This is a genomic window from Mesorhizobium sp. M0028, assembly GCF_040323855.1.
Lineage (GTDB): Bacteria > Pseudomonadota > Alphaproteobacteria > Rhizobiales > Rhizobiaceae > Mesorhizobium.
Map to the genome: position 1 here is coordinate 390,190 of NZ_JAMYVG010000003.1, position 57,671 is coordinate 447,860.

At 62.8% G+C, this 57,671-nt stretch carries 45 protein-coding genes, 1 tRNA gene and 2 pseudogenes (2 of these 48 only partly in view); 22 read left to right on the top strand and 26 right to left on the bottom strand.

The features are described 5' to 3' along the window. Positions 1–158 carry the 5' portion of a superoxide dismutase gene (locus NKJ93_RS09755; protein ID WP_023718413.1) on the bottom strand. It extends 439 nt beyond the left edge of the window, so 158 of the gene's 597 nt are visible here — the first part of the coding sequence; its start codon is at positions 156–158; its stop codon lies off the left edge, out of view. Positions 159–266: 108 nt separating this feature from the next. Next, positions 267–1,145 carry a branched-chain amino acid aminotransferase gene (locus NKJ93_RS09760; protein ID WP_023718414.1) on the bottom strand — a complete coding sequence of 293 codons (879 nt, stop codon included), beginning with the start codon at positions 1,143–1,145 and terminating at the stop codon, positions 267–269. Positions 1,146–1,296: 151 nt separating this feature from the next. Between NKJ93_RS09760 and NKJ93_RS09765 the strand changes: the two genes are divergently transcribed. From NKJ93_RS09765 to NKJ93_RS09780, 4 genes are all read left to right on the top strand, one after another. Beyond that, positions 1,297–1,959 carry a haloacid dehalogenase type II gene (locus NKJ93_RS09765; RefSeq protein WP_352588766.1) on the top strand — a complete coding sequence of 221 codons (663 nt, stop codon included), beginning with the start codon at positions 1,297–1,299 and terminating at the stop codon, positions 1,957–1,959. 174 nt (positions 1,960–2,133) lie between these two features. Next, positions 2,134–2,958: a L,D-transpeptidase gene (locus NKJ93_RS09770; RefSeq protein ID WP_352588769.1), complete on the top strand. Its 825-nt coding sequence runs from the start codon at positions 2,134–2,136 to the stop codon at positions 2,956–2,958. 462 nt (positions 2,959–3,420) lie between these two features. Then, on the top strand, positions 3,421–4,302 hold the full coding sequence (locus NKJ93_RS09775) for a metal-dependent phosphohydrolase (protein ID WP_352588772.1): 882 nt from the start codon (positions 3,421–3,423) through the stop codon (positions 4,300–4,302). A gap of 569 nt (positions 4,303–4,871) precedes the next feature. Next, complete coding sequence (locus NKJ93_RS09780) at positions 4,872–5,939, top strand: cyclic nucleotide-gated potassium channel (RefSeq protein ID WP_352588775.1); 1,068 nt, start codon at positions 4,872–4,874, stop codon at positions 5,937–5,939. A gap of 466 nt (positions 5,940–6,405) precedes the next feature. On the opposite strand, the pseudogene NKJ93_RS09785 reads toward NKJ93_RS09780, so the two are convergent. The 4 genes and pseudogenes from NKJ93_RS09785 to NKJ93_RS09800 form a co-directional block, all read right to left on the bottom strand. Beyond that, positions 6,406–6,815: pseudogene (locus NKJ93_RS09785) on the bottom strand (helicase HerA-like domain-containing protein); the annotation flags it as partial. A gap of 30 nt (positions 6,816–6,845) precedes the next feature. Then, positions 6,846–7,727, bottom strand: coding sequence for a pirin family protein (locus NKJ93_RS09790; RefSeq protein WP_352588778.1), 882 nt, complete (start codon positions 7,725–7,727; stop codon positions 6,846–6,848). Then, on the bottom strand, positions 7,724–8,122 hold the full coding sequence (locus NKJ93_RS09795; RefSeq protein ID WP_352588780.1) for a DoxX family protein: 399 nt from the start codon (positions 8,120–8,122) through the stop codon (positions 7,724–7,726). The genes NKJ93_RS09790 and NKJ93_RS09795 overlap by 4 nt, the downstream gene beginning before the upstream one ends. Before the next feature lie 87 nt (positions 8,123–8,209). Continuing rightward, complete coding sequence (locus NKJ93_RS09800) at positions 8,210–8,938, bottom strand: isochorismatase family protein (protein ID WP_352588782.1); 729 nt, start codon at positions 8,936–8,938, stop codon at positions 8,210–8,212. Here NKJ93_RS09800 and NKJ93_RS09805 point away from each other — a divergent pair. Continuing rightward, positions 8,937–9,819 (top strand): annotated as a pseudogene (locus NKJ93_RS09805) (LysR family transcriptional regulator). The gene NKJ93_RS09800 and the pseudogene NKJ93_RS09805 sit on opposite strands and share 2 nt — an antisense overlap. A 189-nt stretch (positions 9,820–10,008) precedes the next feature. Here NKJ93_RS09805 and NKJ93_RS09810 read toward each other — a convergent pair. Next, entirely contained in the window at positions 10,009–11,541 is a 1,533-nt protein-coding gene (locus tag NKJ93_RS09810) for a helicase HerA-like C-terminal domain-containing protein (protein WP_352494818.1), read from the bottom strand. 276 nt (positions 11,542–11,817) lie between these two features. Between NKJ93_RS09810 and NKJ93_RS09815 the strand changes: the two genes are divergently transcribed. The 4 genes from NKJ93_RS09815 (at position 11,818) to NKJ93_RS09830 (ending at position 16,061) form a co-directional block, all read left to right on the top strand. Then, complete coding sequence (locus NKJ93_RS09815; protein ID WP_352483647.1) at positions 11,818–13,260, top strand: methylmalonyl-CoA mutase subunit beta; 1,443 nt, start codon at positions 11,818–11,820, stop codon at positions 13,258–13,260. Further along, complete coding sequence (gene scpA / locus NKJ93_RS09820) at positions 13,257–15,380, top strand: methylmalonyl-CoA mutase (protein ID WP_352494817.1); 2,124 nt, start codon at positions 13,257–13,259, stop codon at positions 15,378–15,380. Before NKJ93_RS09815 ends, scpA begins: the two co-directional genes overlap by 4 nt. Before the next feature lie 73 nt (positions 15,381–15,453). Then, positions 15,454–15,675 (top strand): AbrB/MazE/SpoVT family DNA-binding domain-containing protein, encoded by a 222-nt coding sequence (locus NKJ93_RS09825; RefSeq protein WP_023718425.1) that lies wholly within the window; start codon positions 15,454–15,456, stop codon positions 15,673–15,675. After that, a complete protein-coding gene (locus NKJ93_RS09830; protein WP_023718426.1) occupies positions 15,672–16,061 on the top strand; it encodes a type II toxin-antitoxin system death-on-curing family toxin in 390 nt (129 codons plus the stop codon). Before NKJ93_RS09825 ends, NKJ93_RS09830 begins: the two co-directional genes overlap by 4 nt. Here the strand turns inward: NKJ93_RS09830 and NKJ93_RS09835 are convergent. Beyond that, a complete protein-coding gene (locus tag NKJ93_RS09835; RefSeq protein WP_023718427.1) occupies positions 16,058–16,531 on the bottom strand; it encodes a GreA/GreB family elongation factor in 474 nt (157 codons plus the stop codon). The two genes, NKJ93_RS09830 and NKJ93_RS09835, sit on opposite strands and share 4 nt — an antisense overlap. Positions 16,532–16,653: 122 nt before the next feature. On the opposite strand from NKJ93_RS09835, the gene NKJ93_RS09840 reads away from it, so the two are divergent. Further along, on the top strand, positions 16,654–18,030 hold the full coding sequence (locus NKJ93_RS09840; protein ID WP_352494815.1) for a TIGR03808 family TAT-translocated repetitive protein: 1,377 nt from the start codon (positions 16,654–16,656) through the stop codon (positions 18,028–18,030). Here the strand turns inward: NKJ93_RS09840 and NKJ93_RS09845 are convergent. After that, complete coding sequence (locus tag NKJ93_RS09845) at positions 18,023–19,027, bottom strand: asparaginase (RefSeq protein ID WP_352494814.1); 1,005 nt, start codon at positions 19,025–19,027, stop codon at positions 18,023–18,025. The two genes, NKJ93_RS09840 and NKJ93_RS09845, sit on opposite strands and share 8 nt — an antisense overlap. A 130-nt stretch (positions 19,028–19,157) precedes the next feature. Continuing rightward, positions 19,158–20,324: an acetyl-CoA acetyltransferase gene (locus NKJ93_RS09850; protein ID WP_352483649.1), complete on the bottom strand. Its 1,167-nt coding sequence runs from the start codon at positions 20,322–20,324 to the stop codon at positions 19,158–19,160. On the opposite strand from NKJ93_RS09850, the gene NKJ93_RS09855 reads away from it, so the two are divergent. The 6 genes from NKJ93_RS09855 to betB are packed head-to-tail and all read left to right on the top strand — an operon-like array spanning position 20,323 to position 26,846. Further along, on the top strand, positions 20,323–20,502 hold the full coding sequence (locus tag NKJ93_RS09855) for a hypothetical protein (RefSeq protein ID WP_352483650.1): 180 nt from the start codon (positions 20,323–20,325) through the stop codon (positions 20,500–20,502). The genes NKJ93_RS09850 and NKJ93_RS09855 overlap by 2 nt on opposite strands. A 43-nt stretch (positions 20,503–20,545) precedes the next feature. Beyond that, entirely contained in the window at positions 20,546–21,136 is a 591-nt protein-coding gene (gene betI / locus NKJ93_RS09860; protein ID WP_023718431.1) for a choline-binding transcriptional repressor BetI, read from the top strand. Then, positions 21,133–22,662 (top strand): choline-sulfatase, encoded by a 1,530-nt coding sequence (betC, locus tag NKJ93_RS09865; RefSeq protein WP_352494813.1) that lies wholly within the window; start codon positions 21,133–21,135, stop codon positions 22,660–22,662. The genes betI and betC overlap by 4 nt, the downstream gene beginning before the upstream one ends. Beyond that, a complete protein-coding gene (locus NKJ93_RS09870; protein ID WP_023718433.1) occupies positions 22,662–23,669 on the top strand; it encodes a threonine/serine dehydratase family protein in 1,008 nt (335 codons plus the stop codon). The genes betC and NKJ93_RS09870 overlap by 1 nt, the downstream gene beginning before the upstream one ends. A gap of 3 nt (positions 23,670–23,672) precedes the next feature. Beyond that, positions 23,673–25,325, top strand: a complete 1,653-nt coding sequence (betA, locus tag NKJ93_RS09875; protein ID WP_023718434.1) for a choline dehydrogenase — start codon at positions 23,673–23,675, stop codon at positions 25,323–25,325. A gap of 57 nt (positions 25,326–25,382) precedes the next feature. Further along, positions 25,383–26,846, top strand: a complete 1,464-nt coding sequence (gene betB / locus NKJ93_RS09880; protein ID WP_023718435.1) for a betaine-aldehyde dehydrogenase — start codon at positions 25,383–25,385, stop codon at positions 26,844–26,846. On the opposite strand, the gene NKJ93_RS09885 is transcribed toward betB, so the two are convergent. Both NKJ93_RS09885 and NKJ93_RS09890 read right to left on the bottom strand, forming a co-directional pair. Next, the gene (locus NKJ93_RS09885) at positions 26,810–29,080 is read right to left on the bottom strand and encodes an AGE family epimerase/isomerase (RefSeq protein WP_023718436.1); all 2,271 of its coding nucleotides are present in this window, start codon (positions 29,078–29,080) and stop codon (positions 26,810–26,812) included. The genes betB and NKJ93_RS09885 overlap by 37 nt on opposite strands. A 15-nt stretch (positions 29,081–29,095) precedes the next feature. Then, entirely contained in the window at positions 29,096–30,610 is a 1,515-nt protein-coding gene (locus tag NKJ93_RS09890) for a phosphomannomutase/phosphoglucomutase (RefSeq protein WP_502899438.1), read from the bottom strand. Positions 30,611–30,815: 205 nt separating this feature from the next. Here NKJ93_RS09890 and NKJ93_RS09895 point away from each other — a divergent pair. Beyond that, positions 30,816–30,892, top strand: a tRNA-Pro gene (locus NKJ93_RS09895). A 70-nt stretch (positions 30,893–30,962) separates the two neighbouring features. Here NKJ93_RS09895 and NKJ93_RS09900 read toward each other — a convergent pair. The 4 genes from NKJ93_RS09900 to NKJ93_RS09915 form a co-directional block, all read right to left on the bottom strand. After that, a complete protein-coding gene (locus NKJ93_RS09900) occupies positions 30,963–32,582 on the bottom strand; it encodes an ABC transporter ATP-binding protein (protein ID WP_352588789.1) in 1,620 nt (539 codons plus the stop codon). Position 32,583: 1 nt separating this feature from the next. Further along, positions 32,584–33,702, bottom strand: coding sequence for an ABC transporter permease (locus NKJ93_RS09905; RefSeq protein WP_023718439.1), 1,119 nt, complete (start codon positions 33,700–33,702; stop codon positions 32,584–32,586). Continuing rightward, positions 33,695–34,618: an ABC transporter permease subunit gene (locus NKJ93_RS09910; RefSeq protein ID WP_023718440.1), complete on the bottom strand. Its 924-nt coding sequence runs from the start codon at positions 34,616–34,618 to the stop codon at positions 33,695–33,697. The genes NKJ93_RS09905 and NKJ93_RS09910 overlap by 8 nt, the downstream gene beginning before the upstream one ends. 166 nt (positions 34,619–34,784) lie before the next feature. Continuing rightward, positions 34,785–36,377, bottom strand: a complete 1,593-nt coding sequence (locus NKJ93_RS09915) for a peptide ABC transporter substrate-binding protein (RefSeq protein ID WP_023718441.1) — start codon at positions 36,375–36,377, stop codon at positions 34,785–34,787. A gap of 373 nt (positions 36,378–36,750) precedes the next feature. On the opposite strand from NKJ93_RS09915, the gene NKJ93_RS09920 reads away from it, so the two are divergent. Beyond that, entirely contained in the window at positions 36,751–37,230 is a 480-nt protein-coding gene (locus NKJ93_RS09920; protein ID WP_084642568.1) for a TadE family protein, read from the top strand. A 1-nt stretch (position 37,231) separates the two neighbouring features. Then, positions 37,232–39,016 (top strand): pilus assembly protein TadG-related protein, encoded by a 1,785-nt coding sequence (locus NKJ93_RS09925; protein WP_023718443.1) that lies wholly within the window; start codon positions 37,232–37,234, stop codon positions 39,014–39,016. Between the two features lie 13 nt (positions 39,017–39,029). Here the strand turns inward: NKJ93_RS09925 and bglA are convergent, their stop codons facing one another. From bglA to NKJ93_RS09975, 10 genes are all read right to left on the bottom strand, one after another. Continuing rightward, positions 39,030–40,658, bottom strand: coding sequence for a beta-galactosidase BglA (bglA, locus tag NKJ93_RS09930; protein ID WP_023718444.1), 1,629 nt, complete (start codon positions 40,656–40,658; stop codon positions 39,030–39,032). Continuing rightward, a complete protein-coding gene (gene glgX / locus NKJ93_RS09935) occupies positions 40,648–42,651 on the bottom strand; it encodes a glycogen debranching protein GlgX (RefSeq protein ID WP_352515685.1) in 2,004 nt (667 codons plus the stop codon). Before glgX ends, bglA begins: the two co-directional genes overlap by 11 nt. Before the next feature lie 253 nt (positions 42,652–42,904). Continuing rightward, positions 42,905–44,533, bottom strand: a complete 1,629-nt coding sequence (locus tag NKJ93_RS09940) for an alpha-D-glucose phosphate-specific phosphoglucomutase (protein WP_023718446.1) — start codon at positions 44,531–44,533, stop codon at positions 42,905–42,907. Between the two features lie 3 nt (positions 44,534–44,536). After that, positions 44,537–45,982 carry a glycogen synthase GlgA gene (gene glgA, locus NKJ93_RS09945; protein WP_352588792.1) on the bottom strand — a complete coding sequence of 482 codons (1,446 nt, stop codon included), beginning with the start codon at positions 45,980–45,982 and terminating at the stop codon, positions 44,537–44,539. Between the two features lie 3 nt (positions 45,983–45,985). Further along, entirely contained in the window at positions 45,986–47,251 is a 1,266-nt protein-coding gene (gene glgC / locus NKJ93_RS09950) for a glucose-1-phosphate adenylyltransferase (RefSeq protein WP_023718448.1), read from the bottom strand. A 35-nt stretch (positions 47,252–47,286) separates the two neighbouring features. Continuing rightward, positions 47,287–49,500 (bottom strand): 1,4-alpha-glucan branching protein GlgB, encoded by a 2,214-nt coding sequence (glgB, locus tag NKJ93_RS09955; protein ID WP_352483653.1) that lies wholly within the window; start codon positions 49,498–49,500, stop codon positions 47,287–47,289. A gap of 145 nt (positions 49,501–49,645) precedes the next feature. Continuing rightward, complete coding sequence (locus tag NKJ93_RS09960) at positions 49,646–52,114, bottom strand: glycogen/starch/alpha-glucan phosphorylase (RefSeq protein ID WP_023718450.1); 2,469 nt, start codon at positions 52,112–52,114, stop codon at positions 49,646–49,648. A gap of 166 nt (positions 52,115–52,280) precedes the next feature. Beyond that, positions 52,281–53,069, bottom strand: a complete 789-nt coding sequence (locus NKJ93_RS09965; RefSeq protein ID WP_023718451.1) for an ATP-binding cassette domain-containing protein — start codon at positions 53,067–53,069, stop codon at positions 52,281–52,283. After that, the gene (locus NKJ93_RS09970; RefSeq protein ID WP_023718452.1) at positions 53,066–54,148 is read right to left on the bottom strand and encodes an ABC transporter permease; all 1,083 of its coding nucleotides are present in this window, start codon (positions 54,146–54,148) and stop codon (positions 53,066–53,068) included. The genes NKJ93_RS09965 and NKJ93_RS09970 overlap by 4 nt, the downstream gene beginning before the upstream one ends. An 89-nt stretch (positions 54,149–54,237) precedes the next feature. Further along, complete coding sequence (locus tag NKJ93_RS09975) at positions 54,238–55,254, bottom strand: sugar ABC transporter substrate-binding protein (protein WP_023718453.1); 1,017 nt, start codon at positions 55,252–55,254, stop codon at positions 54,238–54,240. 229 nt (positions 55,255–55,483) lie between these two features. On the opposite strand from NKJ93_RS09975, the gene NKJ93_RS09980 reads away from it, so the two are divergent. The 3 genes in view from NKJ93_RS09980 to NKJ93_RS09990 are tightly spaced (at most 2 nt apart) and all read left to right on the top strand, a layout consistent with a single transcriptional unit that may run on beyond the window. Further along, complete coding sequence (locus NKJ93_RS09980; RefSeq protein ID WP_352494808.1) at positions 55,484–56,713, top strand: ROK family transcriptional regulator; 1,230 nt, start codon at positions 55,484–55,486, stop codon at positions 56,711–56,713. 2 nt (positions 56,714–56,715) lie between these two features. Next, complete coding sequence (locus NKJ93_RS09985) at positions 56,716–57,162, top strand: RbsD/FucU family protein (protein ID WP_023718455.1); 447 nt, start codon at positions 56,716–56,718, stop codon at positions 57,160–57,162. Next, positions 57,159–57,671: the 5' portion of a carbohydrate kinase family protein gene (locus NKJ93_RS09990; RefSeq protein ID WP_352483656.1), read on the top strand. 411 nt of this gene lie beyond the right edge of the window; 513 of the gene's 924 nt are visible here — the first part of the coding sequence; it begins with the start codon at positions 57,159–57,161; its stop codon lies beyond the right edge, outside the window. Before NKJ93_RS09985 ends, NKJ93_RS09990 begins: the two co-directional genes overlap by 4 nt.

The following is a 57,671-nucleotide window of genomic DNA, read 5'->3' on the forward strand; positions in this document are numbered from 1 at the left end:
ACCGACAAATCGCCCAGGCCCGCCTCGGCGGCCAGCTTGTTGCCGTTGTCGACGTAGGCCTTGTGGTGCTTGTCGTGATGATATTCCAGCGTTTCCTTGGACATATAAGGCTGCAAAGCCTCGTAATCATAGGGCAAGGCGGGCAATTCAAAAGCCATCGGTCGTACTCCCTCGTGGAAAAATCCGGTGTCGATACCGGACTAACATAGGACTGGATTGGTCTGGAACAACTCCGGAAACGAAGCGCCGGGCCGCTTTTTAGCGGGTCAGCCGGGCGAAGTCGAATGCGCCCATTCCCAATAGAGTTCGCGCGCCTTCTTGGCCACCGGCCCGGGCTGCAGATTGCGATCCTCGATACGGGTGACCGGCACGACTTTCGAGTGGTTTCCGGTCGAGAAGATTTCGTCCGCCTCCAGGAAATCGCGGATCGACAGCGTCTTTTCCGTCGTCGTGAAACCGTACTCGCCAAGCAGGGCCATGGTGCGCGCGCGAGTGATGCCGGACAGGAAGGTGCCGTTCGGCGCCGGCGTCAGGACATGGCCGTCCTTGACCAGGAAAATATTCGAGGTCCCGGTCTCGGCGACATTGCCCAGCATGTCGAGCACGAGCGCATTGTCGAAGCCGCGCATCTTGGCTTCGAGGATGGCCCTGCCGTTGTTGGGATAAAGGCAGCCGGCCTTGGCGTTAGTCGGCATGGTTTCGATTGTCGGGCGGCGGAACGGCGACACCGTCACCGAAAAACCCGCTGGCGAGATCATCGGCGATTCATAGAGGCAAAGGCAGAAACGCGTCGAGGCCGGGTCGGCCGGCACGCCCATATAGCCGCCATGCTCGGCCCAATACATCGGCCTGATGTAGACCGCTGTGTTGCCGTCGAACTTCTTCAGCCCGTCCCAGGTCAGGCCGACGATCTTGTCGGTGCTCATCGTCGGTTTCAGGCCGAGCGCGATCGCCGAGGCGTTCACCCTTGCTGCATGGCGATCGAGGTCGGGAGCGACGCCCTCGAACCAACGGGCGCCGTCGAACACGCTGGTGCCGAGCCACATGGCATGGCTGCGCGGCCCGAGGATGGCGACGTTGCCCTCATACCAGTCGCCGTCGACGAAGGTCCATGTCGCGGATTGCGCCGCAGTCGCCAGTGTCATTGCCAGGTTCCGTTCGATGCTTGTTGCGGCGCATTGGAAGATGCTTTGGCGGCCGCCGTCAACCGGTTTGGCTGAGATTTGTTGAGGCCAGCGGGCTGGCGGACTGCAATCAGCGCTTGCGCCTTGCCTTGCGCAGCCTCAAAACTGTCGCATGCACCATGCAGCTTACGTTTTCGACGCCTATGGCACGCTGTTCGACGTGCACGCGGCCGTGCGCCGTCACGCCGACCAGATCGGGCCGGACGGCCAGTTGCTGTCCGAGATCTGGCGCGCAAAGCAGCTGGAATATTCCTGGGTGCGGACGCTGATGGGGGCCTATGCCGATTTCTGGCAGCTCACCGAGCAGGCACTCGATTTCGCCCTGCGCAAGGTTCCGTCCGCCGATGCCGGGCTGAAGGCGAAGTTGCTCGAGGCCTATTGGCGGCTGGACTGCTATCCGGAGGTGCCGGCCGTGCTCAAGGCGCTCAAGGCATCGGGGGCAAGGCTGGCGATCCTGTCCAACGGTTCGCCTGAAATGCTGGAGGCGGCCGTCAAGTCCGCCGCGCTCGACCAGGTCCTGGACGACGTCTTTTCCGTCGACAGCGTCAGGCGCTTCAAGACCGACCCGTCGGTCTACGACATAGTCACCACGGGCTGGCGCCTCTATCCAGGCGCTGTCTCTTTCCAGTCCTCCAACCGCTGGGACGTCGCCGGCGCCACCAAATTCGGCTTCCGGACGGTGTGGATCAACCGCGCCAATCACCCAGAGGAATACCGGGATTTCCCACCGGCCCTGATCCTGCCATCCCTCGATGGTCTGATCTCCGGGGTTTGACGCCGGACATGTTGCCTGGGCGCAACAGTGACGATCCAGTCACAGCTTTGCCTTTGTTTGTCCACCCTGCGGCCAGAATTGGAACCGCCTATCGCGCCGGGCATTGCTCGGGCAACCGCGCGCAACCGGGCGCATTCATGCTTTGTTGCGATTTGAGACTTAAAAAAGGCAATCATGTTCACACCCCCATCGTCCTCTCTGCGCCTTAGCCGTCGCGGTTTCCTCAACGCCGCAGCCCTTGGCGCCGCCTCGGTCGCGGTCTCCAGTTGCACCACGCTGTCGCAACAACCGGTCGAGCCACCGCCGCCGACCTATGTCGAGCCGGCGCTCGGCGACTATGTGACGATGTATGGGCCGATGTCGGATGGCGGCTTCGAGCTGCCGGCCATACCGGTCGACAAGATCGACCCGCAGTTCCTGCGCCAGATCGTTGACGATCCGACCGGGCAGCAGCCAGGCACCATCGTCGTCGACACCACCAATCACTTCCTCTATCTGGTGCGCCCGGGCGGCCAGGCTATCCGCTACGGTGTCGGCCTCGGCCGCGCCGGTTTCGAATGGTCGGGCGATGCCGTGGTCCAATGGAAGCAGAAATGGCCGAAATGGACGCCGCCGGACGAAATGATCTCCCGGCAGCCGGAGTTGAAACCCTACAGCGCCGAGAATGGCGGCATGCCCGGCGGGCTCAAGAACCCGCTTGGCGCGCGGGCGCTCTATCTCTTCCAAGGCAACCAGGACACGCTCTACCGCTTGCACGGTTCGCCGGAATGGCGGTCGATCGGCAAGTCGGTGTCGTCAGGCTGCGTGCGCCTGATGAACCAGGATATCATCGATCTCTACGACCGTGTGCCGAACAAGACGCCGGTCGTGGTGACGGCCGATATCGGCCAGCCGATGGTGGCGACCGCAAACCGCAAAGCCATTCCGATCGACGCCGGCGTGCCGGAAGGATCGATCCTGCTCAGCCCGATAAAATCGATCACAAATTCGATCTTCTGAATTGGTCGAAAGCGCGCGGGCGGCGGGCTTTCGCCGCTCCGGCGGGCTTCCGGTCAGATAGCACCCCTGGCCCAAGACTTTTTGCGTTATGTGGCAATTTATGACCCAAACGCGACGTCCACCGTCAGCGTTCCAACGGCAGATCTGCGCCGCATGTCGGCCGTTGAGACCAGCTATGCCCTTTCCTGAAAGCCGACATCGCTGGAAACGACGCTAGAGTCGGATGCCCGGTCGAGATGAGCCTCGAAGCATGGATAAAGATGGTCCACGGCAGTCGCGACGACGGTGCAGATAGCACCGACAGGCCACGGCCTCGTGAGTGGCGATAGCGACCGCAGCATTCGGTAGTCGCCGCTGCCTTGGAGGCCTTGGTCCTAAGATAAGATCTACGCCGGAACCGTGCTAGGATGGCCGCCGCGCGGCGCGACTTGTCGTGCTTCAAAGCGCTCAGGAACGACTGTCATGCTCAATCCAATCTCCATAATGGCCGACCGGCTCGGCGATTATCTGTCAGAACTCTATCTCCAGTATTTCTCGCATCGCAGTCCGGAATATGCGAGTTACATAGGCGGGGCGGCCCGCCTTGTCCTGGAGCGCATCGGCAATTCGAACGCGCTCTATCACAACATCGAGCATACATTGATGGTTACGCTCGCTGGCCAGCAGATCATCCGCGGCCGGCTGCTTTCGGAATCACTGACTCCCGATGACTGGCTGCATTATACCTGCGCGCTGCTTGTCCACGACATTGGCATGGTGCACGGCGTATGCCAGGGCGACAACGAGGACAGCTTCGTCATTAACGACGCCGGCGACCGCTATACGCCACCGCGGGGCGCCTCCGACGCGGTTCTTGCGCCCTATCATATCGAGCGCGCCAAGATCTATGCGCGCCAGCGTTTTGCTTCCTCGAAGTTCATCAACGAGGAGCGCATTGTCGAGGCGATCGAGATGACGCGCTTTCCGGTGCCGAACGATCCGGCCTACCAGGTCACCAACACCGAGCCGGCGCTGGTCAGGGCCGCGGACCTGATCGGCCAGCTCGCTGATCCCTTCTACCACCGCAAGCTGCCGGCGCTGTTTGCCGAGTTCTCTGAGATCGGGATGGTGGAAAAGCTCGGCTGCAAGACCGCCGCCGATCTCGGCACCATCTTCACCGATTTCTTCACGCTGCAGGTCGAGCCCTATATCGGCGACGCGATCCGCTATCTGGAGCTGACGACCGAAGGCAAGCAGTGGATCGCCAACCTCCACAGCAACCTCTTCCAGTCCGGGCATCGCCCGGCCAGGATCGGGCCGTTCCCCGGCGTGTTGCAGCCTCCCTCGGCGAGCCTTTCGGTCTAACTTAAGAGCCTGGGATTGTGTCCTTTTTTCCGCCTGTGCCAAGCCGGCGGCTGTTGACGAAGACGAACGCCGGGGTCGAGCTGCTTTGCGACGACTGCGAGAAGGCGAAATGCTCGACATGCCGCATTTGGGTTCTCGACGGCATTGAGGCTTGCCCGGACCGGAATCCGGACGAAACCCTGATGGCGAACCCGTTGAGATTGGCCGATGAGGTTCGGCTGGCCTGTTAGTCAAGCCGGAAGGTGAGCTTCGCGCCCGATGCCTGGTGCTAGACGAACCGACATGATGATCACCAGCCAGCTTGGCGCTTCCGCCGCGTCGCGTTGCGGCGTCCGATATGTCAGTTTTTCCGTCGCGATCCCATGTCGCCTTTTCTCCGAAGCTGACCTTCGCGGAACCTATTGCAATTGTCCGAATCGGGTCATTCTCGTCGATTGTGGCGTGTCAGTTCACTTTCCCGGACATCTGAGTTCACCGTTGGTGATGCACATCGCAGCGACAGTAAGCACCTTTGCGCTTGCCTTGAAGGCATCCTATTCTGGAGGGTAGTAGCCGCTCGTGGGCATAGAATGTCGGTACTGCCTTTCTTAAGAATTTACGCGCCGCTCAACGCGCTGCTGGCTGCGACTGGGCTTGTAGCGGTGGCTACGCTCACGACACCGGATATGTCCGGACGAAGCAGACTGGCTCTGGCTGTCGTGCTCGCGGTCATTTGGGGCGTCTATCTCCTGCAACTGGCCGAGACGGTGCTCAAGCGCCGGGCGGGAGACGTTCGGGTCAGGACGCCGGCAATTGCCATTGATATGCTCGCGGTTTTGGTTCCACTCGCCGCATTTCTGCTCGTCGGCACGCCCGACCGGAGCCTCTACTGTGCTGTCTGGCTGCTGAAACCACTGCGCGACTCGACTTTCTTCCCGCTGCTGGGCAGGATCCTGACCAACGAAGCGCGCAACCTGATCGGCGTCACCACGGTCTTCGGCATCGTTCTGTTCGGTGTTGCGCTCGCGGCCTATGTCATCGAGCGCGATGTCCAACCGGAAAAGTTCGGCAGCATCCCCCAGGCAATGTGGTGGGCGGTGGTCACGCTGTCCACCACGGGCTATGGTAACGCTATTCCGGAAAGCTTCGCCGGCCGCGTCCTTGCCGGGGCGGTCATGATGAGTGGCATCGGCATCTTCGCGCTCTGGGCTGGCATTCTTGCCACCGGCTTTTATCAAGAAGTCCGTCGCGAGGATTTCGTCCGTAATTGGCAATTGGTCGCCGCCGTGCCGTTGTTTCAGAAGCTCGGCCCGGCCACACTAGTCGAGATCGTGCGCGCATTACGACCTCGAATCGTGCCGGCGGGCGCTGTGATCTGCCGCAATGGCGAGACCGGTGATCAGATGTTCTTCGTCGTGGAGGGGCGCGTCAGCGTCGCGACGCCGACCCCGGTGGAGCTGGGCCCTGGCGCCTTCTTCGGCGAGATGGCGCTGATCAGCGGCGAACCGCGCTCGGCGACCGTCAGCGCCACAACGGTGGTCTCACTCCTGTCGCTGCACTCGGCGGATTTCCAGCTGCTGTGCAGCAGCAGCCCGGAGATCGCGGAAATCATCCGCAAGACCGCGCTCGAGCGGCGCGGCGCGGCACCTAAGGGTTGACCGTACTCGGTGTTCGTCAGGAGGAGGATGCGATGGCAAGGCTGCCAACTGCCTGCCGATGGTGGCTGGCTGGAGCTACATGGTGCGGCTCTATCGGCCACGCGCGGAGGTTCTGGACGGCACGTGGAAGTTCCCAAAGGCGCGGCCGGCGAACTAACCGTCATTGCTAGGTCCGCTTGGGGGTCACGGGCGTCGTTCAGACGACGGCGCGCGAACAGCCGCTTGGGTCAGGTCGCGTCATGCGACGCTCACAACTGAACGACCGCAATGGGTCGATATGCGACGGTCCTGATGGCGATCCGTAGGTCCCAACTGGCACGAAGCAGATGGGACTAATGGTCGTTGCAAAGGTCGGCTTGTGGCCCAACCGTACGGAAAGCTGCCATTCCGCTTGCGGCCGCGATCTCGGTCTAATAACCATCGCGACGGCAGTTCATCGCGCGAAGCTGACCTTCGCACGGTGCCCTCACCTGCCCCTGGCCAAACTCCCCAGAATGCCCCGGACGATCGCCCGTCTGACCGACGAGCCAACCGAACGCACCACGGATTGGTCGCAGCCTCCGCCACCGTCTGGCGGTTGGAGGGGCGCGGCGCGCGGCGGCCGCCGGTCGGCTGGGGATCGTCATTGCCGAAGCCGGGAATAGTCCAGCGCGAGCGGCCTGCGTCCTGTTGCTGCGCCTGTGCCTCCTGGGCATCCCTGGCCTTTTTCTGCAGGATCTCGAAAGCCGATTCGCGATCGACGGTCTGGCCGTACTGTCCCGCAACCGGGCTCTCAGTGATCAGCTTGCGGCGCTCTTCGGGCGTGATCGGGCCAAGGCGCGAGGACGGCCGGTCGATCAGCGTCCGCTGCACCATGGACGGCGCACCCTTGGCTTCGCCGGGACCAGCGCCTGCGATCGGCGGTTCCTAGCGGAGCACCGGCACCGGTCCACTACTGTGTGGCGGCGGTTGCCGTTCGCGCTCAATCAGCTCCTTATGCAAATCCATGATATGCCGTTCCCCGGCCTTCAGCGCCTCTGCCGAGGTGTGAACCGAGTAGTTCCCTAGATGGAGCGAATGCGGGTGCGGTGCGGCGCTACCAATCACCAGCTTTGCATCGACCTCACCAGTCGAGCGCATCTCGATGGCGCGGTCGCTGTCGTCGAATATTATCATCTCGCCCACCGACGCTGGCGCATCGAGCATAACCTCGCCGCTTGAAACCGCGAGCCATCCCGCGGTTTGGCCGGCGGGCGTTTCATACCGCCAGCTCTCGCCCGGCTTCAACGTCACGATGAGATAGTTGACGCCAGCTTGCGCGCGGACGGGGCTCTGCTGCCCGTCATAGCGCCCAATGATGAGACGGGCGGGGCCGACTTCCGGAATGGAAGCGGCTTCGAGATACTGGCTCTCGGCATCCGCAAGTTCGAGGTCGGCAGGAAGCGCCAGCCAGAGCTGAAAGCCCTGGAGTGCCTTGGAGTGGCCCGCTCCCAATTCCTTGCCGTGCCAGACGCCGCGGCCGGCACACATCCACTCGACACCGCCATAGCCGATATTGCCAGAGTTACCTTGGCCGTCATCGAAGCTCGCATCGCCTTCAGTGAAGACGGTCACAGTCGCAATGCCCGAATGTGGATGGAGGTCGAAGGGGCTCTTGCTGGAGTCCGCAAGCGAGAAGATGTCGAGAAAGACGAACGGCTTCAACAACTCGCCGAGGTCGCTCGGGCTCATGAGCCGGGTGACCGGCCCATGAACATGGCCGCGGGTACGATAAACGACCCGCCGCGAGGTGGTCACCGCCGCGCTCATGCCGACACCGGTTGCGTCAGCCCGAGCAACGCAAGAGTGCTGCCGCGATACGACCAGGCGATTACCAAGGACAGGGCCAGCAGCAACGCGGCAGGCGCGGGCGATCCCGGGACCACGGTGAGGTGGGAGATGATCGCGCCTATCATGGTCGCGGCGAGCACCAGGGCGGCAGGCCCGACAAACCGCGGGCTGAGCAGCAGGATTGCGCCGCCCACCTCGATCATACTGGTCGCGTAGCGGAACCACTGGCCCAGGCCGACATGGTCGAATACATCCACCATCATCTGCATGCCGATCAGCTTGAGGGTTCCGAAAAGGACGAAGGCAAAGGCGACGAGGCCGCGCAGGGCCCTCAAGATGATCCGCTGCCTGGCGGACATGCTATCGCTATTCATGGCTAAATCCTCTCGATAGGGAGAAAAGCGCCGCACGCCGGGGGCGTGCGGCAAGGGATGAAAGCAGGACGGCTCGCCGCCCGTTGGTCACGCGCTCACGAGCGCCTGGGCCTCGATGCTGTATTCCTTGAGCAACGTGCGCGCGGCGTTCGCGTGGGGTGTAGCCCAATCGCGGAACAGCTCGGTCACTAGCGCGAAGGCGGTATTGGGAACAGCGCCCGCGTGCGTCAGCCGATCAACCGCGGTCCGATGTGCGAGCTGCGACAGTCCGCCGACGGCATCGACGACGAACATGACGTCGTGACCGACCGCCAGTGCGTCGACCACCGGAAACGCAAGGCAGATCTCGGTGTACAGCGCGCCGAAGATGAGCCGCTTGCGGCCGGTCTTCGCGACAGCCTCGCGAAAGGCAACGTCCTCCCAGGCGTTCATCGACGTGCGGTCGATGATCTGGATGCCGGGCAGTTCGTCGAGGATGGATTGACGCGTCGGATGATTGACGCCCATCTCGACGCCGACTGTTGACAGGATGATCGGGACCTTGAAGGCCTTGGCCGCCTTGATCATCAGCCGCACGTTGAGGTCGATGAGATTGGCCGGGGTCTCGGAACGGACGGTGTCGAACATCTCTTTCTGGTAGTCGATGAGTATCAGGACAGTGTCCTCGTGTTTCCAGACGCCTTGCTGCTTAGTCATGGCATTTCCTTTCATCAGCGCTGGGCTACCTGCCCGGCTCGTCAGTATCAATGCCGTAGCTGGTCGAGGGACGATAGCCGTGCTAGGCCAGCCACGCCGTCTCAAAAAGTGGAACGCCATGTTCGATCTGGAAGTGCTGAGTACCTTCGTTGAGGTGGCTGATGCTGGTGGGGTATCCGCGGCTGCGCGCCGGCTTGGATTGCCGAAGTCGATCGTCAGCCGGCGGCTCCAACGGCTGGAGCAGGATCTTGGCGCGCAGCTACGCGCAGCTACTTGTCCGCACGACGCGCGGCGCGGCGCTGACCGAGGCAGGCGCCACCCTGCGCGAGCACGCCGTCCGCGCCATCTCCGAACTGGAGGCGGCCCGAGATTCGGTTTCGCCCGAAGGAGATGTGCGGGGCCGGTTGCGGATTGCGGCCCCGCTGAGCTTCGGCGTCACGCACCTTTGCTCCGTGCTGACCGAACTGGCCAGCCGTCACCCAAGGCTGCATGTCCATACAGCCTATAGCGACCGCTTCGTCGACCTTGTCGGTGAAGGCTTCGACGTCGGCATCCGCGTAGGTATTCTGGCGGACTCAAACCTGATCGCACGGCGGATCGCACCCTTGCGCGGGACGTGCGTCGCCAGTCCCGCCTATCTTGCTAAACATGGAACTCCCATGACACCGGACGACCTCGCCAAGCACGAATGCCTCTTGCAGGGCAACGAGACGTGGCGCTTCGTCGTGAGCGGCAAGACGATCTCGATCAGTCCGCGCGGACGCTTCAAGGCGGACAACGGCACCGCACTGTTGACGGCTGCCTTGGGTGGGCTGGGCATTGCCGCGCTGCCCGACTTCCTTACCGACGTGCCGATCGCGGAGGGTAAGTTGAGACAAGTGATGGCGGATTATCCCTCGCCGGAGGCTGGGATCTACGTGGTGCGGCCACCTGGCGGGACCGCACCCAGAAAGGTGCGTGCGCTGATTGACATCCTCATCGAGTGGTTCGGCGCCCGTTGAGCGTAATCGCTGCGATGGGTGGTAAAACCTGACGTTCGCGCTATGCGTGATGCCGGCCCGTTCTGGTCGTTGAGAAATGCATGTCCGAACGGCTACTTCTGGCATAGCCGCCGTCGGTTGCCCTCCAAATTTTTCTGCTGTGCTTGATGCCAAGACAGCATTTGTCAAACTCGGTGGCCCGATGCTCCCTCACCGCCCCCTGGCCAAACTCCCCAGAATACCCCGCACGATCGCCCGTCCGACCGACGAGCCGACCGAGCGCACCACGGATTTGATCGCCGCCTCCGCCACCGTCTGGCGGTTGGAAGGCCGCGGCGCGCGGCGGCCGCCAGCTGGCTGGGGATCGTCATTGCCGAAGCCGGGAATGGTCCAGCGCGAACGGCCGCTCTCCTGCTGCTGCGCTTGTGCCTCCTGGGCGTCCTTGGCCTTTTTTTGCAGCATCTCGAAAGCCGATTCGCGATCGACGGTCTGGTCGTACTGTCCCGAAACCGGGCTCTCAGTGATCAGCTTGCGGCGCTCTTCGGGCGTGATGGGGCCAAGCCGCGAGGATGGCGGGCGGATCAGCGTGCGCTGTACCATGGACGGCACGCCCTTGGCTTCCAGCGTGGAGACGAGTGCCTCGCCGGTGCCGAGTTGCGTGATCACGGTTGCACAGTCGAAATCGGGACTGGGCCTGAACGTCTCGGCCGCCGTCTTGACGGCCTTCTGTTCGCGCGGCGTATAGGCACGCAGTGCGTGCTGCACGCGGTTGCCCAACTGCGCCAGCACCGTTTCAGGGATATCCAGCGGATTTTGCGTGACGAAATAAACGCCGACGCCCTTCGAACGGATCAGCCGGACCACCTGTTCGACGCGGTCGATCAGCACCTTCGGCGCGTCGTCGAACAGAAGATGCGCCTCGTCGAAGAAGAAGACCAGCTTCGGCTTGTCCGGGTCGCCGACCTCGGGCAGTTCCTCGAACAGTTCCGACATCAGCCACAGAAGGAACGTCGCATAGAGCCGCGGATTCATCATCAGTTTGTCGGCGGCGAGCACGCTGATGGCGCCGCGTCCATCGCGCGTGGTGCGCATGATGTCGGCGATCCGCAATGCCGGCTCGCCGAAGAAATTGGCAGCGCCCTGCTGCTCCAGGACCAGCAGCGTGCGCTGGATCGCGCCGACCGAAGGTTTCGTCACATTGCCGTAGCGGGCGCCGATCTCTTCGGCGCGGTCGGCGATGTTGGCAAGCAGTGACTGCAGGTCCTTCAAGTCGAGCAGCAAAAGGCCTTCCTCGTCGGCGATGCGGAAGGCGATGTTCATAATGCCTTCCTGCGCCTCGGAGAGGTTCATCAGCCGCGACAGAAGCAGCGGCCCCATCTCCGAGATGGTGGCGCGGATCGGGTGACCCTGCTCGCCGAACAGATCCCAGAAGATGACCGGAAATTCCTGGAACTCATAGGGATCGAGCTTGACCTGCTCGGCCCGCTTGACCAGAAAATCCTGCGCTGTGCCCATCATGGCGATACCCGACAGATCGCCCTTGATGTCGGCGCAGAATACCGGCACGCCGGCATTGGAGAAACCCTCGGCCAATATCTGCAGGGTCACCGTCTTGCCGGTGCCGGTCGCGCCGGTGACCAGGCCGTGACGATTGCCATATTGCAGCAAAAGCCGTTCCGGCCGCTGATAGCTGTCGTCCGGCTTGCGGCTGGCTCCCATGAAGATACTGGTGTCGTCGGCCATGTGTCCGGTCTCCGCAAACCTATAGGGTTGAATGCCCTGATCCCCTTGAAGAAAAGGGAGGCCCGCCGCAGGTATAGTGAGGCCATTGCGCAGCGACAATGGGCATCGTCGAAAATGGCTTTTGGAGCTTGCGGAACCTGCCCATGTTTGGCAATCGGTTGACGGTCACCGTCACGGAAGGCGAGTTGCACGGCATGTGTGCTGCATTGTGATATGGGACCGGGGACCGTAGACTGACATAGTAGGCTGACACGGCCACTAGAACGAGGAGAACGGATGGGCGCCGGTGCCTTGACCCATGATGCCGACCTTCCGAGCGCCGACCGGCAACGATGGCTGGCGCTGGCGGAGAAGGCGCTGGCCGGCGGTTCCTTCGAGGAAAAGCTCGTCTCGCATACGGACGACGCCATCCGCATCGAGCCGCTCTACGAGCGTTCGGTGACCGTCGAGCCTGTCGTGCGCGCCAACCCGGGATCACCGTGGATCGTCAGCCAGCGTATCGACGATCCGGACATAGGCCGCGCCAGGGCGCAGGCGCTGGAAGACGTCGCGCAGGGTGCTACCGGACTGTCGCTTGTCTTCGAAGGCGCGCCGAACGCCTTCGGCTATGGCTTGCCGAGGACGGCCGAGGCGCTGGAGAGCGTGCTCGACGGCGTGCCGCTCAACCGCATCCAGATCCGCATCGATGCCCATCCCTGGAGCCGCGCCGTGGCCGACTGGCTGGTGGCGTTCTTGACCAAGCGCCGCTCCGACCCGGCAAAGCTCAACCTCTCCTTCGGCATCGATCCGGCGGCGATATTTGCCGGGACCGGCAGGCTGCGCATGTCGATCGAAGCTTTGCAGGCATCGATGCCGCAGTCGCTCGCACATTTCTTTTCGATGGGGGTGCCCGGCGTGCTGCTGGAAGCCGACGGGCGGGTGTTCCACAATGCCGGCGCAACCGAGGCGCAGGAGCTTGGCACGATGCTCGCCTCGGCAGTCTCCTATTTGAGGCTGTTCGAGAAGGCGCGCCAGCCGCTTGTCTATGCGGCGCCGCATATCGGTTTTGCGCTCAGCGTCGACCAGGACCAGTTCGTGTCGACGGCCAAGGTCAGGGCGTTGCGGAGACTGTGGGCGCGTGTCCAGGAGGCCTGCTCGATACCGCCCTCCACCGCCAGCATCCATGCCGAAACCTCCTTCAGGATGATGACGGCGGCCGACCCGGAAACCAACATCCTGCGCACCACCATCGCCGCTTTTGCCGCTGCCGCCGGCGGGGCGGATTCGATCGCCATCCTGCCGCATACCATCGCGCACGGCCTGCCCGCGGGTTTTGCACGCCGCGTTGCCCGCAACGCGCAACTGATCATGGCCAATGAAAGCCACATCGACCACGTCGCCGATCCGGCTTGCGGTTCGGGCGCCGTCGAAACCCTGACTGCGGAGCTCTGCGCGGCGGCCTGGCAGGAGTTCCAGCAGATCGAGGCGGAAGGCGGCGTGCTGACCAGCCTCGAACAAGGCCACGTCCAGAGACGCGTGCAGGCAGCTTCCGCCCGCCGCAACGCTGCCTACCAGGCGGGCGAACGGGCGATCGTCGGCACGACGCTGCACCCGTCGAAAACCGAGCGTCCGGTCGAGACGCTGGCGGCGGAGCGGCGGCCAGCCTTCACCGAAGGCGTTGCGGTGTGCGAGCCGCTGTTTCCGATCCGCATCGATCAGTCGATCGGAGCCGTACCATGATCCCCGATTTCAGCCAGATCGGCTGGTCGCCGCCACGGCGGGCGCCGGTCGACGTCAAAGGCCAGCGGATGACGCCGGAAGGCATCGCCGTCAAGCATCTCTACAACCAGGGCGATCTCAAGGGCTTGCCGCATCTCGATACCTATCCGGGCCTGCCGCCCTTCATGCGCGGCCCCTATCCGACGATGTATGTCCAGCAACCCTGGACGATCCGGCAATATGCCGGCTTCTCGACGGCCGAAGAGTCCAACGCCTTCTACCGGCGCAACCTTGCCGCCGGCCAGAAAGGCCTGTCGGTCGCCTTCGATCTCGCCACGCATCGCGGCTACGACAGCGACCATCCGCGCGTCGCCGGCGATGTCGGAATGGCCGGCGTCGCCATCGATTCCATTCTCGACATGCGCCAGCTGTTCGAGGGCATCCCGCTTAACGAGATGACGGTATCGATGACGATGAACGGCGCGGTGCTGCCGATCATGGCGCTCTATATCGTGGCGGCGGAGGAACAGGGCGTCGCGCAGAAGGACCTCACTGGAACCATTCAGAACGACATCCTGAAAGAGTTCATGGTGCGCAACACCTACATCTATCCGCCCAAACCTTCGATGCGGATCGTGTCGGACATTTTTTCCTACACGTCGACGCATATGCCGAAGTTCAATTCGATCTCGATCTCCGGCTACCACATGCAGGAGGCGGGAGCGACGGCGGACCTCGAGCTCGCCTACACGATTGCCGACGGTATCGAATATGCCCGCGCCGGCGTCGCGGCCGGCCTCGACATCGACCGTTTCGCGCCGCGCCTCTCGTTTTTCTGGGCGATCGGCATGAATTTCTTCATGGAAGTCGCGAAGCTGAGAGCAGCGCGCCTTTTGTGGGCCAGCCTGATGCTGAAGAACTTTTCGCCGAAGGACGAGCGCTCGCTGTCGCTGCGCACCCATTGCCAGACTTCGGGCTGGTCGCTGACGGCGCAGGACCCCTACAACAACATCATCCGCACCATGATAGAGGCGATGGCGGCGACTCAAGGCCACACGCAGTCGCTGCACACCAATTCCTTCGACGAGGCAATGGCGCTGCCGACCGATCATTCGGCCCGCATCGCCCGCAACACACAGCTCATCCTGCAGAAGGAATCCGGCACGACCCGGAGCATCGACCCGTGGGGCGGCTCTGCCTATGTCGAGCGGCTGACGCATGATCTGGCGGCGCGCGCGCTTGCCCATATCGAGGAGGTCGAGAGCCTCGGGGGCATGGCCGCGGCGATCGAAAAGGGCCTACCGAAGCTGCGCATCGAAGAGGCTGCCGCGCGCACCCAGGCGCGCATCGATTCCGGCGAACAGATCGTGGTCGGCGTCAATGCCCACCGTCCCGGCACGGACATCGAAGTCGACGTGCTGAGGATCGACAACGCGGAAGTCAGGGCGCGGCAATTGTCGAAGCTGCAGCGGCTGAAAGGCACGCGTGACGTCGCCGCCGTCGAGAGCGCGCTCGATGCGCTGACCCGTGCTGCCGGGAGTAACGAAAACCTGCTGGAATTCGCCATCCGGGCGGCGCGCGCCAATGCCACGGTCGGCGAGATTTCGCTGGCGCTGGAAAAGGTCTTCGGCCGCCATGTCGCCTCGGTGCAGACGATCTCCGGCGTCTATCGCAACGCGCTTGGCGACAATCCGGTGGTCGACCGGTTGCAGGACAAGGTCGTAGCGTTCGAGGAGAAGTCCGGCGGCAAGCCGCGTATTCTGGTCGCCAAGATGGGGCAAGACGGCCATGATCGCGGCCAGAAAGTGATCGCCACCGCCTTTGCCGATCTCGGCTTCGACGTCACCGTTGGGCCGATGTTCCAGACGCCGGACGAGATCGCCAAGCTGGCGGTCGAGCATGACGTGCACATCGTCGGCGTCTCGTCGTTGGCGGCAGGCCATTTGACGCTCATTCCCGAACTCAAACAGGCGCTGAAGAAGCTCGGCCGCGACGACATGCTGATCGTCGCCGGCGGCGTCATTCCACCGAAGGATTACGATGCAGTCCGGCAGGCAGGCGCAGCGGAGATCTTCCCGCCCGGCACGGTCATCCCGGAAGCGGCAGAGCGGCTGATGGACCGGCTGCTGCAGGCGGGCTGACGCTTTGTTATAATGCCCGTTGCAACGACCGACACGCTGAGTTATAATCAGCGTTGCAACAGGATGTCTCACCATGAACACGACCATTCGCAAGATCGGCAATTCCGAAGGCGTGATCCTGCCGAGGGAGATTCTCGATCGTCTGAACCTGAAGGCCGGCGACCAGCTTCAAATCGTTGAAACAGGTGACGGTCTTGCGCTGAAGCCGGTGGACGACAGCTTCGAGCGGCAAATGAAAGCTGCCCGCGAGGTCATGGACAAATACAAGGTCGCGCTTCAGAAGCTCGCCGAATGAGCTGGGAGTTTCTGACGCGGCGTGCAGTCGAAGCGATGCACGCCGAGCAGTTGCGCCGACACGGCGGAGCACAAGGCTTGAGGGATGAAAATGCCATTGAATCGGCGCTCGCCCGTGCGGAGAACAAAGCCAACTACGGAGACCCGTCGGTTGAAGAACTCGCCGCCGTCTATGTCTTCGGCATCGCCCGAAATCATGCCTTTGTCGACGGCAACAAACGCACCGCCATTGTCGCTGCCGGCGCATTTCTGATTGTGAATGGTTATGCCCTGTCGGCCAATGACGGCATGCTTTACGAATTCGTCATGGGCGTCGCCGCCGGCGAAATCGACGAGGCCGGTGCCGCGGCGTTCTTCCGCGACCATGTCGTCAAGCTCGAAGACTAACTATCGGAGAGCTTGACGATCTCCCATTCCTTGCCGTTAACCACGGCAATTTCGCCGACCTTCTTGCCGAACAGCGCCATCGCCATCGGCGACATATGGGAAATTGACCCTTTGGCCGGGTTGGCCTCATCCTCGCCGACGATCTTCCAGTGCACCTTCTTGCCGTCGTCGCTCTCCAGTGTGACGCCCATACCGAAGCGAACCATGTCGCTGCCCGGTTCCGGCACCGAAAGCTCGGCGCTTTCACGCCGCGCCGTCCAATAGCGGAGATCACGCGACACCAGCGCGATGCGCTCGCGGTCGGCCCTCTTTTCGGCTCTGCCCAGTTCGTCGCGCAGAGCGGCCACCTCCGCATCGATCAGCGCCAGGCCGTGTTCCGTCACCAGATTGCGGTGATGGCTGATCGGCCGCTCGCCGATGCCGGCAATGGCGTTTTCGCTGTCTTCCTCGCGGGTGAAGGCCCTGCTCATCCGATGAACTTAGGCCCGGCGCGACGACTCCACAAGCCATAGCCGGCAAACCCGACCTCGGGGCCGATCCCGTCTGGCACGAATCCTGCCGCGTGAGCGTTGGACGCAAGGGATCTGTGCCGATGTTGAACAGAAGAACGCTGCTTACGCAGACCGCCGGCTTTGCCGTCATGGGGCTTTCGCTCGGCAAGGCAGCGGCGGAAAACCTGCACGGCATCGACAAAGCCGCGATGCGCGGGGCGATCAATGCGACCGATCTCGGCGTCCGGCCCGGCGCGCTTGAGGACCAGAGCAAGGCTTTCACCAAGCTGCTGCGCGAAGCGCACGTTCGCGACATGCCGGTGTTCCTGCCGCCGGGGACCTATATCGTTTCCAACCTGTCGCTGCCCGGCCGCGTGCGCCTGTCCGGCGTGGCGGGCGCATCGCGGATCGTCTATGGCGGCAACGGCCATCTCATCATGGCGGAACAGGCCGAGCATATCGTACTCAGTGGACTGGTGTTCGACGGCAGCAACCACTGGATGGGCGATTATACGCAAGGCCTGCTCGATCTGCGCCGCATCGCCCATCTCGTCGTCGACAATTGCCAGCTTACCGGCAGCGGCAAGAACGGTCTGGCGCTCGAACACGCCTCGGGCCGTATCGAACGCTCGGAGATATCCGATGCGGCCGATGCCGGCATCTATTCGGTCGAGGCCGATGGCCTGGAAATATCAGGCAATAGCGTCTCCGACTGCGCCAATGGCGGCATTCTGGTGCACCGCTGGCAGGCGGCGGAAGATGGTACCATCGTCAGCGGCAACCGCGTCGAACGCATCCAGGCGCGCAGCGGCGGAACCGGCCAGAACGGCAACGGCATCAATGCCTTCCGCGCCGGCAATGTCATCATCTCCGGCAATATTGTTTCGGATTGCGCGTTTTCGGCTATCCGCGCCAACAGTGCCAGCAATTTGCAGATCACCGGCAACACCTGCTCGCGCTCGGGCGAAACAGCCGTGTATTCCGAATTCTCATTCGAAGGCGCCATCATCAGCAACAACATCGTCGATAGTGCTGCGAACGGTATTTCGATCGTCAATTTCAACGAAGGCGGCCGCATGGGGGTCTGCTCCGGCAACATCGTCCGCAACCTGTCGACCAGCGGCCCCTACCCTGCCGATGCGCCCGGCTTCGGCGTCGGCATCAGCGTCGAGGCAGACACCACCGTTTCCGGCAATGTCGTTGAGAATGCGCCGCTCTACGGCATGCAGATCGGCTGGGGACCGTTCATGCGCAATGTGGTCGCCACGGGAAACGTCATCCGCAAGGCCGGAACCGGCATCGTCGTCACCGTGGTCGAAGGTGCCGGAACGGCAATCATTTCCGACAATGTCATCGACGGGGTCCAGAAGGGCGCGATCGTCGGCCAGCGCTGGGCCGAGCCGGTGACCGGCGACCTCGCCGCGTCAGGCAATGCCGGCTATGCGCATTTGACCGTCGAGCGCAATCACGTCAGTTGAGGGCGGCGGTGGGCCGGAGCGCGCCGACTTTGGCGCCGATCCGGCTTTCGATAGGCGGATTTGCCTGTTCGATCAGCTTTCCCGCCAGCGGCTGGTCTGCGTGCAAAAGCTTTGACAGCACGACCGCGAGCATGACTTCAGTTGCGCGGCCGGCGCCGTCGTCGCATTTCAGCGCGATGCCAAGGCCAAGCTCTGGAAGGGCGGCACAATGGACGCCCTCGGCGCCCCCCTTGGCAAAGATCCGGCCGGGCGCGGCCTCCATCATCGCGACGTCGGACCTGCCAGTGCCGGCGACGAAAAACGGCTCAGCCATGCAGGCGGAAAGCAGCCGCTTCGCCGCCCGGGCGCGCACCGGCTCGAAGCTGGCGCCTGTCGCCATGCGGGCAAAGCCAAGCGCAAAGCTGCGCAGCGGCACGGCATAGGTCGGAATCGAGCAGCCGTCAGTGCCACGGTGATCGGCGTCATGGGCAGCACCGGTCACCGCCTGCATCGCTTCGCGCACCATCTCCTGCGAAGCATGGCCAGCCTTGACGTAACCGCGATGGGCGATGCCGCTGTGAACGCAGGTGCATAGGAAGCCTGAGTGCTTGCCGGAACAATTGTTGTACAGCGCGTTCGGCACGCTGCCGGCGCGGGCAAGCGCCAGCGTCGCCCCATGGCTCGACGGCCAATGCGCGCCGCATTCGAGTGCCGTCTCGTCCAGGCCGGCCTTCGCCAGCATAGCCCTCGCGAACTCGACATGTGGCGGCTCGCCGGAATGCGAGGCGCAGGCCAGTGCCAGCTCCCGGTCACCGAAGCCGTAGGCATCGGCAGCGCCGCTCTCGACCAGCGGCAACGCCTGGATCGCCTTGACCGCCGAACGCGGGAACACCGGTTGTGCCGTGTCGCCGATCTCCCAAACAGGCTTGCCGTCGGCGTCGAAGACGGCAACAGCGCCGCGATGCGCGCTCTCGACGATAGCGCCGCGCAAAACTTCGACCAGAACCGGATTTGTCATGAATTCCCCGCTAGCGCATGATCTCGAAACTCGGAATCAATTTTCGAAAAGGATCATGCGCAAAATCAAAGCGATATAGCGCCCTTTTGCGCGCGCGAAGCGGCGCGCGCGCTGTAATGCGGGGCCGCTTTTATCTGATCCGGTCGAGAATGGAAACGTAGTTGGCGACCGCCGCGCCGCCCATGTTGAAGATGCCGCCGAGCTTTGCTCCCGGCACCTGGATGCCGCCCGCCTCGCCGACGAGTTGCATGGCGGTAAGCACATGCATCGATACGCCGGTGGCACCGATCGGGTGGCCCTTGGCCTTCAGCCCGCCGGACGGATTGACCGGCAGCCTTCCGTCTTTCGCCGTATCGCCATCCAAGGCCAGCTTGGCGCCCTCGCCCGGCTTGGCCAGGCCCATCGCCTCATACTCGATCAGCTCGGCGATGGTGAAACAGTCATGCGTCTCGACGAAGGACAGGTCGCCGAGCGTCACGCCGGCCTGCTTCAGCGCCTGATTCCAGGCCTGCTCGCAACCTTCGAACGCGAGGATGTCGCGCTTCGACATCGGCAGGAAATCCTGCACATGCTCATTGGCGCGGAAGGCGACGGCGCGGCGCATCTTCAGCGCCGTCGCCGTGTCGGCGAGGACAAGGGCGGCGGCGCCGTCCGAAACCAGCGAGCAGTCTGTGCGCTTCAGCGGACCGGCGACGAAGGGGTTTTTTTCGCTTTCCTGCCGGCAGAACTCGTAGCCGAAATCCTTGCGCATCTGCGCGTAGGGATTGTCGACGCCGTTCTTATGGTTCTTGGCGGCGATCATCGCCAGCGCATCCGACTGGTCGCCGTAGCGCTGGAAATAGGCTTGAGCGATCTTGCCGAAGACGCCAGCGAAGCCTGCCGGCGTGTCACCATCCTCCGGCAGATACGAGGCCTTGAGCAGGTTCTTGCCGATCTCAGGACCGGGCGTCGTCGTCATCTGCTCGGCGCCGACCACCAGCACGATACGGGCGGCATTTGCGTCGATGGCGCGGATGCCTTGCCTGACCGCCGCCGAGCCGGTGGCGCAGGCGTTCTCGACGCGGGTCGCCGGCTTGAAGCGCAGCCGGTCGTCTGCCTGGAGGACCAGGCTCGCGGTGAAATCCTGGGCGGAAAACCCGGCGTTGAAGTGGCCGAGCACGATCTCGTCGACGTCATCTGGACCGATGCCGGCATGATCGAGCGCCTCGACCGCCACCTTGGTGATCAGGCCCTCCAGCGTCTCGCCTTCGAGCTTGCCGAAGCGCGAATGCGCCCAACCGACGATGCATGCTGTCATGGCGATCTCCATCCTGCAGGCCCGGCTGCGCGATGTCGCGGCCGCTCGGCATTGTTCAAGGATGAACCGTTCCGCCGGTTTCGTGAAGGGGCCAGAACCGCACAATCGCTTGATCTTGATATCTGGTCATAACGCCTGGCATTTGCCAGCAAATCAGGCTGAATTTTTTGTTGATTGATGCGTCAATAAAAAATAAACTTACCCAACAGGCCGGAGCAAGAATGCCGAAACTCGGAATGGAGCCGTTGCGCCGCAAGGCGCTCATCGACGCAACGATCTCGGCGATCGGCGAGCGCGGTTCACTTGATGTCACGATGTCGGAAATCGCCGGGCGCGCCGGCGTGTCCTCGGCGCTTGCCCACCATTATTTCGGCGCCAAGGACGAATTGCTGTTGGCGACGATGCGGCACATCCTGAGCGGGCTCACCGCCGATACGCGGCGCGCGCTTCGCACGGCCGGCACGGCGCGCCAGCGCGTCTCGGCAGTGGTCGCGGTCAATTTCTCCGACGTCCAGTTCCAGCCGGAAACGATCGCCGCCTGGCTCGCCTTCTATGTCGAGGCGCAGAAATCGGCAGCACTTCGCCGGCTGCTCAAGGTCTATGCACGGCGGCTGCATTCCAATCTGCTTAGCGGGCTGACCGGTATCCTGCCGAGAAGCGAGGCCGACCGGGTTGCCGAAGCGACGGCGGCGCTGATCGACGGGCTCTATATCAGGCGCGCGCTGAAGGACGGCGTGCCCGATGCCGCGACCGCGATCGCACTGGTTGAGGACTATCTCGAAATGAAGCTTAGCGGACGGCAGAAGCAGTGACATCCAAGCGACCCAACATCCTGATCGTCATGGTCGATCAGCTCAACGGAACGCTGTTTCCAGACGGGCCGGCAGACTTCCTGCACGCGCCACATCTGAAGGCGCTCGCCGCGCGTTCGGCGCGTTTTTGCAACAACTACACCGCCTCGCCGCTCTGCGCGCCGGGCCGCGCCGCATTCATGAGCGGCCAATTGCCGTCACGCACCGGGGTCTATGACAACGCCGCCGAATTCACCTCGTCGATCCCGACCTTTGCCCATCATCTGCGCGCCGCCGGCTATCACACCTGCCTCTCTGGCAAGATGCATTTCGTCGGGCCGGACCAGTTGCACGGCTTCGAGGAACGGCTGACCACCGACATCTATCCGGCCGATTTCGGCTGGACGCCGGACTATCGCAAGCCCGGCGAGCGGATCGACTGGTGGTATCACAATCTGGGCTCAGTGAGCGGTGCCGGAACTGCCGAAATCACCAACCAGCTGGAGTATGACGACGAGGTCGCCTTCCATGCGGTGCAGAAGCTCTACGATCTTGCCCGCGTCTCCGACGACATCGCACATCGGCCCTGGTGCTTGACGGTTTCCTTCACCCATCCGCACGATCCCTACGTCGCACGGCGGCGCTACTGGGACCTCTACGAGGATTGCCCGGCGCTCGAGCCCGAGATCGGCTTCATTCCCTACGACAGGCAGGACCCGCATTCGCAGCGGCTCTACCGCGCCAGCGACTATGATAGCTTTGACATCACCGCGGAGCAGATCCGCCGCGCGCGGCGCGGCTATTTCGCCAATATCTCCTATCTCGACGACAAGCTCGGCGAGTTGCTGTCGGTGCTCGAGCGCACGCACATGCTCGACGACACGGTCATCCTGTTCTGCTCGGACCACGGCGACATGCTCGGCGAGCGCGGCCTGTGGTTCAAGATGTGCTTCTTCGAAGGTTCGGCGCGGGTGCCGCTGATGATCGCCGGCAAGAGCATACGCACCGGGCTGATCGACACGCCGGTCTCCAACCTCGACGTGACGCCGACGCTTTGCGATCTCGCCGGCATCGACATCAGCGCGATTGCGCCGTGGACCGACGGCCAGTCGCTACTGCCGCTGCTGAACGGAAGGAAACGCTCCGCGCCGGTGCTGATGGAATATGCAGCCGAAGGCTCGAACGCGCCGATGGTGGCGATGCGCGAGGGCCGCTACAAATTCATCCATTGCGAGATCGATCCGCCGCAACTGTTTGATCTTGAATCGGATCCGCTGGAATTGACCAACCTCGCCGCCGATCCGGCCAATGCGGCTTTGGTGGCGGCTTTCACCGGCAAGGTGCGGGAGCGCTGGGACATGGCGGCGTTCGATGCCGCGGTGCGTGCCAGCCAGGCACGCCGCTGGGTGGTCTACCCGGCGCTGCGCAACGGCACCCACTACCCTTGGGAATTCCAGCCGCTGCAGAAAGCATCGGAGCGCTACATGCGCAATCACATGAACCTCGACCTGCTCGAAGAGCAGAAGCGCTTTCCGCGAGGCAAATGATGGCAGACAGTCTCGTCCCCTCGCTCGACCATCTCAGGCAGGCCTATGCCGCCACCTCCAAGGCGACGCAGATCACGCCGCTGCTGGAATCGGCGGCACTCGCCCGCGAGACCGGCGCCGCCCGCTTCTTCGTCAAGGCCGAGTCGCTGCAATGGGCAGGATCGTTCAAGGTGCGCGGCGCCTACTGGCGGCTGAAGCGGCTGTCGCCTGACGAAGCCAAAAAGGGCGTCGTCGCCTATTCCTCCGGCAATTTCGCGCAAGGGCTGGCGGCGGCGGGCCAGGCGCTCGGCATTCCTGTCACCATCGTCATGCCGATCGACGCGCCGGCCGCCAAGCGCGACGCCACATCGGGCTACGGCGCGCACGTCGTGCTGACCGACCATGGCGAGCGCGCGCGTGAGGAAGTCGCTGCCGCCAGGGCGCGCGAGATCGCCGCGAGCGAAGGCCTGGCGCTGCTGCACCCGTTCGACGATCCGGAGATCGTCGCCGGCCAGGCCGGTGCCGGGCTGGAGGCACTCGACCAGCTCGCCGCCAGGCAAACCGAGGCCGATCTCTTGTTCTGCTCGGTCGGCGGCGGCGGCCTGATCGGCGGTGTTTCGCTGGCCTTCCACTACCTGTCGCCAGCCACGAAGATCATCGGCGTCGAGCCGGAAGGTTTTGACGGCATGGGCTCGTCGCTGGCACATGGCGCCATCGAAACCATGCCGATCGGGCCGAAATCGATCTGCGACGGGCTGATGTCGCGGCGGCCTGGCGACGCGCCGTTCGCAGCGGTGAAGACCGCCGGCGTTCGCGGCGTCACCGTCGACGATGCTTCGGTGCGGCGCGCTATGCGGATCGCCTTCGAGCGGCTGAAGCTGGTGCTCGAGCCTTCGGGCGCTGCTTCACTCGCGGCGTTGCTCGGCGGCAAGGTCGACGTGACCGGCAAGACCGTTCTCGTAGTGGCAACCGGCGGCAACGTCTCGCTGGCCGATTTCATTGCGCATATGAACCATGGGCGCGCATGAACCATGCTTGAAGCGGATTTCGTCATCATCGGCTCCGGCTCGGCCGGCTCGGCCATGGCCTACCGGCTGTCGGAGGACGGCAAGCATTCGGTGATCGTCATCGAATATGGCGGCAGCGATATCGGGCCGCTGATCCAGATGCCGTCGGCGCTGTCGATCCCGCTCAACATGAGCCTCTACGACTGGGGCTTTGCCAGCGAGCCGGAGCCGCATCTCGGCGGCCGCGTGCTGGCAACGCCTCGCGGCAAGGTCATCGGCGGCTCATCCTCGATCAACGGCATGGTCTATGTGCGCGGCCATGCCCGCGACTTCGACCATTGGGCCGAACAGGGCGCGGCCGGCTGGGGCTTCGCAGACGTGCTCCCGTACTTCAAGCGAATGGAGGACAGCAATGGCGGCGAGAATGGCTGGCGCGGCCATGGCGGCCCGCTGACTGTGCAGCGCGGCTCGCGGACCAATCCACTCTACGGCGCCTTTGTCGAGGCAGGCCGTCAGGCCGGTTTCGAGCTAACCGATGATTACAATGGCGCGAAGCAGGAAGGTTTTGGGCCGATGGAGCAGACCATTCGTGGCGGTCGCCGCTGGTCGGCGGCGAGCGCCTATCTCAGGCCGGCACTCAGGCGGAAAAATGTCAGCTTGGTCAAGGGGTTCGCCCGACGGGTAATCATCGAGAATCAACGCGCCACCGGAGTCGAGATCGAAGCGCGCAAGCGGATTCAGGTGATCAGAGCGCGGCGTGAGGTGATCGTTGCCGCGTCCTCGATCAACTCGCCCAAGATCCTGATGCTGTCCGGCATCGGCCCCGGCCAGCACCTCAAAGAAAACGGCATTCCGGTGATTGTCGACCGGCCCGGCGTCGGCCGCAATCTGCAGGACCACATGGAACTCTACATCCAGCAGGAATCGACAAAGCCGATCACGCTGAACTCCATCTTGAACCCGTTCTCGAAGGCATTGATCGGCGCGCAGTGGCTGTTCTTCAAGTCCGGCCTCGGCGCCACCAATCATTTCGAGGCGGCCGCCTTTGTGCGCTCGCGCGCCGGCGTCGATTATCCCGATATCCAGTATCACTTCATACCGGCAGCAGTCCGCTATGACGGCAAGGCGGCGGCGAAGGCGCATGGCTTCCAGGCGCATGTCGGGCCGATGCGGTCGAAGTCGCGCGGTTCGGTCACGCTGCGCTCGCCCGATCCCAAATCGAAGCCGGTGATCCGCTTCAACTACATGTCGCATCCGGACGACTGGACGGAGTTCCGCCACTGCATCCGGCTGACCCGTGAGATCTTCGGGCAAGCGGCCTTCGATCCTTACCGCGGCAAGGAACTGTCGCCGGGTTCGCACGTACAATCGGACGACGAGCTCGACGCCTTCATCCGCGACCACGCCGAAAGCGCCTATCACCCTTGCGGCACCTGCAAGATGGGCCGTGCCGACGATGCGATGAGCGTCGTCGATCCGGAATGCCGCGTCATCGGCGTCGAAGGGCTGCGGGTCGCCGATTCCTCGATCTTCCCGCGCGTCACCAATGGCAATCTCAACGCGCCGTCGATCATGACTGGCGAGAAGGCCGCCGACCACGTTCTCGGGCGCTCGCCGCTGGCGCCGTCCAACCAGGAACCATGGATCAATCCGCGCTGGCAGGCGTCGGACAGATAGGCCATGATCCGGCGGACGCACATTCCGCCTGCCGCGAAAGACGATTGGAGAACAGTCATGCGCGCCCAGCCAACGGCATCGCATTATGTCAACGGCCGCTATATCGACGACGAGCGCGGCGCGCCGCTGCCGGTCATCTATCCGGCGACCGGCGAGACCATTGCCATGCTGCGCTCGGCGACGCCGAACGTGCTTGAACTCGCGATCGAAGCCGCGCGTGCGGCACAGCCGGCCTGGGCACGGCTGAAGCCGGTCGAGCGCGGCCGCATACTGCGCCGTGCCGCCGACATTTTGCGCGCCCGCAATGCCGATTTGGCGCGTATCGAGACGCTCGACACCGGCAAGCCGATCCAGGAGACGCTGGTTGCGGACGCCCCTTCGGCGGCGGATTGCCTCGAATATTTCGGCGGCGCGGTCGCCGCCTTTAATGGCGAGGCCGTCGATCTCGGCGGTCCCTTTGCCTATACCAGGCGCGAGGCGCTCGGCGTCTGCGTCGGCATCGGCGCGTGGAACTACCCGATCCAGATCGCCGGCTGGAAATCCGCACCCGCCCTCGCCATGGGCAATGCGATGGTGTTCAAACCGTCGGAAAACACGCCGCTTTCAGCGCTGGCGCTCGCCGAAATCTACACCGAGGCCGGGCTGCCCGACGGGCTGTTCAATGTCGTGCAAGGTTTTGGCGATGTCGGCGCCGGCCTTGTCGGCCATGAGGTCGTCGCCAAAGTCTCGGTGACCGGCTCAGTGCCGACCGGCCGCAAGGTGCTGTCGCTCGCCGGCTCGAAGATGAAGCACGCGACGATGGAGCTCGGCGGCAAGTCGCCGCTGATCGTCTTCGAAGACGCCAACCTCGAAAACGCCATCGGCGGCGCGATGCTCGGCAATTTCTATTCGACCGGTCAGATCTGCTCCAACGGCACACGGGTCTTCGTGCAGCGCAGCATCCATGACCGTTTCGTCGAAAGGCTGACCGAGCGGACCAAGAAAATCCGCATCGGTGACCCGCTCGACCAGGACACGCAGATGGGGCCGCTGGTCTCGAAGGCGCAGCACGACAAGGTCGTCTCATACATCGAGGCCGGCAAGCAGGATGGTGCGGTGCTCGCCTGCGGCGGCAATGTGCCTTCGCTGCAGGGTTTTCAGGGCGGCTTCTTCGTCGAGCCGACGGTGTTCACCGGTGTCACCGACACGATGCGCATCGCCCGCGAGGAGATTTTCGGGCCTGTCATGAGCGTGCTGAAGTTCGACAGCGAGGACGAGGTGATCGAGCGCGCCAACGACACCGAATTCGGCCTCGCTGCAGGCGTGTTCACGCGCGACCTGGCGCGCGCCCACCGTGTCATCGCCGAATTGCAGGCCGGCACCTGCTGGATCAACGCCTACAATCTGACGCCGGTCGAAATCCCGTTCGGCGGCTTCAAGCAGTCCGGCATCGGCCGCGAGAATTCGCTCGCGGCATTGGCACTCTATTCGCAGCTAAAGTCGGTCTACGTCGAGACCGGTGATGTCGCCAGCCCGTACTGATCCTTGCGGGCCGTACCGTCCAGATACTGCGTCAGCGCACAGACCAGATGGTAGAAGATGCTGGCCGGCACCTCGCTTGCCAGCGAGCGGCCACGCTCGTCGATGCGGTCGATCCACAGGCCGAGCGGTGCCGGATTGATGTGCCAGCGGAACAGCCGGCCGACACGCGCCTCGATTTCCGGCTTCAGGTCGGGACCGCCCGAGCCGTCCAGCGCGATCGCTGCCTTGATTGCTTCGGCCTGCGGCCAACTGCGCGAGACGCGGTCGAGCGGCAGCCCTTGCCGCGAGACGGCGCCGTAGGCGAGGCCTGTGGCGCGGTTCAGGCCATTGGCAATCGCCGACGCGTAGAGTTTCCTGGCGAGGCCGGTCAAGCCGCTTTGGCCGCTGCGGCCCGCGAAGTCGACCAGCAGCGAGGCCCATTCGAAATGATGGCCCGGTTCGGTCCACGTGCCTTTCTCGCCAGGGGCTGGCCGCCATTCATTGTCGAAATACTCACCCAGCGTCCAGCTTTCCGGGTCGAAGAAATGGCTGCGGAACAGATCGACGATGCGCGCGGCGCGGCGAAGATAGGCGCGCTCGCCGGTCGCCTGATGCCAGGCCAAAAACGCCTCGAGCAGATGCATGTGCGGGTTGGAGCGGCGTTCGCCCTCGCCGCTCGAGGTCTCGCGGAAGCCGGTCAGGCGTTCGTCCTCGAGATGCGCGTCGATGAACGCAAAGGTCTCCTCGCCAAGCCGCAATGCATCCGGATTGCCGCACATATGGGCATGCGCCAGCGCCAGAAGCACGCAGGAATGGTCATAGGCATCCTCGGCGGCATCGGCGACGGTGCCGTCGACGTTGAGCGTGCGCACCCAGCCGCCATTATCGGTGCGGCCGTTCCTGGCCATGAATTCGAGGCCGTGGCTAATCAGCCGATCGGCCGGGCCGTTCCAGCCGCGCGCCTTGGCGACGGCGAAGGCATAGATCTGCCTGGCCTGCGTGCGCATGCGCTTGGGTTTCATCAGCGGGGTGGCGTCGAAACCGAGCGCCTCATGGAACCCGCCATGGCGCTCATCGACGCCGATCGTCGACCACAGCGGCACCGTCTCCTCGAACAGCCAATGGTGCACGCGGCGTTGCCAGGCGCCGCTTTCGATGACGCGATCGTCGGCGGGCGTGAACCTGGTCTCCAGGCGGCCGCTCTTTTCGAGCTGCTCGACGATCTTCTTGACGTTCTGGCTGTGGCTGACCGGCGCGACGAAAGTGGCGTCGGCGGTCGAGACGATGGCGACGTCCTTCAGGCCAATGGCCGACAGCAGGCGGCCGTCGCTGCGGATATAGGAGTTCTCGCAATCGATGGCGACGACGTCGCCGACAATGACGTTGCCCTGCTTGTCGGACGGCCCGACATCGAGCAGCGATTGCCAGGAACCGAGATCGTTCCAGCGAAAGCCGGCCGGCACCATGGCGATGCCGCTGGCGCGCTCCATGATCGCATAGTCGATCGATGTCGAAGGGATGGCGGCATAGAGCTCCAGAGGCATGTAGAGGCCGGAAAGATCCGATGTCGCAGCCTGGTAGGCAGCCTCTGTGGCGCTCCAGATGTCTGGCTGGAAAGCCATGAACGCGTCGCGCATGGCACTGGCGCGAAACAGGAAGATGCCGGTGTTCCAGTAGAAATTGCCGGCCTCAAGATAGCTCTGCGCGGTGGCGAGATCGGGTTTTTCGACGAAACGCGAGACATCGCAGATGCCATCGCGCTCGCCGGCCACCTCGATGTAGCCATACCCGGTCTCCGGTTGGGTGGGCTTGATGCCGAACACCACCAGCCTGCCTTCGCGCGCCGCCGCCGTGCCGGCCTCGACGCTCCGCCAGAATTGCTGCGCGGTCGCGATCTCATGGTCGGACGGCACCACCAGCACCAGGCTGTCGCCGAATTCGGACAAAGTGCGCAGGCTTGCCAAAGCGACGGCCGCGGCAGTGTTGCGTCCGGTCGGCTCGAACAGCGGGCCGCCGCCGGAAAGCTCGTGGCCGGCAATGTCGGCATGAACGCGGTCGGCGTGCCTTTCCGAGGCAATCAGGAAAACCGGCGTTTCGCCTTCCGGCCGCGCAGTCAGCCGGCGTAGCGTCTTGGCCAGCATCGAGCCGTCGCCGGAGAAATCATGGAACTGCTTGGGATTGTCCTCGCGCGACAGCGGCCACAGCCGCGAGCCGATGCCGCCGCTCATCACAAAACTGACGATCCGTTCGGTCATGAAAATAAGTCCCGCTCAAAAGGTCTGATTGTAGGCGCCGACTTCCGGGCTGCGGCGCAGCACCGCGTCGACGGCTTCGAACATCTGGCGACGCCGCTCGGACGATACCGGGCTTTCGACCACCACCACAAGCTCCGGCTTGTTCGATGATGCCCGCACCAGCCCCCAAGTACCATCCTCCGCCACGACCCTGACGCCGTTGACGGTGATCAGCTCGGCGATCTTCTGGCCGGCGAAGACTGCGCCCTCGTCCTTCATCTTGCGAACATCGCCTACGACCCGCTCGACGACGCCGTATTTGAGCTCGTCGGCGCAGTGTGGCGACATGGTCGGCGTGCCGAACGTCAGCGGCAGATCGCGGTAGAGGTCGGCCATGCTGCTTTGCGGGCTGCGATCCAGCATCTGGCATATAGCAATGGCCGTGACCAGGCCATCGTCATAACCGCGGCCGATCGGAGGATTGAAGAAGAAGTGGCCCGATTTCTCAAAACCGGCGACAGCGCCGAGTTCGGCGACGCGCCGTTTGATGTAGGAATGACCGGTTTTCCAATAGTCGGTGACCGCGCCATTTTCCCGCAACACCTTGTCGGTCATGAACAATCCGGTCGACTTGACGTCGACGACGAAAGTCGAGCCGGGATAGAGGTGTGAGATGTCGCGCGCAAGCATGACGCCGACCTTGTCGGCGAAGATCTCGTTGCCTTCATTGTCGACCACGCCGCAGCGGTCGCCGTCGCCGTCGAAGCCGAGCCCGACATCGGCGCCAGTTTCCAGCACCTTGTCGCGAATGGCGTGCAGCATCTTCATGTCTTCGGGGTTGGGATTGTAATTCGGAAACGTATGATCGAGCGCGACGTCGAGCGGAATCACCTCGCAGCCGATCCTTTCCAGTGCCTCGGGAGCGAAAGCCCCGGCGGTGCCGTTGCCGCAGGCGGCCACCACCTTGAGCTTCCTCGAGATACGCTTTCCCGCTGTCAGATCGTCGAGGTAGGTTTTGCGGAAATCCGCAACGAAGTCATAGGAGCCGCCACCGACAAGGTCGAAATCGCCTGAGAGCACGATCGCCTTCAGCGCGCTCATCTCCTCCGTACCAAAAGTCAGCGGGCGCGCCGCGCCCATCTTGACGCCGGTCCAGCCATTCTCGTTATGCGAGGCGGTGACCATGGCGACGGACGGCGTGTCGAGCGCGAATTGGGCGAAATAGGCCATCGGCGACAAGGCCAGCCCGACATCCTTGACCCGCGCGCCGGCGGCCATCAGCCCGGAAACCAGCGCCAGCTTGATGGCAAGCGAATAAGAGCGGAAATCGTGACCGGTGACGATGTCGGGTCCGGCACCCAGACGGCGGATCAGCGTGCCGAGCCCCATGCCGAGCGCCTGGACGCCGATCAGATTGAGCTCCGGCGGCTCGTTCGAACCGGGATGGCCAAACCACCAGCGCGCATCATATTCGCGAAACCCGGATGGCTTGATCAACGCCGAGGTTTCGAACTCAAAAGTGTTTGGTTTGACATCGCTAACGATCTTCATCGACAAGGCTGCAACTCCAGGCGGCTGAATCAGATGCTTCGAGGCAAGTGGACGGTTACCTAGAAGCCCCTTTAAGCCGTGTTTGTGCGACAGGAAACTGAAACCTGTATGACGTAGCGGCTAAAGCGAAAGAAATGCGACGGAAGCGCTGCCATTGGCGCTTGCAGTAACCAAATGCGGCGGCTATAAGCCCGCGGTCTGGTCACGGAGTGTAGCGCAGCCTGGTAGCGCACATCGTTCGGGACGATGGGGTCGCAGGTTCAAATCCTGCCACTCCGACCAGAAAAAACAGCGGCTTAGCTGTTCTTGTTCCCGAAACAACCACCTTCCGCCGCAGTTCTGACCAATCGCGCTATGCGCTCAGGCGAAATCGCGTCACATCGATGGCCGCGGCCATCAGTGTCTGCGTATAGGTTGCCTGCGGATTGCTGAAGATCGCCTCGGACGGCCCCTCCTCGACGATCTTGCCCTGCTTCATGACGATGATGTAGTCGGCCATGGCGCGCACGACCGCGAGATCGTGGCTGATGAACAGATAGGACAGTTCGTGGTCGGCCTGCAGCTTGCGCAGCAATTCGACGATCTGCTTCTGCACGGAGCGGTCCAGCGCCGAGGTCGGCTCGTCCAGCACCACCACTTTCGGCTTCAGTATCATGGCGCGCGCAATGGCGATGCGCTGCCGCTGACCACCGGAGAATTCGTGCGGATAGCGGTTGCGCGTGTTCGGGTCGAGCCCGACTTCGAGCAAGGCATCGACGGCGCGGAGATCGCGCTGCCTGCCCGACAGATTGGGCTCGTGGACCAGGAGCCCTTCGGTGATGATCTGGCCGACGGTCATGCGCGGCGACAGCGAGCCGAACGGGTCCTGGAAGACCAGCTGCAATTCGCGCCGCAGCGGCCGCATCGCCTGGCGGTCGGCGTGGGAGATGTCGCGGTCGCCAAGCCGGATGATGCCGTCGCTGGGCAGGAGCCGCAGCAAGGCGCGGCCGAGCGTCGACTTTCCCGAACCGGATTCGCCGACGATGCCGATGGTCTGGTTGCGCTTCAGCCGGATCGAAATGCTATCGACAGCGCGCAATATCAGCGGTTCTCCACCAAGAAAGCCGCCGCCGATCTTGAAGGTCACTTCGACGTTCCTGCCTTCGAGCAGGACGGGGGCATTCGGAGGCGGCGGGGCCTTGGTGCCGGTCGGCTCGGCGGCAAGCAACATCTTGGTGTAGGCGTGCTGCGGGTTGACGAAGATCGCTTCCGCCTCGCCCTCCTCGACGACCTCGCCATAGCGCATCACATAGACCCGGTCGGCAAAGCGCCTGACGATTCCGAGATCGTGGGTGATGAAGACGATCGCCATGCCGAGCTTGCGCTGCAGTTCGGCGAGCAGCATGAGGATCTGCGCCTGGATGGTCACGTCGAGCGCCGTCGTCGGCTCGTCGGCGATCAATATGTCGGGGTCATTGGCCAGCGCCATGGCAATCATGACGCGCTGGCGCTGACCGCCCGACATCTCGTGCGGATAGGATTTCATCCGCCGCTCCGGATCTGGAATATGGACCAGCCGCAGCAGCTTGAGCGCCTCTTCGCGCGCCTCGGCGGCGCCAAGCCCGCGATGCTTGCGGATCGGTTCGATCAACTGGCTACCGATCGAATAGAGCGGGTCGAGCGAAGTCATCGGCTCCTGGAAGATCATGCTGATCTTGCGGCCGCGGATCTTGTTGAGCTCGGGCTTGCTCAGGGTCAAAAGATTGCGGCCGCGGTAGTCGACGCTCCCGGTGGCTTCGCCGTTCGAGGCCAGCAGGCTCATCGCCGCCATCATCGTCTGGCTCTTGCCGGAGCCGGATTCGCCGACGACGGCTACCGTCTCGCCTGATTTAACATGGATATTGATGCCCTTCACCGCCTCCACCACGCCGTCGATCGTGCGGAAGCGGACGCGAAGATCCTTGACGCTGAGAATGGTTTCGGAAGCAGCCATCTCAACGATCCCTCGGGTCGAGCGCGTCGCGCAGCCCATCGCCGACGAAATTCAGCGCGAACAATGTCGAGACGAGAAAGAAGGCCGGGAACAAAAGCAGCCAGTTGGCCGAGCCGATATTCTGGGCGCCGACCGAAATCAGCACGCCCCAGCTGGTCATCGGCTCCTGGACGCCGAGCCCGAGGAACGACAAAAAACTCTCCAGGATGATGACCTGCGGCACCAGCAGCGTCATGTAGATCACCACCGGCCCGAGCAAATTGGGGATCACATGGCGCAGCAGAATGCCGCGCTGCCCGACGCCCATCGCCTCCGCCGCCTGGACATATTCCTGCCGGCGGATCGATAGCGCCTGTCCGCGCACGATGCGCGCCATGTCGAGCCACAGCACGGCGCCGACGGCCAGGAACATCAGCACGAAGTTCCTGCCGAAGAACACCACCAGCATGATGACGAAGAAGATGAACGGCAAAGAATAAAGCACGTCGACGATACGCATCATCACCTCATCGACCCTGCCGCCGGCAAAGCCGGCGGTGGCGCCATAGAGCACGCCGATCACCACCGCCACAATGCCGGCAAGCAGGCCGATGGCCAGCGATATGCGCCCGGCCATCAGCGTTCGCGACAGGAGATCGCGGCCGGTATTGTCGGTGCCGAACAGGAAATATTGCTGCTTGATCGATGCACTCATCACCATTTCGAGACCGTCCGGCGATTTGCTCTCGATCTTTGTGTCATCGAAGGTATCGGAACGATCAAGGTAGCGAATGTTGCGGTCGTCGATCGGCTTGGACGATCTGACGGTAACGAACACACGGCTGCCCTCCTGCCGCCACTCCTTGATGTCGACGCGCATACGCCTGATCGCCTCGTCGAGAGCGCCTTCGATCATGTCGGCCTTTGGATAGGCGGAGAAGCTCGGCGGCGTGCGGACATAGTCGCCATAGATGGTGGTGTATTGGTGCGGCACGAAAGAGGGTCCAAACACGCTGATGACGGCGATGAAGGCAAGATAATAGAGGCTGAACATGGCCGCGCGGTTGGCCTTGAGGCGCGCCCACGCATCCCCCCACAGGGATCGGCCGACGACCGGTGCTGCAACTGCGATATCAGTCATAGCGCACCCTCGGATCAACGACACCATAGAGGACGTCGACGATCAGGTTGAAGACAATGGTGAAGAGCGCGATGACCACCACCGTCCCCATCACCAGTGTGTAGTCGCGATTGAGTGCGGCAACGACAAAATGGCGGCCGATGCCCGGGATAGAGAAGATGGTCTCGACGATGATCGAGCCGGTGAGAAGGGCTGCGGCCGCCGGACCGGTGAAGGAGACGATCGGCAGGATGGCGCCGCGCAGCGCATGCTTGACGACGACCGACCAGTTCGACAACCCAAGCGCGCGGGCGGTGCGGATGTGATGCGAGTGCAGCGATTCGATCATCGAGCCGCGCATCAATCGAGCGACGATGGCGATCTGCGGCAGAGCGAGCGTCAGCACCGGGCCGACCTTATTGATGACGGCTCCATCGCCCCAGCCGCCGATCGGCAGCAGCTTCCAGGTCAATCCGAATACAAGCTGGATCACCGGAGCGATGACGAAGGTCGGAATGGTGCTGCCGGCGGTCGCCAACGCGATCACCGAATAGTCGGCAAGCTTGTTCTGGTTGAGCGCGGCAACAGTGCCGAGCACGCTGCCGAGAAGCAGCGCCAGAACGAGCGCCGAAGCGCCGAGTTGGATCGAGATAGGCAGGCCTTCCCTGAACAACTCGCCGACGGTGAAATCCGGCATGTTGTAGCTGGGGCCGAAATTGCCGCGCAGAAGATTGCCTAAATAATGGAGGTACTGCAGCCAGAGCGGGTCGTTGAGCCCGAACTGGGCTTCGAGATTGGCCCTGATCTCGGGGCTCAGGCCCCGCTCCTGGTTGAACGGGCCGCCCGGCGCGACGCGTATCAGGAAGAACGCTATGGTCACGATGACGAACAGCGTCGGGATGGCGGTCAGCAGCCGCCGAAATACGTAACGCAGCATCGGTGCCCCGCTTGATCCAGAGCAGCGCGCGTCCAACTGGACGATTGCGCTCTAGCCTTCAAATCTTCGCACCGACATTGTCGAAAATCGAATCCGGTTCCCGGGCCGATGCGATGGCAAACCAGCGCCGCCGCGCATCGAGTTGCGCGGCGGCCTGGCTAAGGGATCAGTCCTTGCTGATGAAGCGGGACGGATGGATGTCCATCACATTGTCGTCGAAGCCGTGCAGCTTCGAGGAAACGATGTCGTGGTAGCTGTAGTAGAGAAGCGGGATGTTACCGACATCGTCGACGAGGATGCGCTCGGCCTTGGCGAGTTCCTTCATGCGCTCTTCGGGCTTGCCGCCGGCGGCGGCGGCCTTGTCCATGGCCTCTTCGTATTTCGGGCTGACGTAGCTCGAATAGTTGTTGCCGCTGGCCTTGCGGGTGATGCCAAGGAAGGTTTCCGGATCCTTGTAGTCGGCGATCCACGCGGCACGCGCCACATCATAGTCGCCCTTCTGCTCAAGGAAGGAGTAGTGGGTCTTGGTATCGGTGTTGAGCAGCGTGACCTCGACGCCAAGCGGCTTCAGCTGTTCCTGGATGGCGACAGCGGTGTTCTTGTGGTTTTCCGAGGTGTTGTAGCGGATCTGCATCTTCAACGGATGCTCGGGCGTATAGCCGAGCTTCTCCAGGATTTTCTTGGCTTCATCCTCGCGGTCGATCTGCGGCATGTCAGCGTATTTGGCCAGTGCCGGCGTGTAGCCCTCGATGCCCGGAGGCACCATCGAATAGCCGGGCAGCATCGAATTCTGCCAGACTTTTTCGGCGAGAAAGTCGCGATCGATCGCCATCGAGATGGCGTTGCGCAGTTCGACATTGTCCCACGGCGCCTTGTCGGTCTTGATCGCATAATAGTAGGTGCCGAGATATGGCCCGACACGGACCTGGTCGCCGAATTTGGACTTGAGATCGGCGAGCTGTTCCGTCGGCAGGTCACCGTAACTGTCGAATTCGCCGGCCTCGAAGCGCTTCATCGCAGACGAGCGATCCTCGGTCGGGATGTAGTTGACCACGTCTAACTTGACGCTGGCGGCGTCCCAGAATTTCGGATTCTTCACCAGCTTGAGATGGTCGTTGGGAATCCACTCCGCCGCTGTAAAGGCCCCGTTGGAGACCAGCTTGCCTGCCTTGATCCAGTCGGCGCCAAGCTTTTCGATGGACGCCTTGTTAACCGGAAAGGTCGCCTGATGGGTCAGCATCTCCAGGAAGTAAGGCGTTGGCGCCTTGAGGGTGACTTCGAGGGTATTTGCGTCAATCGCCTTGACGCCCATATCCTCCGGCTTTCCCTTCTTGGTGTTGACTTCCTCGGCACCCTTCACCGGATAGAGCATGGAAGCGTATTCGGCAGCGGTGGCCGGATCTTCCAGCCGACGGAACGAATAAACGAAGTCGTCCGCCGTCACCGGGCTGCCATCCGACCAGAGGCCGTCCTTGCGCAGCTTGAAGGTGTAGACAGTGCCGTCGTCGGACACCGTCCAGCTTTCGGCTGCGCCCGGAATGAGGTTCGTCTTCTGGTCATGCATGACGAGGCCCTGGAACAGGTCGCGTATGATATCGGCTTCGTAGACCGTCGAGGTCTTGTGCGGATCGAGCGTCTCCGCTTCGGCGGCGGCTCCGCGGTTGTAGACGGTTTCGGCGAAAGCCGGCGTGTAGAACGTACCGGCGGCCAAGACCATGGTCGTGGCGAGTACCGTCGCCTTCAGCACATGTTTCAGCATGGAGTTCTCCCTAATGACGTCGCCCTTCAGCTACGTCTCTAAGTGTTGACGCCCCGAAACCGATTGGCTGGTTCCTTTCGAGCGCGCAGCCGGTTCCCTTTCCGGCAGCTGGTGGCCAAACAGTAACGTGGAGATTTTTTATTTCAACAGACTCTCGGGGTCACCCAAAGTAAGGGGGCCGGGGCAGCCGCTTTGCGAACCGCCAATCAATGATCGAAAGCATGAGTTTGGCTGGGTTTCCTGGCCAGAACGCCGATAATCTGGCTGATCATTTCAGTTTACCGGAATGTATTAATTGGTTCTTAGGCAACCAAGGGTTACAAATCCCGATGGGTTCGGCACATCGACCTTTATGGTCCAACGGGCAAGGGCAATGAACAAGATAGACAGTAATACTGTCACATTAAAGCGTAAAATATTGCGCCCAATAAGGGCAAATCTACGCAAAATTGGAGAAGAATCCGGAACTTCCGCGGTCGAATTCGCCCTGCTTTCCCCGATCTTTATCCTGCTCGTACTCGGAATGGTTGCATATGGTATCTATTTTGGTGCAAGCAACTCGTTGCAGCAAATCGCCGCCGATGCCGCCCGTACTGCAATTGCCGGATTGAACCAAACCGAGCGCCAGGCGCTGGTGGCGGGTTTCGTCAAAAACAATGCCAGTGGATACCCGTTCGTCGATTCCGGCAAGCTGACCTATCAGGCGACGGACAGCACGGCCGACGGAAATCAGTTCGTCGTGTCGATCCAGTACGATGCCAGCAACCTGCCGATCTGGAACCTGTTGCCCAGCCTTGCGATGCCGCAAACCACGATCTCGCGCAGGTCTACCATCAGGATTGGAGGCATTTGAAATGTCGCAGTTCTTGCTGAGGGGCATCGGGCGGATCGCTCGCTCCATCGTTGGCGACAAGAAGGCGAACTTTGCCGTCATGACTGCGCTGATAGCGCCATTCGCGCTGGGGCTGGCGGCCTTCGCTGTCGACGAAGGTTCGATCTACACGGAGCGCAGGGAAGCCCAGGCGATGACCGATCTGGCGGCGATCACCGCGGCGTCGAACATCAACAATATGGAAGCCGCGGCGGTAACCACGCTCAGTGACAACCGAATGCCCGGCATCATTGTTCAAAAGCCGGGTGAGACAATCGTTCCCACGGTTGGGAAAACCGTCGTGTCCGTCACCGGCGGCCGATACTCAGCGGCGTCCTCGGTCGGGGTCGACAAGCGCTTCGAAGCCGGTAAAACGCCTTACAACGCCGTTCGCGTCACTCTACACAAAATCCCCGCCCGGTATTTCGCCAGTTCGCTCATCCCTACTCCGGTTGTCGGCACCGAAGCCATTGCCAGCATGACGCCGCAAGCGATGTTCTCGGTCGGATCCAGGCTTCTCAGCGTCAACGGCGGCATCCTCAACGCGCTTCTCAGTAAGCTGCTGGGCGGAAACATCTCGCTCAGCGTCATGGACTACAACGCGCTGATTTCGGCCGACGTCAACGTGCTTTCGTTCGTCGATGCCCTTGCGGTGCAGTTGCAACTGACCGGCGTCAGCTATTCCGAAGTGCTGGCCTCGAAAGCGACGGTAGGCCAGATCGCGACCGCCATGGCCAATGCTTCGGGGACGGGCAGCGCCAGCAAACTTGTCCTACAGACAATCGCGTCGAGGGCTACCAACACGGCCAAGATACCGCTCAATCATCTTGTCGACCTTGGTTCGATCGGCAAGCTCGGCCTCGGACAAAAGTCTCCAGGCTTTTCCGTCGACGCAAGCGCGATGGGCATGCTGGGTGCCGCCGCCTCGCTGGCCAATGGCTCAAACCAGGTCCAGGTCGATCTCGGCGCCACTATTCCGGGACTTACCTCCACCACGCTCGCCGTCGCCATCGGTGAACCGATGCAATATTCACCCTGGCTGGCCGTCGGGGAAAAAGGCACCGTGGTGCGCACTGCGCAGACACGAATCAAGCTGGTCACCACAGTCGGCATCGGCAATTCCAATCTCGGCGGCGGCATCAGTCTGCTGTCCGTCAACCTGCCTCTGCATGTCGAAGTCGCCTATGCGGAAGCCAAACTAACCGACATCAGCTGCCCGACGGGCCGGCCGGATAGCATCAAGGTCTCGATCGCCGCGCAGCCTGGCGTGGCCTCGCTGCACCTTGCCGCCAGCGACGCCGACAACAACCCATCGGCCTTCGCCGATTTCAGCAATCCGCAATCGTTCTCCGATGCCACGATTGCACAGGTAAGCGTGAAGCTCCTGCTGCTCACCCTCAATCTGCTCGATGTGAAGGGTTCTTCAGCACTTGCGATCACCAACAACGATCCGACCACATTGACGTTCGACAGCACCGATATCGCCAACAAGACGATAAAGACGGTTTCGACGAAGAACCTGACGCAATCGCTCACCACGTCACTGGTCAGCGGGCTGTCGCTCTCGGTCAATGCGCTGGGCCTCGGGCTGGACGTGACGGCTCTGCTCGGAACGGTGAAGCCGGCGGTGGTAACGGTTCTGAACGGCGTGACGGCGCCTGTCGACGCACTGGTTTATAATGTTCTTGCAGCGCTTGGCGTGCATGTCGGCGAGGCCGATGTCCGGGTTGTCGGCGCGACTTGCGGGCGCTCCGTACTCGTTCAATGAGATCAAATAGAGATCAGCCGATCCGGCCGAGAAAGCAGCCGAGCGGCGGCAGGGATAGAGCTCCTTCCTGCAAGACGCCGGTAGTACTGCCAAGATCTATCGGCTCTATCACATCCAGATCCGGCGGCGATTGCCAGCCGGCCGGCTCATCGGCAAAATTGAAGACGCAGAGCAGCTTTTCGTCACCGCCTTCGCGAATGAAGGCAAGGACGTCGCCCTCAGCATCGAGAAACCGGATCGAGCCTCGAACCAGCGCCGGATGCTGCTTGCGCAAGGCCAGCATCGCCCGGTAGCTCGCCAGGACGGAGGTTTGCTCGCCGTCCTGGACATCGACCGCGCGGGCGCGATGGTTTGCCGGGACCGGAAGCCACGGCTTGCCGGTTGAAAAGCCGGCATTATCGGCGCCAGCCTCCCAGACCATCGGCGTGCGGCACCCATCCCGCCCCTTGATCTCCGGCCAGAAGCGGATGCCGAAAGGATCGCGCAAATCCTCGAACGCCAGCTCGGCCTCCTCCAGCCCGAGCTCCTCGCCCTGATAGAGGCAGATCGACCCGCGCAGGCAAGAAAGCAGCACGATTGAGAATTTCGCCACCCTGTCCGGATCGCCGCCCGGCCTTGTCCAGCGGCTGACATGGCGCACGACATCGTGGTTGGAGAATGCCCAGCAAACCCAGCCGTCGAACACCGTACTCTCGAAGGCCTCGACACAACCGCGCACATGCGCCGCGGAGAATTGCGGGCCAAGCAGGTCGAACGTGTAGGACATTTGGAGCTTGTCGCCGCCGCCCGTGTAGGCGGCAAGCGTCTGCAACGAACGGCTTTCGTCACCAATCTCGCCGACCGCGGCGCGGCCTTCGTACTCGTCAAGCAACGCCCGGAAGCGCCTGAGAAAAGCAAGGTTTTCCGGCTGCGTCTTGTCGAACAGATGCTCCTGGTAAAAATAGGGGCTGGTTGCCGTATTGGTGCCGGCGACGCTTTCCGCCAAAGGCGGGTTGCTGCGGAGCCAGCGGTCGTGGACGTAATAGTTGACCGTATCCAGCCGGAAACCGTCGACGCCACGCTCGAGCCAGAACCGCACCGTTTCCAGCAAGGCGTCCTGCACCTGCGGATTGTGGAAATTCAGGTCCGGCTGCGAGGCGAGGAAATTATGCAGGTAATATTGCCTGCGCGTTGCGTCCCATTCCCAGGCGGGGCCGCCGAAAAGCGACAGCCAGTTGTTGGGCGCGGTGCCGTCGGGCTTCGCATCGGCCCAGACGTACCAGTCGGCCTTGGCGTTATCGCGGCTCGTTCGGCTTTCGACGAACCATTCGTGCCGATCCGACGAATGTGACAAGACCTGGTCGATGATCACTTTCAGGCCGAGCCGGTGCGCCTCTGCAATCAGCGCGTCGAAATCCTCTGATGTGCCGAACATCGGATCGACGGCGCAGTAATCCGATACGTCGTAGCCCATGTCGGCCATTGGCGACTTGAAGAAAGGCGACAGCCAAACGGCGTCGACACCGAGCGATGCGACATGGGCAAGCCTCGAGGTGATGCCGAGGAGATCGCCGCTACCGTCGCCTGTCGTGTCCTGGAAGGAGCGCGGGTAGATCTGGTAGATGACGCAGCCGCGCCACCATTCGGCATTGTCACCCATCATGGCTCTCCCCTGCGCCCGCCTGCGCGGCCCTGCTTTCGATCATGAATATGACCGTTCGCCCCAAAACCGGCCGTGAGATATCGCCACTATCCGTTTCGATGGCTGGGCACCAATGAAAACCCGCCCGTTCCGGCAGCGTGAACATGCAGGCCCGACGGTCACCATTGATGATCACGGCAAGGCGACCGTCCTCATCGCCGAGAACCATGACCAGCCGATGCCGCCTAGGATCGTGCCAGGCTGCTTCGTCGAGCGGCACGCCGGTTTCGCTCAGCCAGACGACGTCAGCTATTTCCGAGCCGGCCGCAGGCTCGCCGGTGAGAAAGCTTGCGTCCAAAAGCGCCGGCGCGGCACGACGCATCTTGGCGAGCAGAGCCGTGTACCGCTCCAGCGCCCGGTCGCGCCCGGCCCAGTCGAGCCAGGTGATGTCATTGTCCTGCGCGTAGGCGTTGTTGTTGCCGCGCTGCGTGCGGCCGAATTCGTCGCCGGCCGTCAGCATGATCGTGCCGCGCGAGGCAAAGAGCGTCGCCAGCAGTGCGCGTTGGTCATCGAAACGGGCCGTAACGATTGACTGGTCGTCGGTCTGGCCCTCGACGCCATTGTTCCAGGACAGGTTGTCGTCGTGGCCGTCGCGGTTTTGTTCGCCATTGGCCTCGTTGTGCTTGTGTTCATAGGCAACGATGTCGGCCAGTGTCATCCCGTCATGTGCGGCGATGAAATTGATGCTGCGGACCGTTGCCTGGCCTGGTTTGGCAAAGACATCGGACGACCCCGCAAGCCGCGTCGCCAGCGTACCGATCATGCCGCCGTCGCCGCGCCAGAAGCGGCGGATATCATCACGGTATTTGTCGTTCCATTCGAGGAAGGGCGGCGGAAAATTGCCGAGCTGATAGCCATCCGGTCCGATGTCCCAGGGCTCAGCGACCAGCACACGGTCGGCAAGAACTGGGTCGTTGCGAATGGCGTTCAGCAGCGGCGCATCGGCGTCGAAAACGCCGTCGACGCGGCCAAGGATCGGCGCCAGGTCAAAGCGGAACCCGTCGACACCGGCGTGCTGGACAAAGTGGCGAAGCGTGTCGAGGACCATTTCCCGGACGACCGGATGATCGCAGGCAACCATATTGCCGGTTCCGGTGTCATTGACCAGAGCGCCGTCGGCCTCGTGCCGGTAGTAGGCGCGGTTGTCGAGCCCGCGCAGCGACAATGTCGGGCCGAGCCGGTCGCTTTCGCCGGTGTGGTTGAACACCAGGTCGAGAATGGTACCGATGCCAGCCTCGCGCAGCGCGGCGACCGTTTCGCGCAGCTCAGCCAGACCGCCGGGCGCCAGTCGCGGATCCAGCGCCATGAAGGTCACGGGATTGTAGCCCCAGGCGTTGCCCAGCCCGAGCGGCGGCAAATGCCGTTCGTCGATCGATGCAGTCACCGGCATCAACTCCACGGCTGCAACGCCGAGTTTTTGCAGATGCTCGACAACAAGAGGATGAGCGAGGGCTGCAATGGTGCCGCGTTGCTTCTCGGGAATGTCGGGATGCAGCTTTGTGAAGGCGCGCACCTGCACCTCGTAGATGAGGCCGCCGGGCCTAAACAGAGGCGGCAAGGCGGGCAAGGGTTCCGGCAAGGCGCCGGCAATGGCCTTCGGCATCAGCGACGCCGTGTCGCCCCCCTCGCCCTGGCGTGCGGCGAGCCGGCCGTCATAGGCATAGGGTCTGTCGATCTCGACGGCATAGGGATCGGCCAGCAGCTTGTCGGGATCGAACCAGAGCCCCTGTTCCGGCGCGTAGTCGCCATCGGCGCGGAACCCGTATCGGGTGCCGGCGGCGAGACCGGCAACAAAAAGCGTATGCACGCCGTCGCCCTCGGGCTGCAGTTCAAGCCGGTCGATCTCGCGCCTTCCTCGCTCGTCGAAAATCGAGACCCAGATGCGCCGAGCCGACGAGGACCATACGGCGAAGCGAATGCCTTCTTTGGTGATGGTTGCGCCGAGTTGGCTCACGCGCGCTCACAGCAGCAGGTCGTAGACAGTTTGAGGCGTTGCCAGGTTAGCTCCCCCTTCTCCCCTTGTGGGAGAAGGTGTCGCCGAAGGCGACGGATGAGGGGTGCTCCAGCTTGGCGCGGACGGCATTCCTTCCAACACCCCTCATCCGTCTCGGCGCTTCGCGCCGATCCACCGCCCGGGGGCGAGCCACGGGTCTCGCCCCGTCCTTCGGACCCCACAAGGGGAGAAGGAAAGGCGCGCCGCTCCAAGCTCACGTAATCACGCTCGGCTTGGCGCGGCCGGTATGGCTGCGAATCCCGGCAATGTCGTCGGCCGCCGCAATCAGATCGGCAAGCGCCTCCTGGGTGTCGAGATCGTGGCGGCTCTTGTCTGGCTCGTAGCGCTCGAAATAAAGGCGCAGCGTCGCGCCCGAGGTGCCGGTGCCGGACAGGCGGAAGACGACGCGCGAGCCGCCTTCGAACAATACTCTTATGCCCTGGTTCTTGCTGACCGAGCCGTCGACCGGATCGTGATAGGCGAAATCGTCGGCGCTGGCGATTGTCATGCCGCGCACGCTGGTGCCCGGCAGCGAGCCAAGTTTGCCGCGCAGTTCGTCGACAAGCGCATTGGCGCGATCGGTCTCGACCTCCTCGTAATCGTGGCGCGAATAGTAGTTGCGCCCATAGGCCGCCCAATGCTCGGTGACGATCTGCCTGGCGCTTTCGCCGCGCGCGGCAAGGATGTTGAGCCACAAAAGCACGGCCCACAGGCCGTCCTTTTCGCGGACATGATTGGAGCCGGTCCCCGCACTCTCCTCGCCGCAGATCGTCGCCATGCCGGCATCGAGCAGATTGCCGAAAAACTTCCAGCCGGTTGGCGTTTCATAGATGCCGATGCCGAGCTTTTCGGCGACCCGGTCGGCAGCACCGCTGGTCGGCATCGAACGGGCGATGCCTTTCAGCCCGGCCTTGTAACCCGGAGCCAGATGGGCATTGGCGGCGAGCATCGCCACCGAATCCGACGGGGTGATGAAAATGCCCTTGCCGATGATCAGGTTGCGGTCGCCGTCGCCGTCGGAGGCCGCGCCAAAGTCGGGCGCATCCGGCCCCATCATCTCGTCGTAGAGGTGTTTTGCATGCACCAGATTGGGATCGGGATGGTGGCCGCCGAAATCCGGCAGCGGGATAAAATTACGAGCGGTGCCGTTCGGCGCCCCTAGCCGGTTTTCGAGGATCTCCTTGGCATAGGGGCCGGTCACCGCATGCATGGCGTCGAAGCGCATGCGGAAGCCTGATTTGAACAACGCCCGCAAGGCATTGAAATCGAACAGGCTTTCCATCAGTTCGGCATAGTCGGCGACCGGATCGATGATCTCGACGGTCATGTCTCCTGCCTCGACCGTGCCGATCGTGTCGATGTCGACCGGTCGGATATCGGCGATCTTGAAGCTCGAAATCACCTTGGTTTTTTCGAAGATCGCGTCGGTCAGCTTTTCCGGCGCCGGGCCGCCATTGCCGGCATTGTACTTGATGCCGAAATCCTCATGCGGGCCACCCGGATTGTGGCTGGCGGACAGGATGATGCCGCCGAAGGTCTTGTATTTGCGGATGACATGCGAAGCGGCCGGCGTGGATAAGATACCGCCCTGCCCGACCATCACCTTGCCGAAGCCGTTTGCCGCGGCCATGGCGATGGCCTTCTGGATGACCTCGCGGTTATAAAAGCGGCCGTCGCCGCCGATCACCAGGGTCTTGCCTTCGAACCCGTCCAGCGCGTCGAAGATCGACTGGATGAAGTTCTCGGCATAGTGCTCCTGCTGGAACACCGGGACCTTTTTACGCAGCCCGGAGGTGCCGGGCTTCTGGTCGGGATAGGGTTTGGTGGCGACAGTGCGGATCATCAGTCAGGCAGCCCTTTTCGAAAGCAACAAGCGATAGAGTTGGACATATTTTTCGGCGCTTTTGTCCCACGACACGTCGGCCTTCATGCCTTGCCGCTGCATCGACGCCCACACCGCGGGATTGGCATGCGCTTCGACAAGGCGGCGGATGGCGTGCAGCAGGGCGCCAGCAATGGGGGGCGCAAACTGGAAGCCGGTCGCCACGCCGGCAGAGATGGCGGCTTCGTTGGCATCGATAACCGTGTCGGCGAGGCCGCCGGTACGCGCGACGACCGGCACGCAGCCATAGCGCAGGCCGTAAAGCTGCGTCAGCCCGCAAGGTTCGAAGCGCGACGGGATAATGATGGCGTCGCAGCCGCCCTGCATGGTGTGGGAGAGCCCCTCGTCATAGCCGACGACGACGCCAATGCGACCACGATGGCGGGCTGCGGCGGCAAGCAACGCGCCTTCGAGCCCGGCGTCGCCAGACCCAAGGATTGCCAGCCGTGCACCTGCCGCGACGATACCGTCGACGGCGGCCGCCAATATGTCCATGCCCTTTTGCCAGGTCAGCCGGCTGACAACGCAGACGATCGGGCTGTCATCGCGATCGAGGCTGAAACGGTCCTCGACCGCGGCCTTGTTGGGCATTCGCGCCTTAAGCGTCTTTGCCGTGTAGTTGGAGACCAGATGCGTGTCGGTTTCCGGGTTCCAGATCTCGGTATCGATGCCGTTGACGATGCCATGGAGATCGACGGAGCGCATGTTGATCAGGCCGTCGAGGCCCATGCCGAATTCGGGCAAGCGGATTTCCTGCGCATAGGTCGGGCTGACCGTGGTGATCGCCCAGGCGGCCTGCAGGCCGGCCTTGAGGAAGCCGACGCCGCCATAATATTCGACGCCGTCGAGCGCCATCGCCGCCGCCGGCAGGCCAAGCTCGCCAAAGATGCCGGCGCCGAACTGGCCCTGGAAGGCGAGGTTATGGACGGTGATCATCGACGGCGTGCCGACCGCCTTGCCGTAGCGCATATAGGCGAGTGTCATTGCCGACTGCCAGTCATGGGCATGGACGATATCGGGCAGGTAGCCGGAGATGGCGCCGGCAGCAATATCACCGCCGACCTGGCTCAAGGCCGCGAACCGCCGCCAATTGTCCGGCCAGTCGGCGCCGGTCGCGTTGCCGTACGGGCCGCCGGGACGGTCGAAAAGATGCGGCGCGTCGAGCACAAACAGGTCGAGCCCGGCGATCTGGACGGCATGCACCGAAGCCTTCCCACCCTGCAGCAATGGATATTGCTGAACCGCCTTCTTTTTCCTGAAGGCGCCCATCACCTGAGGATAGCCGGGGACGAGCGTGCGCATGTTGACGCCGTTGCCGGCCAATGCCACGGGCAAGGCGCCAGTCACGTCGGCGAGCCCTCCGGTTTTGACCAGCGGAAAGATCTCGGGCGCCACCGACAGAACCTGCATGCACTACGATCCCAGCCTGTTGACCATGTCCTGCGTGACCAGGCAGATGCCTTTTTCCGAAACGCGGAAACGCTTGGCGTCGAGGACAGGATCCTCGCCGACCACCAGCCCCTCCGGGATCCTGACGCCGTGATCGATGACCACGCGCTTCAGCCTGGCGTTGCGGCCGACATGGACGTCGGGCAGCATGACGACCTCCTCCAGCGTCGAATAGGAATTGATGCGCGCGCCGGTGAAGATCAGGCTTCGCTTCAGCGAAGCGCCCGAAACGATGCAATCGCCCGACACGAGAGACGACACGGCCGACCCGCGGCGGCCATCTTCGTCATGCACGAACTTTGCCGGCGGCTTCAACTCGGCGTAGGTCCAGATCGGCCAGTCGCGGTCGTAGAGGTCGAGTTCCGGCGTGATGTCGGTCAGGTCGATATTGGCTTCCCAATAGGCGTCGACCGTGCCGACGTCGCGCCAATAGGCTTCGTTCTCGGCGGTCGAGCGCACGCATGATTTGGCGAAGCGATGCGCGATCGCCTTTCCGTGTTCGACGATGTAGGGGATGATGTCCTTGCCGAAGTCGCGGCTGGAGCCGGGCTCCGCCGCATCGCGACGCAATTGCTCCATCAGGAACTTGGTCTTGAACACATAGATGCCCATCGAGGCCAGCGCAAAATCCGGCTTGTCGGGAATGCCCGGCGGATCGGCGGGCTTTTCGATGAAGGAGATGATGGTGTCCTTGGTGTCGACATGCATGACGCCGAAGCCGGTGGCTTCCATGCGCGGCACTTCGAGGCAGCCGACGGTGACATCGGCGCCGGCCTCTACATGCTGGCGCAGCATCAATTCGTAATCCATCTTGTAGACGTGGTCGCCGGCCAGGATGACCATGTATTCCGGCCCATAGGCCTCGATGATGTCGATGTTCTGGTACACGGCGTCGGCGGTGCCCTCATACCACTGTGTTTCCGACACACGCTGGCTGGCCGGCAAGATGTCGAAACTCTCGTTGCGCTCGGGCCGCAGGAAGTTCCAGCCGCGCTGCAGGTGGCGGATCAGCGAATGCGCCTTGTACTGGGTGGCGACGCCGAGGCGGCGGATACCGGAATTGAGCGCATTGGACAGCGCGAAATCGATGATGCGGGTCTTGCCGCCGAAATAGACCGCCGGCTTGGCGCGGCGGTCGGTCAGTTCCTTGAGCCGGCTGCCACGGCCGCCGGCCAGCACATAAGCCATGGCGTCGCGTGCCAGCGGCTGTGTTCGTTTTGTTTCAGCCATTCCTATCCTCCCAGGTTAGATGCTCCAGACATAGCTCAGTCCGGGACGAATTCGAGCATGATCGTCGACAGCGGCGGCAAAAGCATCGTCGCCGAAATGCCTCCTCCTTCCGCCCGAGCCTCGACGAGGCCGCTGTTGCCCTTGCCGGAACCGCCATAGTCCGTGGCGTCGGTGTTGATGATCTCGCGCCATTTTCCGGTCTGCGGCAACGGCACGCGGTAATTGTCGCGCGGCACCGGCGTGAAGTTGGAAATGACGGCGACCGGGTTGCCGCCCGGCGCGCTGCGCAGCCAAGCGAACACCGAATTCGCGCTGTCATCGACGATCAGCCAGGAAAAGCCCTCCGGCTCGCAGTCGCGGGCATGCAGCGCCGGGCGCGAGCGGTAGAGATAGTTGAGATCGCGCACCGTCTGCCAGACACCACGGTGGAGCCGGAAATCGAGCAGGTTCCAGTCGAGCGCGCGCGCCTCGCTCCACTCGCGGCGTTGCGCGAACTCCTGGCCCATGAACAACAGCTTCTTGCCGGGATAGCCCCACATGAAGGCGTAATAGGCGCGCAGCGTCGCGAATTTCTGCCAGTCGTCGCCGGCCATCTTGTTAAGCAGCGTTCCCTTGCCGTGCACCACCTCGTCATGGGACAGCGGCAGCACGAAGTTCTCGCTGAAGGCGTAGACCAGGCCGAAGGTGATGTCGTTGTGGTGATGCTTGCGGAAGATCGGCTCCTTGGAGAAATACTCCAGAGTGTCGTGCATGAAGCCCATGTTCCACTTGAAACCGAAGCCCAGTCCGCCCTCGTGCACCGGCTGCGAGACTTTCGGCCACGAGGTCGATTCCTCGGCGATGGTCATCACACCCGGATGGTGGCCGTAGACCTCCTTGTTCATCCGTTGCAGGAAGCTGACCGCTTCCAGGTTCTCGCGCCCGCCCCTCTCGTTGGGAATCCATTCACCAGCCTTGCGCGAATAATCGAGATAAAGCATCGAGGCGACCGCATCGACGCGCAGACCGTCGACGTGATATTTCTCTGCCCAGAACAGCGCATTGTTGACAAGAAACGAGACCACCTCGCGACGACCAAAATTGTAGATCGCGGTGTTCCAGTCGGGATGGAAGCCCTTGCGCGGATCGGCATGTTCGTAGAGTGCGGTGCCGTCGAACTTTGCCAGACCGTGTTCGTCAACCGGGAAATGCGCCGGCACCCAGTCGAGGATGACGCCGATGCCGGCGCGGTGGGCACCGTCGACGAAGCGGGCAAAACCGTCCGGATCGCCAAAGCGGGCGCTCGGCGCATAGAGACCGGTCGTCTGGTAGCCCCAGGACGGGTCATAGGGGTGTTCGGAGATCGGCATGAATTCGATATGGGTGAAACCCGTCTCGACCACATAGGGGATCAGCCGGTCGGCGAGCTCGTCCCATGACAGGAAGCTGCCGTCGTCGTGAAGCCGCCATGAGCCGGCATGGACCTCGTAGATCGATACGGCTTCGCGCCTGTGGTCGGCATTGCGCCAGTAGTTCCGGTGCGCCTCGTCGCCCCATTCATGCACCGGCGGCAGCGCCGTCACCGAGGCGGTAGCCGGGCGCAGTTCGGATTTGAAGGCGAACGGATCTGCCTTGAGCGGCAATCTCACGCCATCCGGCCCGATGATCTCGTATTTATAAGGGCGGCCGGCGCCGATGTCGGGAATGAACAGCTCCCAGATACCGGTATCGCGGCGGTCGCGCATGGTGTGCCTGCGGCCGTCCCACTCGTTGAAGTCGCCGACCACCGAGACACGCCTTGCATTGGGCGCCCACACCGCAAAATGTACGCCCGATGCACCCTCATGGTCGATGAGATGAGCGCCGAGCTTGTCGAACAGCCTGAGATGCGATCCTTCGGCGATGTAATAATCGTCCAGCGGGCCGAGCACGGGGCCGAAGGAATATGGATCGGTCAGCCACCAGTCGCCGCCGGCGTTCCTGGCGTGATAGCGCAGCGGCTGGCGTTTGCGCAGCGACAGTTTGCCCTCGAAGAAGCCGCGATCGTCGCGTCTCGACAGCTCGCCGGCCTTCTTGCCGGTCAGCGTATAGGCGGTGACGGACTCGGCATGAGGGACGAAGCAGCGGCCGACAAAGCCCTTCCCCGCCTCATGCACGCCAAGCACGGAGAACGGGTCGCCATGCGTGCCGGCGACAATCGCCGCGACATCGCCGGCTGGCGCCAGTCCGTCCGGCCCGCTTGTCGCAACGGTCGCGCGCGGCTTGCTCATCAGGCAGTGTCCCTCCTCGGGCACCAAGTGCGTGTTTCTAGTGAAGTTTTGAATTCGACAGTCGCAGGCCGCCTGACCTTCCAAGGGATGCGAAGGTCAAATCACTCCACTAGGGCCACATTGTTCCTGGTCTCATGCAATCACATCAGGCGGGCACGTGCCAGATGTCTTTCGCATATTGGCGGATCGTGCGGTCGGACGAGAACCAGCCGACGCGGGCGACATTGCGGATGGCTCTGGCGTACCAGTCCGGGCTGTTGCGCCAGACGGCATCGACGTCGCGCTGGGTGGCGGCGTAGGCATCGAAATCCGCAGCGACCATGAACCAGTCGCTCTGGTAAAGGCCGTTGATCAGGTCGCGATAACGGTCCGGATCGTCAGGCGAAAAGACCCCGGACGAAACCGCGGCAAGCGCCTGCGCCAATTCAGGCGATCCCTCGATTACGGCGCGCGGATCGTAACCATTGTTGCGCCGCTCGGCGACCTCATCGGTGGTCAGGCCGAAGATGAAGATGTTGTCGTCGCCGACGCATTCCTTGATCTCGACATTGGCGCCGTCGAGCGTGCCGATGGTCAGCGCGCCGTTCAGCGCGAACTTCATGTTGCCGGTGCCGGACGCTTCCATGCCGGCGGTCGATATCTGCTCCGAAAGATCGGCGGCCGGCATCATGATCTCGGCTAGGCTGACATTGTAGTTCGGCACGAACACCACTTTCAGCAAGCCGCGCACCGCCGGGTCGCGGTTGATGACCCGGGCGACGTCGTTGGCAAGTTTGATGATCAGCTTGGCGTTGTGATAGCTGGGCGCCGCCTTGCCGCCGAAGAACTTGACGCGGGGCATCCAGTCGCGCTCCGGATGCGAGCGGATCTGGTCGTAAAGCGCGACCGCTTCGAGAATGTTCAAGAGCTGGCGCTTGTATTCGTGGATGCGCTTGACCTGGATGTCGAACAGCGCCGAGGGGTCCACCTTGATGCCGAGCCGGTCGGCAACGAGATTGGCAAGCCTCGTCTTGTTCGCCCGTTTGACAGCGGCGAACTTGTCGCGGAAGGCAGCGTCCTCGGCGAAAGGATCGAGCAGCTTTATCTCGTCGATGTCGTCGAGGAAGCCGTCGCCGATCGCCTCTCGGGTGAGTGCCGTGAGGCCGGGATTGCACTGTATCAGCCAGCGCCGCGGTGTGATCCCGTTGGTCTTGTTGTTGATGCGATCCGGGTAGAGCCTGTGGAGGTCGGCAAACACCGTCTCCTTCATCAATTCCGTATGCAGTGCCGAGACGCCGTTGATCGAGTGCGAGCCGACAAAGGCCAGATTGCCCATACGCACGCGGCGATCGCCATTTTCCTGGATCAGCGAGATGCGGCTGATCTGCTCGTCCGAGAACTGGTCGGAGACGCGCGCCTCGAGCAGCACCTCGGCGTTGATGGCGTAGACGATCTGCATGTGGCGCGGCAACAGCCGCTCGAATAGCGGCACGGGCCAGCTTTCCAGCGCTTCGGGCAGCAGCGTGTGGTTGGTGTAGCCGAAGGTGCGCTTGGTGATGCTCCACGCCTGGTCGAAATCCATGCCGTGGACATCCATCAACAGGCGCATCAGCTCGGGGACGGCGATGGCCGGATGGGTGTCGTTGAGATGGATCGCCGCCTTGTCGGGCAGCGATTGCAGGTCGCCATACTGGCTGAGATGACGCTGAAGGATGTCCTGCAGCGAGGCGGTGGAGAAGAAATACTCCTGCCTGAGCCGCAACTCCTGGCCTGCCTTGTGGGAATCGGCCGGGTAAAGGACGCGCGACAGCGCATCGGCCTTGTTGCTCTCGGCGAGCGCGCCGATGTGATCGCCGGCGTTGAACTTGTCGAGCAGGATCGGATCGACCGGCATGCCGGACCACAGACGCAGCGTGTTGACGCGGTTGGCCCGCCAGCCAACCACCGGGGTATCGTAAGCAACGGCCAGAACATGTTCGGTCGGCTTCCAGACATGGCGCTCGAGCCTGCCATCCTTCGAGGTGATCGATTCCACCGAGCCGCCGAAGCCGACCTCGAAGGAGCGTTCGCGGCGTTCGAACTCCCAAGGATTGCCGTGATCGAGCCATGTCTCGGGCAGTTCGACTTGCCAGCCGTCATGGATCTCCTGCCGAAACATGCCGTTGGCGTAGCGAATGCCATAGCCATGCGCGGGGATATCGACGGTAGCCATGCTTTCCATGAAGCAGGCGGCGAGCCGGCCAAGGCCGCCATTGCCAAGGGCAGCGTCCGGTTCGAGCGCAGCAATGATGTCGAGGTCGACGCCAAGTGACGACAGCGCCTCGCGCATATTGTCCATCAGGCCGAGATTGGAGAAGGCATCGCGCATCAAGCGGCCGATGAGGAATTCCAGTGACAGGTAATAGACGCGCTTTTCCTGCTGGGCGTAGGCCTCTTGGGTCGCCTGCATCCAATGATCGACGATGCGGTCGCGCACAACCTTGATCGAGGCGGTGAGCCAATCGTACTGGGTTGCAACGTTGGTGCCCTTGCCGACCCTGTATTTGAGGGCCTGCAAGACTTCGTCGGCGAGCGTCTTGGGATCCGGGTTTTCGAGGGTGGGCAGAGGAGCTTCGGTTGTCATCGCGCGCGTCATGCTGCCTCTCGTGACGTTGCCAGGATCATGCGGCTTTCACCATCTCCGCCAATGCTAATGCATCCCACCGGATGTTCAATGGATTCAGGCGACCGCAAGCCGGGTTGCCCTGCGGCAATTTGGCATTGAAACACCGCGCCCTCAGCGGCGGGCCTCAAGTTCTTGTTCAGGCCGCCAGCGCCGCCTCCGGCGGCACCTTGGCGCCGGTCATGAAGGCGACCGCGTCGGACATCGTATACTGCTTCGGATCGATGACGCACAGGCGACGGCCGAGCCGATGAATGTGAATGCGGTCCGCCACCTCGAAGACATGCGGCATATTGTGTGAAATCAGCACGATCGGCAGGCCTCGGCGTTTGACGTCGAGTATCAGTTCGAGCACGCGGCGGCTCTCCTTGACGCCGAGCGCGGCCGTCGGCTCATCCATGATGACCATCTTCGAGCCGAAGGCCGCGGCGCGCGCCACCGCCACGCCCTGGCGTTGACCGCCGGAGAGAGTTTCCACCGCCTGGCTGATGTTCTGGATGGTCATCAGGCCAAGTTCGGTCAGCTTGTCGCGGGCGCGCTTTTCCATCGCCGGACGGTCGAGCATGCGCAGCCAGCTGCCAAGAAAGCCCGGCTTGCGGATCTCGCGGCCGAGAAACATGTTGTCGGCGATGGACAGCGCCGGCGACAGCGCCAGGTTCTGGTAGACGGTCTCGATGCCGGCTTCGCGGGCCTCCATCGGCGATTTGAATGCAATAGGCTTGCCTTCAAGCCGGATCTCGCCTTCGTCGGGCACGACCGCGCCGGAAATCGCCTTGATAAGCGACGACTTGCCGGCGCCGTTGTCGCCGATGACAGCAAGGATTTCGCCCGGATAGAGATCGAAATCGGCATTGTCGAGGGCGGTGACGCGACCGTAGCGTTTGACCAGGCTGCGGGCGGTAAGGATCGGTTCCTGAGTCTGGTTCATGCCGAGATCTTCCTGATCCACTGGTCGATACCAACAGCGATGATGATAAGGGCGCCGACAGACAATTGCGTCCATTGGGGATCTGTCCCCCAAAGCCTGAGGCCGAGCGCGAACACCCCGACGATCAGCGCACCGAAGATGGTCCCGAGGATGGAACCTCGGCCGCCGAACAGTGATGTGCCGCCAATCACCACGGCGGTAATCGAATTGATGTTCTCGAACTGCCCGGCCTGCGGCGAGACCGATCCGATGCGTCCGATCAAGGCCCAGCCGGCGATGGCACAAATGATGCCGGTCAGGGTATAGACCGTGACCAGCATCCGGCTGACGCGCACCCCCGACAGTTCCGCGGCTTCCGGGTCGTCGCCGACTGCGTAGACATGCCGGCCCCATGCGGTGTGATTGAGCACGTACCAGGCAATTGCCCCCATGATCAGCACCAACAGCACGCCATAGGTGAAGACTGCGCCGCCGATCCTGAACGAGCCGCCGAAAAACTGCAGCAGCGGTGCCGTCGCCTCGAGATCCTGGCTGCGGATGGTCTCGTTGCCGGAATAGATGAAGTTGATGGCAGCGTAGATCGACCAGGTGCCGAGCGTCACGATGAAGGGCGGCAGTTTCACCCAGGCGATGAGAATGCCGTTGATCAAGCCGCAAATCGCGCCGACAAGCAGCCCGATGGCAACGGCGACCGGCGCTGGAACACCGTAATGCATGGCAAACTGGCCCATAACAACCGAGCTCAGCACCATGATGGCGCCGACTGACAGGTCGATGCCGGCGGTGAGCACCACCAGTGTCTGCGCGATGCCGACCATGCCGGTTATCGCCACCTGCTGGAGGATCAGGGTGAGGGTGAAGGGAGAAAAGAAGCGTCCGCCGACGACGACTGCGAACAGAACCACCGAGATGAGCAGGATGATCAGCGGCACCATGGCCGGGCTTTTATGCAAGCGGTGCTGGATGCTCTCCAACGTCGAGCGGGAATGCGTCTCGAATGATGCGACGCTGGCGTCGCTAGCGGCCAGGACCGTCTCGAATTCCTGCGGTCCCTTGCTCCTGGTTGTTTCGACGCTCAAGTCGGCCTCCCCGCCTGTGATGTGGAGCGGCCGAAACCGCTCCACATTCCCTATTGTTCTTTTGAAGTTGAGCCGATCAGGGGATCAAATCAACCCCAGCACTTGCTGAGGCCTTGCTTCGTGTCGATGGATTCGATGCCGGCGGCAGGCTTGTCGGTGATCAGCGTGACGCCGGTGTTGTAGAAGTTCAGACCGGGCGACGGCTCAGGCTTCTTGCCGGTGTCGGCAAAGGTCTTGATCGCCTCGATGCCGAGCGAGGCCATGAGCAATGGATATTGCTGTGAAGTGGCGCCGATCACGCCCTCGGCAACGTTCTTGACACCGGGGCAGCCGCCATCGACCGAGACAATCAGGACGTCCTTCTCCTTGCCGACGGCTTTCAGCGCCTGGTAGGCGCCCGCGGCCGCAGGTTCGTTGATGGTGTAGACGACGTTGATATCCGGATCCTTCTGCAGGCAATTCTCCATGGCAGTATGCCCGCCATCCTCATTGCCGCTCGACAGATCGTGACAGACGTTGCGTGCGTCGGTTTCGTCGCCGATCTTCTTGGGATCGCCGAGGTCGATGCCGAAGCCCTTCATGAAGCCTTGATCACGCTGGACGTCGACGGAGGGCTGGCTGGCGATCAGATCCATGTAGGCAATGTGCGCATCCTTGGCCTTGTCGCCCAAGGTAGCCTTTGCCCAGGAGCCGATAAGCTCGCCGGCCTTGAAATTGTCGGTCGCAAACGTCGCATCCGCGGCATCGGCAGGCTCGAGCTGCGTGTCGAGAGCGATCACCAGCACCCCTGCATCGCGCGCCTTCTTCACCGCCGGCACGATGGCCGCAGTGTCGGTGGCGGTGATCAAAATGCCCTTGGCGCCGTCGGCGATGCAGGATTCGATCGCCGCAACCTGGCCCTCATTGTCACCTTCCGCCTTGCCGGCATAGGCTTTCAGATCGACACCGATTTCCTTGGCTTTCGCGGCGGCACCTTCCTTCATCTTCACGAAGAAGGGATTGGTGTCGGTCTTGGTGATCAAGCAGGCGCCGACCCCGGCGGCCGATGCCGTCGACGCAAACGCCATCAGGCTCAGTCCGGCCGCGGCAAACACGGTGGATTTCAACAGTTTTGACGTGGTCACGATTTTCCTCCCATTGAACCATTTAGGATGCCGGCCAACCGGCATCTGCAGCGCGTCCGACGAAATCTCCCAGTGTCGACGCCGATCTCAAGAGACACCAGTCCGCCAGCACTGTCAATAATTAAATCACTCTTATTTATTATTGACAACGCAGGATTGTTCACTCACTCTAGACCAAAAGCATTGAGGGGAAACGACGGGAGGAACAGGGGTGGAGACCGGCATTACAAGGCACGGCTCGCCCGATGCGGCCGAAAGCCGCCTGCACCGCGGCACCAATCAAAGCGGCATGCGGGACCACAATGAGCGGCTGGTGCTGTCGCTGGTGCGCCAGCACGGCAGCCTGGCCAAATCCGACATCGCACGCATGACTGGCCTCTCGGCGCAGACAGTATCAGTCATCATGCGCGAGCTGGAGGAGGACGACCTGCTCGTTCGCCAGGCGCCGTTGCGCGGCAAGATTGGCCAGCCCTCGATACCCATGGCGCTCAATCCCGACGGCGCCTATTTCATCGGCCTGAAGATCGGCCGGCGCAGCGCCGAGCTCGTGCTGATCGATTTCCTCGGCAATGTGCGCTCGATGCTGCAGCATTCGTACCGCTATCCGGCGCCGCGCGAGACGGTGGAATTCGTTACGAGCGGCATGAAGAAGATGCGCGGCGAGCTCACTCCTGCGCAGGACAAGCGCATCGCCGGGCTTGGCATCGCCATGCCGTTCGAATTGTGGAACTGGGCCGATACCGCCGGCGCGCCGCGTGAAATCATGGACGAATGGCGCCATCGCGACATCCGCGCCGACATCCAGGCGCAATGCGAATTTCCGGTCTACCTGCAAAACGATGCCACCTCGGCCTGCGGCGCCGAGCTCGTGTTCGGCCAGGCGGCGGGTGCGGCGCGCGATTTCGTCTATTTCTACATCGGTGCCTTTGCCGGCGGCGGCATCGTGCTGAACGGCCGGCTGTTTGGCGGCCCAACCGGCAATGCCGGCGCGCTGGGCTCAATGCCAGTGCCCGGGCCTGACGGCAAGCCGACGCAGTTGATCGACGTTGCATCGATCGCCACGCTGGAGAAGGCGCTCAACGCACGCGGCGTCGAGGCCTCGCATCTGTGGACATCACCGGGGGACTGGGGCGAGATCGGTGCCGAGCTTGACGACTGGATCGCCAGCGCCTCGCAGGCGCTCGCCTATGCCATCGTTGCGGCGTCGTCCGTCATCGATTTCGAAGCCGCGGTGATCGACGGATGGATGCCGCTCGCCGTGCGCAGGCGGCTTGTCGATGCCGTCATCCAGGCCATCGGCAGGATCGACGGCGAAGGCCTGAGGCTGCCGGCCGTCCGCGAGGGAACGGTCGGCATCCATGCGCGGGCGCTGGGTGGCGCCAGTCTGCCGCTATCGGAGCGCTTCCTCATCGGCTCGACCACGATTTCCCGGAGCTTCTGAGCATGCTGATCGGTATCCCGGCGCTGCTCGGCCCGGAGCTTCTGGCGATGTTGCGCGCCATGGGCCATGGCGACGAGATCGCGCTGGTCGACGGCAACTACCCGGCCGAACAGCAGGCACAGCGGCTGATCCGCGCCGACGGTCATCATCTCGTCCCGGTGCTGGATGCCGTATTGAGCGTGTTGCCTGTCGACGACGCCGTGCCGCAGGCGCTGTTTCGCGCCTCGGCTAAAGGCGATCCCCTGCTCGCCGATCCGGTTCATCATGAGATTGAAGCGATCTGCGCCAGGCATGCGCCGGGCCGCAAGGTGGTTGCGCTTGCCGGCGCCGACTTCTATGCACGGGTCAAGGCCGCGCACGCGATCGTCGCGACGAGCGAGCCGCGGCTTTACGCCAACATCATCATTCGCAAGGGCGTGATCTATCCGCCGGAAAGCAAGACTTCATGATCCTCTGCTGCGGCGAAGCCCTGATCGACATGCTGCCGCGCACGACGACGGAGGGCGAAGCGGCCTTTGCCCCCTATGTCGGTGGTGCCGTCTTCAACTCGGCCATTGCGCTCGGCCGACTCGGCGCGCCGGCCGGCTTCTTCTCCGGCCTGTCGTCGGATCTGTTCGGCGGGCAGTTCAGGGAGGCGCTGGGGGCCAGCAAGGTCAGTTCCACCTATGCGCACACCTCGCCGCGGCCGACCACGCTCGCCTTCGTGCGGCTCACCAACGGCCAGGCGACCTATACATTCTATGACGAGAACACCGCCGGGCGCATGCTGACCATCGAGGACCTGCCGGAGCTCGGCAGCGAGATCGAGGCCATGCTGTTCGGCGCCATCAGCCTGATCTCGGAACCGGCCGGATCGGCCTATGAGGAGTTCATGCGACGTGAGCATGAGCGCCGCGTGATGATGCTCGACCCCAACATCCGGCCAAACTTCATTCCCGACAAGGCCAGGCATCTCAGG

Bases quoted from the DNA above. Each gene is read 5' to 3' on its own strand.
- NKJ93_RS09760 (WP_023718414.1), bottom strand. From the start codon at position 1,145: ATGACACTGGCGACTGCGGCGCAATCCGCGACATGGACCTTCGTCGAC.
- NKJ93_RS09765 (WP_352588766.1), top strand. From the start codon at position 1,297: ATGCACCATGCAGCTTACGTTTTCGACGCCTATGGCACGCTGTTCGAC.
- NKJ93_RS09770 (WP_352588769.1), top strand. From the start codon at position 2,134: ATGTTCACACCCCCATCGTCCTCTCTGCGCCTTAGCCGTCGCGGTTTC.
- NKJ93_RS09775 (WP_352588772.1), top strand. From the start codon at position 3,421: ATGCTCAATCCAATCTCCATAATGGCCGACCGGCTCGGCGATTATCTG.
- NKJ93_RS09780 (WP_352588775.1), top strand. From the start codon at position 4,872: ATGTCGGTACTGCCTTTCTTAAGAATTTACGCGCCGCTCAACGCGCTG.
- NKJ93_RS09790 (WP_352588778.1), bottom strand. From the start codon at position 7,727: ATGAGCGCGGCGGTGACCACCTCGCGGCGGGTCGTTTATCGTACCCGC.
- NKJ93_RS09795 (WP_352588780.1), bottom strand. From the start codon at position 8,122: ATGAATAGCGATAGCATGTCCGCCAGGCAGCGGATCATCTTGAGGGCC.
- NKJ93_RS09800 (WP_352588782.1), bottom strand. From the start codon at position 8,938: ATGGCGTTCCACTTTTTGAGACGGCGTGGCTGGCCTAGCACGGCTATC.
- NKJ93_RS09810 (WP_352494818.1), bottom strand. From the start codon at position 11,541: ATGGCCGACGACACCAGTATCTTCATGGGAGCCAGCCGCAAGCCGGAC.
- NKJ93_RS09815 (WP_352483647.1), top strand. From the start codon at position 11,818: ATGGGCGCCGGTGCCTTGACCCATGATGCCGACCTTCCGAGCGCCGAC.
- scpA (WP_352494817.1), top strand. From the start codon at position 13,257: ATGATCCCCGATTTCAGCCAGATCGGCTGGTCGCCGCCACGGCGGGCG.
- NKJ93_RS09825 (WP_023718425.1), top strand. From the start codon at position 15,454: ATGAACACGACCATTCGCAAGATCGGCAATTCCGAAGGCGTGATCCTG.
- NKJ93_RS09830 (WP_023718426.1), top strand. From the start codon at position 15,672: ATGAGCTGGGAGTTTCTGACGCGGCGTGCAGTCGAAGCGATGCACGCC.
- NKJ93_RS09835 (WP_023718427.1), bottom strand. From the start codon at position 16,531: ATGAGCAGGGCCTTCACCCGCGAGGAAGACAGCGAAAACGCCATTGCC.
- NKJ93_RS09840 (WP_352494815.1), top strand. From the start codon at position 16,654: ATGTTGAACAGAAGAACGCTGCTTACGCAGACCGCCGGCTTTGCCGTC.
- NKJ93_RS09845 (WP_352494814.1), bottom strand. From the start codon at position 19,027: ATGACAAATCCGGTTCTGGTCGAAGTTTTGCGCGGCGCTATCGTCGAG.
- NKJ93_RS09855 (WP_352483650.1), top strand. From the start codon at position 20,323: ATGGCGATCTCCATCCTGCAGGCCCGGCTGCGCGATGTCGCGGCCGCT.
- NKJ93_RS09850 (WP_352483649.1), bottom strand. From the start codon at position 20,324: ATGACAGCATGCATCGTCGGTTGGGCGCATTCGCGCTTCGGCAAGCTC.
- betI (WP_023718431.1), top strand. From the start codon at position 20,546: ATGCCGAAACTCGGAATGGAGCCGTTGCGCCGCAAGGCGCTCATCGAC.
- NKJ93_RS09870 (WP_023718433.1), top strand. From the start codon at position 22,662: ATGGCAGACAGTCTCGTCCCCTCGCTCGACCATCTCAGGCAGGCCTAT.
- betA (WP_023718434.1), top strand. From the start codon at position 23,673: ATGCTTGAAGCGGATTTCGTCATCATCGGCTCCGGCTCGGCCGGCTCG.
- betB (WP_023718435.1), top strand. From the start codon at position 25,383: ATGCGCGCCCAGCCAACGGCATCGCATTATGTCAACGGCCGCTATATC.
- NKJ93_RS09885 (WP_023718436.1), bottom strand. From the start codon at position 29,080: ATGACCGAACGGATCGTCAGTTTTGTGATGAGCGGCGGCATCGGCTCG.
- NKJ93_RS09890 (WP_502899438.1), bottom strand. From the start codon at position 30,610: ATGAAGATCGTTAGCGATGTCAAACCAAACACTTTTGAGTTCGAAACC.
- NKJ93_RS09900 (WP_352588789.1), bottom strand. From the start codon at position 32,582: ATGGCTGCTTCCGAAACCATTCTCAGCGTCAAGGATCTTCGCGTCCGC.
- NKJ93_RS09905 (WP_023718439.1), bottom strand. From the start codon at position 33,702: ATGACTGATATCGCAGTTGCAGCACCGGTCGTCGGCCGATCCCTGTGG.
- NKJ93_RS09910 (WP_023718440.1), bottom strand. From the start codon at position 34,618: ATGCTGCGTTACGTATTTCGGCGGCTGCTGACCGCCATCCCGACGCTG.
- NKJ93_RS09915 (WP_023718441.1), bottom strand. From the start codon at position 36,377: ATGCTGAAACATGTGCTGAAGGCGACGGTACTCGCCACGACCATGGTC.
- NKJ93_RS09920 (WP_084642568.1), top strand. From the start codon at position 36,751: ATGAACAAGATAGACAGTAATACTGTCACATTAAAGCGTAAAATATTG.
- NKJ93_RS09925 (WP_023718443.1), top strand. From the start codon at position 37,232: ATGTCGCAGTTCTTGCTGAGGGGCATCGGGCGGATCGCTCGCTCCATC.
- bglA (WP_023718444.1), bottom strand. From the start codon at position 40,658: ATGATGGGTGACAATGCCGAATGGTGGCGCGGCTGCGTCATCTACCAG.
- NKJ93_RS09940 (WP_023718446.1), bottom strand. From the start codon at position 44,533: ATGATCCGCACTGTCGCCACCAAACCCTATCCCGACCAGAAGCCCGGC.
- glgA (WP_352588792.1), bottom strand. From the start codon at position 45,982: ATGCAGGTTCTGTCGGTGGCGCCCGAGATCTTTCCGCTGGTCAAAACC.
- glgC (WP_023718448.1), bottom strand. From the start codon at position 47,251: ATGGCTGAAACAAAACGAACACAGCCGCTGGCACGCGACGCCATGGCT.
- glgB (WP_352483653.1), bottom strand. From the start codon at position 49,500: ATGAGCAAGCCGCGCGCGACCGTTGCGACAAGCGGGCCGGACGGACTG.
- NKJ93_RS09960 (WP_023718450.1), bottom strand. From the start codon at position 52,114: ATGACGCGCGCGATGACAACCGAAGCTCCTCTGCCCACCCTCGAAAAC.
- NKJ93_RS09965 (WP_023718451.1), bottom strand. From the start codon at position 53,069: ATGAACCAGACTCAGGAACCGATCCTTACCGCCCGCAGCCTGGTCAAA.
- NKJ93_RS09985 (WP_023718455.1), top strand. From the start codon at position 56,716: ATGCTGATCGGTATCCCGGCGCTGCTCGGCCCGGAGCTTCTGGCGATG.